This window comes from Bacillus sp. OTU2372 (assembly GCF_038440275.1).
GTDB lineage: Bacteria > Bacillota > Bacilli > Bacillales > Cytobacillaceae > Neobacillus > Neobacillus bataviensis_B.
This window is the reverse complement of the sequence record NZ_JASATK010000016.1, coordinates 57,672-115,342: the sequence shown is the minus strand read 5'-3', so window position 1 is coordinate 115,342 and position 57,671 is coordinate 57,672. Positions and strand designations below refer to the sequence as shown.

47 protein-coding genes and 4 pseudogenes (2 of these 51 cut by a window edge) are annotated in these 57,671 nt (G+C 39.0%); 41 read left to right on the top strand and 10 right to left on the bottom strand.

The genetic code is table 11. The features are described 5' to 3' along the window. Positions 1 to 227 carry the 5' portion of a hypothetical protein gene (locus AAHB15_RS21255; RefSeq protein ID WP_342043271.1) on the bottom strand. Its footprint begins 109 nt before the window's first position, so 227 of the gene's 336 nt are visible here — the first part of the coding sequence; the start codon lies at positions 225 to 227; its stop codon lies beyond the left edge, outside the window. Positions 228 to 553: 326 nt separating this feature from the next. On the opposite strand from AAHB15_RS21255, the gene AAHB15_RS21250 reads away from it, so the two are divergent. Beyond that, positions 554 to 1,831, top strand: coding sequence for an MFS transporter (locus AAHB15_RS21250; RefSeq protein WP_342043270.1), 1,278 nt, complete (start codon positions 554 to 556; stop codon positions 1,829 to 1,831). Positions 1,832 to 1,898: 67 nt separating this feature from the next. On the opposite strand, the gene AAHB15_RS21245 is transcribed toward AAHB15_RS21250, so the two are convergent. Further along, positions 1,899 to 2,996 carry a site-2 protease family protein gene (locus tag AAHB15_RS21245; RefSeq protein WP_420491197.1) on the bottom strand — a complete coding sequence of 366 codons (1,098 nt, stop codon included), beginning with the start codon at positions 2,994 to 2,996 and terminating at the stop codon, positions 1,899 to 1,901. 533 nt (positions 2,997 to 3,529) lie between these two features. Between AAHB15_RS21245 and AAHB15_RS21240 the strand changes: the two are divergent. Then, positions 3,530 to 3,958 (top strand): annotated as a pseudogene (locus AAHB15_RS21240) (MarR family winged helix-turn-helix transcriptional regulator). Between the two features lie 47 nt (positions 3,959 to 4,005). Here AAHB15_RS21240 and AAHB15_RS21235 read toward each other — a convergent pair. Next, positions 4,006 to 4,902 (bottom strand): DMT family transporter, encoded by an 897-nt coding sequence (locus tag AAHB15_RS21235; protein WP_335574244.1) that lies wholly within the window; start codon positions 4,900 to 4,902, stop codon positions 4,006 to 4,008. A gap of 183 nt (positions 4,903 to 5,085) precedes the next feature. Here AAHB15_RS21235 and AAHB15_RS21230 point away from each other — a divergent pair, with 183 nt between their 5' ends. The 11 genes from AAHB15_RS21230 (at position 5,086) to AAHB15_RS21180 (ending at position 17,335) form a co-directional block, all read left to right on the top strand. Then, positions 5,086 to 5,298, top strand: a complete 213-nt coding sequence (locus tag AAHB15_RS21230; RefSeq protein ID WP_144566532.1) for a DUF1540 domain-containing protein — start codon at positions 5,086 to 5,088, stop codon at positions 5,296 to 5,298. A 209-nt stretch (positions 5,299 to 5,507) separates the two neighbouring features. Further along, positions 5,508 to 7,205, top strand: coding sequence for a sigma-54 interaction domain-containing protein (locus AAHB15_RS21225; RefSeq protein ID WP_342043269.1), 1,698 nt, complete (start codon positions 5,508 to 5,510; stop codon positions 7,203 to 7,205). Between the two features lie 184 nt (positions 7,206 to 7,389). Next, the gene (locus AAHB15_RS21220) at positions 7,390 to 9,462 is read left to right on the top strand and encodes a hydantoinase/oxoprolinase family protein (protein ID WP_335574241.1); all 2,073 of its coding nucleotides are present in this window, start codon (positions 7,390 to 7,392) and stop codon (positions 9,460 to 9,462) included. Then, positions 9,463 to 11,256 carry a hydantoinase B/oxoprolinase family protein gene (locus AAHB15_RS21215; protein ID WP_342043268.1) on the top strand — a complete coding sequence of 598 codons (1,794 nt, stop codon included), beginning with the start codon at positions 9,463 to 9,465 and terminating at the stop codon, positions 11,254 to 11,256. Between the two features lie 44 nt (positions 11,257 to 11,300). Next, positions 11,301 to 12,548: a hydantoinase/carbamoylase family amidase gene (locus AAHB15_RS21210; RefSeq protein ID WP_335574239.1), complete on the top strand. Its 1,248-nt coding sequence runs from the start codon at positions 11,301 to 11,303 to the stop codon at positions 12,546 to 12,548. 116 nt (positions 12,549 to 12,664) lie between these two features. Further along, entirely contained in the window at positions 12,665 to 14,077 is a 1,413-nt protein-coding gene (gene ncs1, locus AAHB15_RS21205; RefSeq protein WP_342043267.1) for an NCS1 family nucleobase:cation symporter, read from the top strand. Positions 14,078 to 14,107: 30 nt separating this feature from the next. Continuing rightward, on the top strand, positions 14,108 to 14,854 hold the full coding sequence (locus AAHB15_RS21200) for an aspartate/glutamate racemase family protein (protein WP_335574237.1): 747 nt from the start codon (positions 14,108 to 14,110) through the stop codon (positions 14,852 to 14,854). A gap of 85 nt (positions 14,855 to 14,939) precedes the next feature. After that, on the top strand, positions 14,940 to 15,113 hold the full coding sequence (locus tag AAHB15_RS21195) for a hypothetical protein (RefSeq protein WP_335574236.1): 174 nt from the start codon (positions 14,940 to 14,942) through the stop codon (positions 15,111 to 15,113). After that, entirely contained in the window at positions 15,110 to 16,279 is a 1,170-nt protein-coding gene (locus tag AAHB15_RS21190; RefSeq protein ID WP_342043266.1) for a cytosine permease, read from the top strand. The genes AAHB15_RS21195 and AAHB15_RS21190 overlap by 4 nt, the downstream gene beginning before the upstream one ends. A gap of 158 nt (positions 16,280 to 16,437) precedes the next feature. Then, positions 16,438 to 16,584, top strand: a complete 147-nt coding sequence (locus tag AAHB15_RS21185; RefSeq protein WP_342043265.1) for a hypothetical protein — start codon at positions 16,438 to 16,440, stop codon at positions 16,582 to 16,584. A 610-nt stretch (positions 16,585 to 17,194) separates the two neighbouring features. Continuing rightward, on the top strand, positions 17,195 to 17,335 hold the full coding sequence (locus AAHB15_RS21180; protein WP_342043264.1) for a hypothetical protein: 141 nt from the start codon (positions 17,195 to 17,197) through the stop codon (positions 17,333 to 17,335). Positions 17,336 to 17,560: 225 nt separating this feature from the next. On the opposite strand, the gene AAHB15_RS21175 is transcribed toward AAHB15_RS21180, so the two are convergent. After that, positions 17,561 to 18,772 carry a 4-hydroxybenzoate 3-monooxygenase gene (locus AAHB15_RS21175; RefSeq protein ID WP_342043263.1) on the bottom strand — a complete coding sequence of 404 codons (1,212 nt, stop codon included), beginning with the start codon at positions 18,770 to 18,772 and terminating at the stop codon, positions 17,561 to 17,563. Positions 18,773 to 18,889: 117 nt separating this feature from the next. Here AAHB15_RS21175 and AAHB15_RS21170 point away from each other — a divergent pair, with 117 nt between their 5' ends. From AAHB15_RS21170 to AAHB15_RS21130, 9 genes are all read left to right on the top strand, one after another. Further along, positions 18,890 to 19,690: an IclR family transcriptional regulator gene (locus AAHB15_RS21170; RefSeq protein ID WP_335574231.1), complete on the top strand. Its 801-nt coding sequence runs from the start codon at positions 18,890 to 18,892 to the stop codon at positions 19,688 to 19,690. Then, positions 19,687 to 20,457: an IclR family transcriptional regulator gene (locus AAHB15_RS21165; RefSeq protein WP_335574230.1), complete on the top strand. Its 771-nt coding sequence runs from the start codon at positions 19,687 to 19,689 to the stop codon at positions 20,455 to 20,457. Before AAHB15_RS21170 ends, AAHB15_RS21165 begins: the two co-directional genes overlap by 4 nt. A 123-nt stretch (positions 20,458 to 20,580) precedes the next feature. Then, positions 20,581 to 21,618 carry a LacI family DNA-binding transcriptional regulator gene (locus AAHB15_RS21160; RefSeq protein WP_335574229.1) on the top strand — a complete coding sequence of 346 codons (1,038 nt, stop codon included), beginning with the start codon at positions 20,581 to 20,583 and terminating at the stop codon, positions 21,616 to 21,618. A gap of 207 nt (positions 21,619 to 21,825) precedes the next feature. Continuing rightward, positions 21,826 to 24,993 (top strand): glycoside hydrolase family 2 TIM barrel-domain containing protein, encoded by a 3,168-nt coding sequence (locus AAHB15_RS21155; RefSeq protein WP_342043262.1) that lies wholly within the window; start codon positions 21,826 to 21,828, stop codon positions 24,991 to 24,993. A 690-nt stretch (positions 24,994 to 25,683) separates the two neighbouring features. Further along, positions 25,684 to 26,580: an ABC transporter permease gene (locus AAHB15_RS21150; protein ID WP_335572784.1), complete on the top strand. Its 897-nt coding sequence runs from the start codon at positions 25,684 to 25,686 to the stop codon at positions 26,578 to 26,580. Positions 26,581 to 26,595: 15 nt separating this feature from the next. Continuing rightward, positions 26,596 to 27,498, top strand: a complete 903-nt coding sequence (locus tag AAHB15_RS21145) for a carbohydrate ABC transporter permease (RefSeq protein ID WP_335572774.1) — start codon at positions 26,596 to 26,598, stop codon at positions 27,496 to 27,498. A 72-nt stretch (positions 27,499 to 27,570) separates the two neighbouring features. Then, entirely contained in the window at positions 27,571 to 29,145 is a 1,575-nt protein-coding gene (locus tag AAHB15_RS21140; RefSeq protein WP_098528259.1) for an ABC transporter substrate-binding protein, read from the top strand. A 116-nt stretch (positions 29,146 to 29,261) separates the two neighbouring features. Further along, positions 29,262 to 31,631, top strand: coding sequence for a glycoside hydrolase family 2 TIM barrel-domain containing protein (locus AAHB15_RS21135; protein ID WP_342043261.1), 2,370 nt, complete (start codon positions 29,262 to 29,264; stop codon positions 31,629 to 31,631). A 46-nt stretch (positions 31,632 to 31,677) separates the two neighbouring features. Next, positions 31,678 to 32,670 carry a glycoside hydrolase family 43 protein gene (locus tag AAHB15_RS21130; protein ID WP_342043260.1) on the top strand — a complete coding sequence of 331 codons (993 nt, stop codon included), beginning with the start codon at positions 31,678 to 31,680 and terminating at the stop codon, positions 32,668 to 32,670. A gap of 176 nt (positions 32,671 to 32,846) precedes the next feature. Here AAHB15_RS21130 and AAHB15_RS21125 read toward each other — a convergent pair whose 3' ends face one another. Continuing rightward, on the bottom strand, positions 32,847 to 33,557 hold the full coding sequence (locus tag AAHB15_RS21125; RefSeq protein ID WP_342043259.1) for a YesL family protein: 711 nt from the start codon (positions 33,555 to 33,557) through the stop codon (positions 32,847 to 32,849). Between the two features lie 180 nt (positions 33,558 to 33,737). Beyond that, on the bottom strand, positions 33,738 to 34,565 hold the full coding sequence (locus AAHB15_RS21120) for a GNAT family N-acetyltransferase (protein ID WP_342043258.1): 828 nt from the start codon (positions 34,563 to 34,565) through the stop codon (positions 33,738 to 33,740). Positions 34,566 to 34,891: 326 nt separating this feature from the next. Between AAHB15_RS21120 and AAHB15_RS21115 the strand changes: the two genes are divergently transcribed. Beyond that, the gene (locus AAHB15_RS21115; RefSeq protein WP_342043257.1) at positions 34,892 to 36,964 is read left to right on the top strand and encodes a DUF4179 domain-containing protein; all 2,073 of its coding nucleotides are present in this window, start codon (positions 34,892 to 34,894) and stop codon (positions 36,962 to 36,964) included. A gap of 95 nt (positions 36,965 to 37,059) precedes the next feature. Here AAHB15_RS21115 and AAHB15_RS21110 read toward each other — a convergent pair whose 3' ends face one another. The 3 genes from AAHB15_RS21110 to AAHB15_RS21100 form a co-directional block, all read right to left on the bottom strand. Then, positions 37,060 to 38,157: a GIY-YIG nuclease family protein gene (locus tag AAHB15_RS21110; protein ID WP_342043256.1), complete on the bottom strand. Its 1,098-nt coding sequence runs from the start codon at positions 38,155 to 38,157 to the stop codon at positions 37,060 to 37,062. 55 nt (positions 38,158 to 38,212) lie between these two features. Further along, positions 38,213 to 38,578: a DoxX family protein gene (locus AAHB15_RS21105; RefSeq protein WP_335572781.1), complete on the bottom strand. Its 366-nt coding sequence runs from the start codon at positions 38,576 to 38,578 to the stop codon at positions 38,213 to 38,215. 115 nt (positions 38,579 to 38,693) lie between these two features. Next, on the bottom strand, positions 38,694 to 38,858 hold the full coding sequence (locus tag AAHB15_RS21100) for a hypothetical protein (protein WP_176541090.1): 165 nt from the start codon (positions 38,856 to 38,858) through the stop codon (positions 38,694 to 38,696). A gap of 196 nt (positions 38,859 to 39,054) precedes the next feature. Between AAHB15_RS21100 and AAHB15_RS21095 the strand changes: the two genes are divergently transcribed. Continuing rightward, positions 39,055 to 39,507, top strand: coding sequence for a hypothetical protein (locus AAHB15_RS21095; protein WP_335572782.1), 453 nt, complete (start codon positions 39,055 to 39,057; stop codon positions 39,505 to 39,507). Between the two features lie 362 nt (positions 39,508 to 39,869). On the opposite strand, the pseudogene AAHB15_RS21090 reads toward AAHB15_RS21095, so the two are convergent. After that, positions 39,870 to 39,941 (bottom strand): annotated as a pseudogene (locus AAHB15_RS21090) (YitT family protein); the annotation flags it as partial. Positions 39,942 to 40,054: 113 nt separating this feature from the next. Between AAHB15_RS21090 and AAHB15_RS21085 the strand changes: the two are divergent. The 17 genes and pseudogenes from AAHB15_RS21085 to kamA form a co-directional block, all read left to right on the top strand. Further along, a pseudogene (locus AAHB15_RS21085) lies at positions 40,055 to 40,440 on the top strand (MarR family winged helix-turn-helix transcriptional regulator). Between the two features lie 82 nt (positions 40,441 to 40,522). Further along, positions 40,523 to 40,624, top strand: a pseudogene (locus tag AAHB15_RS21080) (GNAT family N-acetyltransferase); the annotation flags it as partial. Between the two features lie 655 nt (positions 40,625 to 41,279). Then, positions 41,280 to 41,834: an exosporium glycoprotein BclB-related protein gene (locus tag AAHB15_RS21075; protein WP_342043255.1), complete on the top strand. Its 555-nt coding sequence runs from the start codon at positions 41,280 to 41,282 to the stop codon at positions 41,832 to 41,834. Positions 41,835 to 42,555: 721 nt separating this feature from the next. Then, positions 42,556 to 43,080 carry a hypothetical protein gene (locus tag AAHB15_RS21070; protein ID WP_342043254.1) on the top strand — a complete coding sequence of 175 codons (525 nt, stop codon included), beginning with the start codon at positions 42,556 to 42,558 and terminating at the stop codon, positions 43,078 to 43,080. Positions 43,081 to 43,094: 14 nt separating this feature from the next. After that, positions 43,095 to 43,763 carry a BclA C-terminal domain-containing protein gene (locus AAHB15_RS21065; protein WP_342043253.1) on the top strand — a complete coding sequence of 223 codons (669 nt, stop codon included), beginning with the start codon at positions 43,095 to 43,097 and terminating at the stop codon, positions 43,761 to 43,763. A gap of 836 nt (positions 43,764 to 44,599) precedes the next feature. Then, entirely contained in the window at positions 44,600 to 46,144 is a 1,545-nt protein-coding gene (locus AAHB15_RS21060; protein ID WP_335574460.1) for a glycosyltransferase, read from the top strand. Positions 46,145 to 46,959: 815 nt separating this feature from the next. Then, positions 46,960 to 47,841: a pyridoxal 5'-phosphate synthase lyase subunit PdxS gene (gene pdxS / locus AAHB15_RS21055; protein ID WP_342043252.1), complete on the top strand. Its 882-nt coding sequence runs from the start codon at positions 46,960 to 46,962 to the stop codon at positions 47,839 to 47,841. A 217-nt stretch (positions 47,842 to 48,058) separates the two neighbouring features. Then, positions 48,059 to 48,388, top strand: coding sequence for a DUF3870 domain-containing protein (locus AAHB15_RS21050; protein ID WP_335574462.1), 330 nt, complete (start codon positions 48,059 to 48,061; stop codon positions 48,386 to 48,388). A gap of 187 nt (positions 48,389 to 48,575) precedes the next feature. After that, positions 48,576 to 49,232 (top strand): CoA transferase subunit A, encoded by a 657-nt coding sequence (locus tag AAHB15_RS21045; RefSeq protein WP_335574463.1) that lies wholly within the window; start codon positions 48,576 to 48,578, stop codon positions 49,230 to 49,232. 1 nt (position 49,233) lies between these two features. Further along, positions 49,234 to 49,896, top strand: a complete 663-nt coding sequence (locus AAHB15_RS21040) for a 3-oxoacid CoA-transferase subunit B (protein ID WP_335574464.1) — start codon at positions 49,234 to 49,236, stop codon at positions 49,894 to 49,896. After that, positions 49,896 to 51,086, top strand: a complete 1,191-nt coding sequence (locus tag AAHB15_RS21035; RefSeq protein WP_342043251.1) for a thiolase family protein — start codon at positions 49,896 to 49,898, stop codon at positions 51,084 to 51,086. The genes AAHB15_RS21040 and AAHB15_RS21035 overlap by 1 nt, the downstream gene beginning before the upstream one ends. Further along, a complete protein-coding gene (locus tag AAHB15_RS21030; protein WP_342043250.1) occupies positions 51,074 to 52,459 on the top strand; it encodes an aspartate aminotransferase family protein in 1,386 nt (461 codons plus the stop codon). Before AAHB15_RS21035 ends, AAHB15_RS21030 begins: the two co-directional genes overlap by 13 nt. After that, entirely contained in the window at positions 52,443 to 53,738 is a 1,296-nt protein-coding gene (locus AAHB15_RS21025) for an aspartate aminotransferase family protein (protein ID WP_144566504.1), read from the top strand. The genes AAHB15_RS21030 and AAHB15_RS21025 overlap by 17 nt, the downstream gene beginning before the upstream one ends. Before the next feature lie 40 nt (positions 53,739 to 53,778). Further along, positions 53,779 to 55,239 carry an aldehyde dehydrogenase family protein gene (locus tag AAHB15_RS21020; RefSeq protein WP_342043249.1) on the top strand — a complete coding sequence of 487 codons (1,461 nt, stop codon included), beginning with the start codon at positions 53,779 to 53,781 and terminating at the stop codon, positions 55,237 to 55,239. Positions 55,240 to 55,307: 68 nt separating this feature from the next. Next, positions 55,308 to 56,828 (top strand): M81 family metallopeptidase, encoded by a 1,521-nt coding sequence (locus tag AAHB15_RS21015; RefSeq protein ID WP_342043248.1) that lies wholly within the window; start codon positions 55,308 to 55,310, stop codon positions 56,826 to 56,828. Next, the gene (locus AAHB15_RS21010) at positions 56,816 to 57,295 is read left to right on the top strand and encodes a GNAT family N-acetyltransferase (protein WP_342043247.1); all 480 of its coding nucleotides are present in this window, start codon (positions 56,816 to 56,818) and stop codon (positions 57,293 to 57,295) included. The genes AAHB15_RS21015 and AAHB15_RS21010 overlap by 13 nt, the downstream gene beginning before the upstream one ends. A 59-nt stretch (positions 57,296 to 57,354) precedes the next feature. Continuing rightward, positions 57,355 to 57,671, top strand: the start of a protein-coding gene (kamA, locus tag AAHB15_RS21005) for a lysine 2,3-aminomutase (RefSeq protein ID WP_335574470.1). It continues 1,093 nt past the right edge of the window; the window shows 317 of its 1,410 coding nt (coding positions 1–317); it begins with the start codon at positions 57,355 to 57,357; its stop codon lies beyond the right edge, outside the window.

Below are 57,671 nucleotides of genomic sequence, written 5' to 3'. Positions count from 1 at the left end.
TCCCGTATTACCCCGTAATCCAATCTGCTTTGATTGGTAGCACCATTAAGCTGAACACAATTTTCTAAGTCCAATTCAATATAGAATTGCACTTCAATGCCATCCAAATTGGTGATGGCAGCAAGATAATTGCCGAATTCTTCGATAAGAATTTCGATCATCCAGCCTTTTTGTTCACATTCTTTTAAAAATGCTTGATATAATCTGATAAAGGTATTTAAATCCATTTAGACCCCACATCCTTTACAGAATGTTGAATATTTTTCTATCTGAAGAATAAATCACATACAGCAGCATCTAGCTGAAAAACAGCGAGACTTTCACTCCGGTTTTGTTCCTTATCAAACTATATGCAGTAAGTTCAACGAAAAGAAGACTCAGATGATATTTGTTGGACAATATAAGAAATTGGTTTTTAGATTCCTTCTTTGGCTTAAATTGTATTGATAAATTCTTGTTAAATGAATAAAATTCTTTATACTTCATTTTTAAATAGAGTAATTGAATGATCATTAGATAGGATACAAAAGTTTATAAAAAGAAAGGAACTTTTATGGAAACTCAACAATCCCTAAGTACTGAAAAAAGCAGCACTTCCTTAAAGGTAAATCCAAAATACAATTATTATCTTTTACTCAGTATCGTCTTTGGAGGATTTCTGATCTTTGGTTTATCCGAAAACATTAAAGGTCCAGCTATTCCAATCATACAAAATGAACTTCATTTAAATCAGTCACAAATTGGTATTTTGTTAGCCTTGAATTCTTTAGGCTATCTTCTTGCCTGTTCATTTACATCGGCATTAAGCAACAAAATAGGGATCAAATGGACGGGAATCATCGCATTTTTATCCATGGCATTAGCGGGTTTTGTGATATATCTATCCGTGAATTATCCCACTCTGTCTGCTTCGTTCTTTTTACTCTATATTGGCAACGGCGTTCTTGAGATTGGTCTGGGCATCATGGCTGCTCGAATTTTCACTAAAAATACGGGAACGATGATGAACCTTTCGCACTTTTTTTACGGGCTAAGTTCAACCGTAGCTCCGACGATAGCGGCATCGATAATGGGCTGGAATATGTTTGGTGATGAAATTGGATGGAGAGGGATGTACCTTTTGGTTTTACTGTTGTCTCTTCTGCCAATTGTTCCTTCGGTGTTAGGTAAATTCCCAGAAGAAACTCATGAAATAGAAGAAACTACTTCCTACAAGTCTCTAATCCGGGACCCTGTCGCATGGCTCATAGTCGCTGTTTTATCCTTCGGTGTGGTCTCAGAGATTGCGATTGGAAGCTGGCTGGTACAATTCTTGGTAAAAGCCTATCGTTGGAACATCCATGATGCATCGAGGATGTTGTCTATGTTTTTCCTTTTCTTTATGCTTGCTAGGCTTTTTTTAGGAGCCGTTACGGATAAAATTGGTTTTACCTTATCGATTATTATTGCTTCCGCTTTTTCAGGTATTTGTAGTTTAGCTGCGATTTTGACAGGCGAAAAAGGAGCGATGTTATTTGCCATATCAGGAGTGGGCATTGCGTTAATATATCCTACCGTGATGGCGCTTTTAGCTAAGCGGTACCCAAAAGGTACAGGAGCGGCGATTACGTTTACGGTAACCCTAATGGGAATCGCCAGTGTGATTGGTAATCTATTGATTGGTTTTATTATTGATTTAGTTAGTAAGATGTTCAAAAGTGAGAATGGCGGAGTGAACGTGATCTTGGGATTGCAGGCAGGATATGGATTTATTGCTGTTCTAGCACTTATATGTTCGGGCTGCAGCATCGTCTTGTATATGATATTAAAAAAGAAAAATGAATTAATCTGACTTTAAATGTAAGAAGGTACACTACCATTTATGTGTGTGTACCTTCTTTTGTTATCTGACATTATTTTTAGCTATTCATCGCTTTTTGTATTTCCGGATGATTCATGAGAATTTCACTTCCATAATAATAACTAATTGTCAGCGCTATGACTAGACCAATATAAATTAAAAATAATTGCAGTTTCGTTTTTTTATCGGTTTTATAATAGCTTTCTGTGATTTGTACATCTCTTTTAAAAGCTGTTAATCTTTTTTCTAATTGGTTAAGAATACCTAAAATAACTTGTTGATTTTGATAGCTATGTTCTTCACTTAAAAAATAGGCACCTGATAATTGCTGAAGATAATGATCTTTTTTCATTTTTTCAATTTCTACATTTAGTGTATTTAATAATTTAATCATCTCCATATCGGAGGTTTTCGATTTTGCCTTTCTAACCAATTCTTGAGTCGAGTCTAGAGAATAGGATTCCTGCTTTAATTTTTCTAAGATGTGTTCAAGTTCTTGCACTTCTAATTGATCGTCTTTTAAACGTTTTTGTTTTTTATATAATTTGTACCATTCTCTAGAACCTAGGATGACGATGATAAAACCTAATATACTAAGCCGATAAATAGAGTAAGCTAATAACAAAATGATTCCTAAGCCCCAAAGCTTAGTGCTAATCCCGGCGGCAATTCTCCCGCCATCCAGTGGGGTGATAGGGATTAAATTAAATAAATTGATCATCCCGCCTAATATAATTAGAAGGGCCCAAAATGGCTCATGTGTATAAACATACAAAGGGATGGCCGGCAAAAAGGATAACAATCCAAATAAAGGACCCATGTAGGCGACAAATCCCTCATCTTTTGCATTCTTCGGCATTTCCTTCATTCCAATAACCGCACCCATAAAAGGGATAAACACAGCTGGGCTAACTGGCAGTTTAATTCTTTTAGCTGCATACGCGTGGCCCATTTCATGAATAAATAAGAGATAGACTAAGGCTACAGCAAACTTCCAGCCAAAAATGAAAGCGTATGTCCCAAGATAAATAAACATACTCAAAAGTGTTTGAAGTTTAAGGAATTTTAAAATGACTAAAACATATTTTAATTTACCTAATAATAAAACTCCGATTGTACCTAATACTCCCCAAGAGGTACTCTTGCCGTTTTTGATCTTCCTTTTTTTCAAATAAACAGCCCCTTTAAAAACACATTATCGGAAAATTAGTTGTATGACTATTATACAAGAAATGATGGGAAAATAAGTTAAAGAATAAGAAAGTATGGATATAAAATTTGAAGGAAACAAAGTGAGAAGAATCTTGTTGATTAGGATATGACAGCTTTTACGGGCGTTTTATTTTTATAAAAGTTGGATAACTTAAACAAGAATGGAAAAAGTAGGTTGAGGTGCTATAAAGCCTTTCTATTATATGGAGTACAGTATTTGATTGAGAAAATAAAAAGATTTAGCTGATTTAACGACCGAAAAGCCCCAATTCATCTTGCACGAGTTGGCTTTTATAGCCGTACGGGCACAAACAGAGGGTTAATGGATGTATCCCTAAAAAAAATGTTTATAGAAGAATGGGACTTTCTTAAAAGAGGGTCCCATTTTTATAATTTGGTTGATGGTTTGTCAATCTAATTGACAATGTCCGGAGTGTTTTGTATAGTAGTGGCGATATAATGATTGGAGTGATAAGGATGAACGCTGAATTACAACACTTGGATTTAATTGATTCAATCAGTGAGCGGCATGTCCAACTTCGAAGAATAACTGAAAAACTGTGGAACGATAATAGTGAAGTATCCATTTCGAATTCTGAATGGTTTATTATGGCAAGAATTTATAAAAAACAGCCAACCATATCAGCTGTTTCAAAAAATGTAGATATTTCACGTTAAGCAACTCATAAGTTTATTAGAAGCCTGGAGTCTAAAGGATTAGTTGAAATTAAAAATGTAGAGAATAATAAAAAAGAAAAATGCCTGGAGTTAACAGCATTTGGCGAAGAATGTTATGTGAAAAACGAGACGTTAAAAGCGGAACTAGAGAGAAAAATTGCAGATCAGATTGGAGCAGAACAGGTAATACTGCTTAAAGAGATACTAAAATTAGATTGGGGATTATAGCAATTGGCTATAATCCCTAATTTTTTTCTCTATTAGATATTACTAGATTAATAGTTAATTGTCATACCAACCGTTTTCTTTTTACCTAACAGATTTACCAATAATACACCCGAAACGGTAATGATTCCTCCCACAATAGAGAGGGTGCTTGGCCATTCTTGCAGCCAAACCCAAGCTACTAATATGGCAAATACAGGCTCAATGTAAAGAATGGTTGAAACAGAGCTGGCATTTCCCATCGAAAGAGCTATAGCCCAAGTAACATAAGCGATGCCTGCCGGGAATATTCCTACGTAAATGGCTGACAAATTTGCTTGTAATGTTGCATGCTGAATCCCCTCAATCAGCCCAGGTGAGAAAACTAGAAATGGAAGTGTGCCGGCCCAGGTAAAATAGGCTGTCAATTCAATGGGCTTGTAGCGATCGAAGAGCGGTTTTTGTAAAACAAAGAAAATAGAAGTGGCCGCTGCAGCAATTAATATAAGGATGATTCCCGAAGAAAAAGTAAATGTGTCATTTGAGCCCATGGTTATAATGGCTATGCCTGCAAATCCAATGAAAAGTCCTATCCATCCCATTACCTCAAGCCGCTCTTTTAACACAAACATGGCAATAATGGTGGTGAAAATTGGTGAAGACGCTACAAGCATGGCCGCCGTACCGGCCGATATGGTTTGAGAACCAAAGGTAACACCTATATGGTAGGTGCTGATCCCTATCCAACCCAAAATTAAAATTCTAAACCAGTCTTTTTTGGCTGGAAGTTGGAATTTAACTCCGGGAAGAAGTGCGTAAATAACAAACGAAAGAGAGGCAATTAAATAGCGAAATAACACTAAGTGGCCTGATGAATATCCACCTTGCAGGCTTGCGCGGATGGCAGCAAACGCAGAGCCCCATATAATTACCGTTATCATTGCCATAGCAAGTGCTTTTTTATTCATAAAAATCCCCTTTACATAAACAATTACCGTTTTAATCCGTTAAGGTCATATGCTTTTTATTATATCATTTAAAACCAGCAGAAAATAAATTACTTGAGAGATATTGGAATTGCAACATTGAATGAAATATCGACATTTGCAAAAAATAGCTATCAAAGGTATAACAAAAAGGGAGGTACTAAAATGCCCAAAGTAGAAGTTTCATGTGCAATCTCGAACTGCACATTCTATGGAGATGGAAATGTCTGTACTGCTGATAAGATTATGGTTGAACTGGATAGCCATGCAAGATATGATACCGAAATGTCTGCCGAGTTAGGTGAAAAGAATCATCAAGATACAGCTGACCATTCGGCGGAGACATGTTGTAAAACATTTAAGCCAAAGCGGAGTTGAATTAGTTAATAGAAAGGGGCATTCATTGGATTTGGTCTGATGAATGCTCTTTTTGATTGTCATGGATTAAAAAGATACCTATCTTGACCTTCATACACAATCTTGCTCATTTCTGCCTTATTGGTATAAAAAATCAAAAAAATAAGATAGAATATATTATAAAAATATCGAAAATTCAGATACTTCTTTTATCAAAAGGAGGGGTGTTAATGTTTGATTCACAAGATGTTGCTGAAAAACTACCTTTTGGATTTTTAGTAGTGAACAGTAAAGGATACATAACGTTTGCCAACGAAATTTGTGAAGGTTTCCTTGATTTACACAAATCCAAAAATATTCAAGATTTATTACCCGGTAGTACGATCATTAAGGTCATTAAAGAAGGAAATTTTGAGGTCACAAATTATTACCTGAATGAAAGAACGCTGTTAATGAGTTTTCCAATAGTAAAGCAAGATTTAGGTGCCATTCTAATTTTTCAGGAAGAGATTTTTCAGGGTTTTGTCAATCATTTACCTAAAGTCATAGAGCTAAAACAAGAGTTAGAAGCTATCATGAACCTAAGTGGTGAATTGGTCACAATTACAGATGCTAATGGTATTGTATTACGGGTAAATAACACTTGTGAGCACTTTTTTGGAGTGAGAGAAGTTGACCTAGTTGGGAAATCTACCAATAGTTTAGAAAAAGCAGGGGTTATTAATGTTTCTTCCACACAACAGGTCTTAGAAAAAAAGCGTAAAATTACGATGCATCAAACCACTAAGTCAGGACGCCGCTTAATGGTGGAAGGGCATCCTATATTTCATGATGATGGAACATTAAATAAAATAATCAATATATCTAAAGATGTTACAGAAATATCTAATCTTCATGAAAAGCTGGAAGAAACAAGAATATTACTAGATTACTATCAGAACGAGCTAAGCCATCTACAAAAACAGAATAAAGAGATGGTGGTCAAATCGAGAGCAATGGAAAAGGTTTATGAGCTAGTTTGCCGGGTGGCCAATGTAGACGCAACGATTTATCTTCATGGTGAAACCGGTGTCGGCAAAGAAGTATTAGCAAGGACCATCCATCAATTAAGCAATCGAAAAAAAGCCCCTTTTATTAAGGTGAACTGTGGAGCGATTCCAGAGAGTATTATGGAATCGGAGCTGTTTGGATATACGAAAGGTGCCTTTACCGGGGCAAATAAAGAAGGAAAAAAAGGGTTGGCCCTTGCAGCTGATAAAGGAACATTATTCTTAGATGAAATTGGAGAATTACCTTTTAGCCTGCAAGCGAAATTATTGCAGTTATTACAAGAGAAACAGTTCACTCCTCTTGGAGGTACAGAACCCGTTCAAGTCGATGTTCGATTTATAGCGGCAACCAATCGTAACCTAGAAGAAATGGTGAAAAAGGGGTCATTCCGGGAAGACCTATATTATCGTTTGGTAGTGATTCCAATCAACATTCCTTCCTTATCGGATCGTAAGGAGGATATTCCTTTCTTGATAAATCATTTCAAAGAGATGTTTAATCAAAAATATAGATTAAACAAATCCTTTGACCCAGAAGTAATTCAAAGTTTTATAGATTTTGAATGGAAAGGGAATGTCCGTGAACTGCAGAACACGGTTGAAAGGTTAATCGTCACCGCTCCGGATCAATGTATAGAAATGAAACATCTCCCTGAACAGTTTTTGCCATCCTATGCGTCAAAAACGAGAAAGATAGGGAACGGCTTGAATCTAAAAGAAGAAATGGAACGATATGAGAAACTGATTCTTTTACAGGTTCTAGAGACGTCATCGACCATGAAGGAAGCAAGTGTCAAGTTGGGCGTGGATGCATCGACAATCACAAGGAAAGTGAGGAAATACAACATTAACGTTGCAAAATTGCAATTTCAATTGTGAAATTGCAATTTTTTATTATCCACTACTATTAAGTGGTTTTTTAGAAAATTCGGAATTTTATTCGTTGCAATAATGCAATTACATAGAAAACGCAGGATTCAAAAGTCTTTATTTATAGCATTCTTAAACTTGGCATGCTTCTTGCAATTATAAAAGTGTAAGCAAAATAAGGAGGTAACAGTTAATGAAATTATTTGGCGTAGATGTCGGAGGAACATTTACTGATGTAATCTTTACAGACACGGAAAAAAGAATCACTGCCATTCATAAAGTTCCAACTACATTGGAAGATCCATCCACGGGTGTTGTCCAAGGGATTCTGGAGCTCTGTGAACGTCAAAACATTAACAGGACAGAAATAGACCACGTGTTTCATGGGACAACAATTGCAACCAATGCCATTCTCGAGAATGATGGTGCAAAAACGGGAATGATTACGACAAAGGGATATCGGGATATCATTCACATTGGTAGACACCAGCGTCCGCAAAACTATTCAATTATGCAGGAAATTCCATGGCAAGATCGCCCACTTGTTCAAAGAAGACACCGATTAACGGTTTCTGAGAGAATGGGTCCTGCTAAGGAGCAGGTTATTACACCGCTTCATGAAGAAGAAGTACGAGGCGCAGTCGCTACTTTAAAGGAGTCAGGCGTTGATTCTATTATTGTTAACTTCTTATTCTCATATATTAACCCACAGCATGAACAAAGAGTAAAAGAAATTATTGAAGAAGAATACCCAGAAGCATTCATCACGATTTCTTCTGATGTTTCGCCACAGTTTCGTGAATTTGAACGATTTACTACTTCATCCATAAACGGCTTTATTGGGCCAAAAGTAAAAAGTTATATTCAAAACCTAGATGTGAGGTTAAAAGAATCCGGAGTCCCAGCTGAATTACATATTATGTGCTCAAATGGAGGAGTGGCCACACCTAAAACCGTTTCAGAAAAACCGGTAAACACACTGCTTTCAGGTCCGGCAGCGGGAATTTTAGGCGGTGCATGGGCTGGGGAACTGACGAACAGAGAGAAGTTAATTACCTTTGACGTTGGTGGTACGAGTGCAGATATCGGTATTATCACTGGAAGTGGATATAGTGAATCATCTGCTCGTGATACATGGATTGCCGGATATCCTGTAATGGTTCCGATGATTGACATTCATACGATTGGAGCAGGTGGAGGCAGTATCGCTCATATTAATGAAGGTGGTGCTTTTAAGGTTGGGCCAAGAAGTGCCGGTTCAAGACCTGGTCCTGCTTGTTATGGTCATGGCGGGACAAAGCCGACCGTTAGTGATGCGAATGTTGTCTTAGGCCGAATTGATGAACACAATTTCCTAGGCGGCGAGATGAAAATATATAGCAATGCCGCTTATAAGGTGATTGATGAGCTGTCAGAAAATTTAGGTTTGAGCAGAGAAAGAACGGCAGAAGGTATTCTTCAAATCATGAATAATAATATGGCCAATGCCATTCGGGAAAAAACCATTCAAAAGGGTGAGGATCCAAGAGAATTCTCCTTGGTTGCCTTTGGGGGCGCAGGACCGCTTCATGCCGTAGAAGTTGCACAAATCTTAAATATCCCAGAGGTCATTATACCGTTGTACCCAGGAATTAATTCAGCCACTGGATTATTAACAACAGACCTTAAATATGACGTAATCAAGACAGAGTTTATGATAAGCACCCATTTTGATTTTATCGGGCTTAATGAAGACTTTATAGCGTTAGAGAAACAAATTATTAGCCAATTAAAAGATGATGGCGTAGAGGAAGAGCAGATTCAAGTTCTCCGCAGTGCGGATTGTCGATACGCAGGTCAAGGTTATGAGCTTCGTGTCGACTTACCAGGTGGAGTATTGGATAAAGAAACCATCGTTGAAGCATTAAATAACTTCCATGAAATTCATAAGGCAGAATATGGACATAACTTCCTTGACAGCCCAATCGAATTTGTCAACATTCGTGTGACAGGGCTAGGATACATGCCAAAAATCGAGAAACAAGCTGTCCATCATCAGCATCAATTAGAGGATGCACTGCTTAAGACAGGTACAACAATTTTTAATATTGACGGAAATCTTGAAAACGTTGAAACCAAGTTTTATCAGAGAGAAAAAATTCCTGTTGATACAGAGTTCGCTGGTCCTTGTATTGTGCTTCAAAAAGATACGACAACTGTTATTCCGCCAAACTGTACAGCGTATATTGAGGAATTTGGAAATATGATTATCAAGGTAGGTGTATAAATGATGACACAGACTCAAGTTGGAACAGAATTAAAAAAGATTGACCCTATCACAGTTCAGGTTGTGCTTGGGGCTTTAGAAAACGTGGCAATTGAAATGGGGCATAAGCTGGCAAGAATGTCCTATTCTAGTATTATCCGAGAATCAGAGGATTTTGGCTGTGCTCTCGTTGATATTAATGGACAACAATTATGTGAATCATCTCATAGTACGCCTCTTCAGTCCGGCCCAATCCCAGGCTATGTGAAGGGAATTCAACAGATTATGGAGGAAAGGAAGGATACTTTCCAACCTGGGGATGTGATTATGCATAACTCTCCTTATCATGGCGCGTCCCATGGGCCTGACGTCGGGTTCTGTATACCGGTTTTTTATCAAGATAAGCTCATTGGGTTTTCAGTTACAACCGCCCATCACCTAGATATTGGCGCCTCTACACCAGGAAGCTGCGGCATTGTGGATGCGGTGGATGCTTATGCAGAGGGTCTTCAATTTAAAGCCATCAAGGTCTATGACAGAGGAATTAAAAATCGATATGTTTGGGATATTTTAATGGATAATATCCGGGCTCCTAAATTGGTTGTCGGCGATATGGAAGCCCAAATAGCTGCTGCTAGAATCGGGGCGCAGCGATATATCGAAATTATTGAAAAGTATGGTTTAGAAACCGTTGAAGCAGCCGCAGAGGAATTGATGAATTACTCCGAAAAAATGATGAGAGATGCCATTAACAAACTGCCAGATGGCGAATATTCGGCTGAAGGGTTTTTAGATGGATACTTGGACAGCGATGATCCATCTAAAAAGGATTTAAAAATCGCCGTAACTGTGAAGGTCAATGGTAATGAATTAACAGTTGATTTAACAGGAACTTCACCACAGGTTTCTGATAGACCCATTAATATGCCATTAGTTGGTACAGTTGATATCGCCATTTATTTAACATTGAGATCTATTCTATTAGATTCCACCAAATACGGGAACTTCCCGCAAAACTCTGGTTTAACACGGCCAATCAACATAGTGGCACCAAAAGGAACCATGTGCAATCCGATATTCCCAGCCCCGACCATTGCCCGGTTTAACTCAGGGAACATTGTCGCAGATACACTCATGAAAGCATTGGCCCAGGTGGTTCCGCATCAAATAAGTGCCGGAGTCGGCAACCTTCAAGTAGTCGCGTTCAGTGGGAAGACCGAAGATGAAAACTATTGGGTTTACATGGATATTATGGAAGGCAGTTATGGCGGTCGTTACGGTAAGGACGGTATGGATGCCGTTGACACTTTGTACGCTAATACACGAAACAACCCAATCGAGGATATCGAATCTCACTATCCATTACAAGTAAATCGCTACGAGCTCAGAGATCATGATAGTGCCCCAGGTAAATGGCGTGGAGGGATTGGATCGGTCCGCGAGGTTACCTTCTTAAGCGATGGAAGCTTTTCTGTCGAAGCAGATGGTCATAAATTTGCACCGTGGGGATTTGATCATGGAAAATCAGGGTCAGTTGGCGGTTTATCCATCAGCGACGAGGAAACAGGAGAAATCGTGAAACTGCCATCAAAGCTGCCCAATCGAACGGTTTCATCAGGAAGTACGATTCAGTTAGTCGGGCCTTGTGGCGGGGGATATGGAGACCCATTCGAAAGGAATCCAGAGAAAGTCTTGTCCGATTATTTTGACGGATATATCACGAAAGAGAAAGCTCTTTCAGATTATGGAGTTGTGATAACCAATGACGAGACCATTGATTATAACAAGACAGATGCGCTAAGAAAAAATAATTAGAGCTAACATACATTCAGGAGTGCAGCCGGAAAAGAGGGTATGAAATGCAAACAGTAAGCAAAATAAATGGAGAAAGGCTCTATACGCGCATTATGGAGCTAGGGGAGATTGGTAAAAACGAACAAAATGGAGTCGAGAGACGTGCGTTAAGTAAGGAAGACAAAGAGGCTCACATTCTTGTATCCAAATGGATGGAGGAGGCTGGGTTAACCGTTTCACATGATAATTTTGGCAATTTGATTGGGCGTATAGAGGGAACAAAACCTCAATTACCGGCGGTAATGATCGGATCACATATCGATTCTGTCCGAAACGGTGGGAGGTTTGATGGAATCATTGGGGTCTTAGCTGGAATCGAAATCGCCCATGCGATTTCTCTGTCAAACCTTGCCCATGAACATCCGATTGAAGTGGTCGCCTTTTGTGAAGAGGAGGGCTCTCGATTTAATGATGGCCTGTTTGGAAGTAGAGGCATGGTTGGTAAAATAACCAAAGCAGATTTTAATAAAGTGGATGAAAACCATGTTACTAGATATGAAGCTCTTAAATCCTTTGGCTACGGGATTAATCCGGATTGTTTCGAAGAATCAATCCGTACTAATGGGGAGATTAAGTTATATTTAGAGATGCATATCGAACAGGGACCATACTTAGATACTACGAACCAGTCGGTTGGGATTGTTCAAGGAATTGCTGGTCCGGCATGGTATACCATTAAATTGGAGGGTGTGGCAGGTCATGCGGGAACGGTTCCTATGTCCCTAAGGAATGATCCGCTCGTAGGAGCAGCTGAATTAATCGTAGAAGTGGATAAGGTTTGCAGTGGCGAGTCAGCAAAGCAAACGGTTGGCACCGTGGGCATTATCCAAGCCTATCCAGGCGGGAGTAATATCATCCCAAATGTGGTCGAGTTTTCACTCGATTTGAGGGATATCAACCTGTCACGACGAAACAGAGTCTTTAATCAAATTGAAACCAAACTCAAGCAGATCTGTAAAGAAAGAGGCTTGGCCTATACGATTAATTGTAATATGGAAATCGACCCAGTGGAGTGTTCCAAAGAGGTTGTAGATAGGTTAAGCGTGGTTAGCGAAACAAAAGGTATTACCGCCCCAATCATGGTTAGCGGCGCTGGTCATGATGCGATGCTATTAGCTGAGATAACCGATATCGGAATGATTTTTGTTCGCTGTCGGGATGGAATTAGCCATAATCCGAAAGAATGGGCTGAAATCGCCGATATCATCAATGGAACCGAAATCCTTTTTGAAACAGTATTAAATTATATCTAATATTTCTTGGCATGGCAGTGATCGGACTGCCATGCTTAGGAAATAGGGTAAGGTATAGCTTGAGTATTTTGAAAACTCTATTAATTAATACAAAGCTATTAATGGGAGGTAGTTCCATGAGTCAAGAAACGGAAAAGGGAATTAGCTTAACCGGTAAGGACATCATGCCATCTACAAGCAGTGAAAGAACAATGTCTGCTGTAGCTTACTTCATTCTATGGGTTGGCATCGCGGTTCAACTTGTCACGCCTATTACTGCTGCTCAACTGTATCCTGCCTTATCTCCTGCACAAATTATCATCGCTTGCATCCTAGGGAATTTAATCGTCGCCGTTCTTTTAACTCTTCTTGGAGATATAGGGGTAAGATATGGAATCCCCTATGCAGTTTATATACGGGCCTGTTTTGGCTATTTAGGCACACATATACCAGCTTTAATACGAGCAATCCCAGCAATTTTTTGGTTTGGGTTTCAAACCTGGATGGGGGCATACGCCTTAAATACGATCATGGAAATGCTAACTGGATACTCCAATCTTACCTTACTGATCATCATCTTTGGTGCTGTACAAATTATTAATACTGCAATGGGGATGGAGGCTATTACCAAATTTGAGTGGTTAGCTTCACCAAGTATTCTTATCATCGGTATTATCTTGCAAGTGTACATTATGAAAGAAAATCATATCACTTTTGGTGAAATTTTTTCAAAAGGTGGAGAAGGGGGCATATCTCTTGGATATGGGGTTGTTGTAATGATGGGTACTTATATTACGATGGCTTTAAATGCTCCTGATTTCACGCGATTCTTGAAAACTAAGTTTGAAAGTAGTGAAACGAGTTGGTGGAAAATCAATAAAGGTAGTTTTTGGGCACATATCTTTGGATTAATCGGTTCTATGCTGCTCTTTACCATTATTGGTTTAACTAGTGGTGTCGCGACAGGAACGTGGAATCCAATTGATGCAATGGTTCAAACCATGGGTCAGGATAATCCATTGTTGTTAATCGTTTGTTTAGCGTTTGTTATTTTAGCACAGTGGTCTACTAATATTAGTGCCAATCTTTTACCGCCGGGATATATCATTGTTAATCTTTTTCCTCGAAAAATATCATTTGCCAAAGGTGCCATCATTGCTGGTGTGATCGGGCTGTTGATTCAGCCATGGAACTACGCAGATTATGTCCCACAGATTCTTTTAGCAATTACTTCCACCCTTGCACCGATCGTTGGGATTATGTTTACGGATTACTATTTACTTAGAAAACGACAGTTGAATATCAGTGAACTCTATAAGGTGAATGGTCAATACAAGTATTGGAATAATGTAAATCCCGCAGCGATTATCAGTTATATTCCTGCCGGCCTTTCAGTCTTCCTTTTGCCTGATTATGGATTTTTCACTGCACTATTAATCTCGGGGATTCTATACTATTCATTAATGAAATATTGGATATGCAAAATCTATGAACAGCCAGAAATAACAAACAGTGCTGTAATTGTCCACGAAGTAAATCAAAAATTATAGTTATTAGTCTCAATTATAGGGGGAACGAGTATGAAAATTAAAGTAATTAATCCGAATACTACAATAGCGATGACTAAGGGGATCGAGGAAGCGGCTAAGTCGGCTGCACGGTCAGATACACAGATTCTTGCCGTTAGTCCTAAAATGGGTCCTGTATCGATTGAATCCTATTATGATGAGTATTTGAGCATTCCAGGGGTCATCGAAGAAGTGATCAAAGGTGAAGAAGAGGGAGTCGATGCCTTTGTCATCGCTTGTTATGGCGACCCAGGTTTACATGCAGCTAGGGAAGTAACGGATAAACCTGTTGTAGGGATTGCAGAAGCCTCAGTTTATTTAGCATCCATTCTAGCGGCTAGGTTTTCCGTAGTAACGGTTTTACCAAGGATCAAAACAATGCTTGAAGAATTAGTAGATTCTTACGGTATGCATAAGCGTGTCGTAAATATTAGAACCACCCCTATGGGAGTTTTGGACTTTGAAGGAGACCCAGAAGCAGGGATGGAATTGCTGCGGTTAGAGGGAAGAAAAGCGGTCGAGGAGGACCATGCAGAAGCTATACTGCTAGGTTGTGCGGGAATGGCCGAATTTTCGGATAGTCTTGAAAAAGAACTGGGTGTTCCAGTTATTGATGGCGTAGTAGCCGCTGTTAAGTTTGCTGAATCGATTGTTGATCTAGGCAAGAAAACAAGTAAATTAAAAACCTATAAATATCCTGAGAAAAAGGAATATATCGGGAAGTTAGCTAGCTTCGGTTATAGCTCAATAAAGAAATAACGAATCTATATATTGATATAGGATGTTCCGTAAAAAAGAGCATCCTACTTTTTTAACTAATTAAGATAGTGGGGGAATTATAAAAATGGCTAATTCTACAGACATTACATCCCAATCAAAAAGAGAATCACTGAACCCAGTTTCCAATGAAAATAGGTTATTTGGTCTAACCACCTATATTACGTTGTGGATTTCATCGATGGTGGTCATTCAATTTTTTTGGTCGGACAGTCATTTCTACCGCCTGCAGGAAAATTGAATCTGTTTCAAGCGGGTGTAGTCACTGTTATTTCCGCTTTTTTTATTGGCTACCTTTTTATCGTAAACTCCCGTCCTGGTATTAAGTATGGTATCCCCTTTATTGTTCAAGCAAGATCATCGTTCGGATATAATGGAGCAAGGATTGCCTCTTTAATCAGGGTATTACCAGCAGTATTTTGGTATGGAATCGGTTCCTGGATTGGTGCAGCAGCTACGAATTATATTACTGAAACCATTTGGGGTTATAGCAACATCTGGTTATATTTTATTCTATTTCAGGTCCTTCAAACAGCGATTGCCTATTTTGGGATTAACTCGATTAAATGGTTTGATTCGCTCTTATCAGTAGTTGTTCTTGGATTTTTAATTTATATAACGGTACAGTTAATCAATGTAGGTGGATTAAAGATCGCAGATAATTGGAATACCACTGGTTCGTGGGGAATGCCATTTTTTGCAGCAATAACTGCATGTGTGGGTGTTTTAATCACTGCCATTATTAATAATGCTGACTTAGCAAGATATCTTGAGAATAAACCACGCTATAACACAATAGGTCACTTTTTTGGCATCGTACCAATGTTTGTCATCATGCTCGTAATTGGAATCCTAGCGGCAGCAGCTACTGGCATTTGGGATCCTGTTCAAGCGATTGTATCGGTCATTCCTAATCCAATTGTAGCGGTCGCTATGATGATTTTTATAATAGTAGCACAGTTTACCAGTAATTTAACCATTAATATTAAACCACCAGCACTTGTATTGATGGAGACATTTAACTTTACTTGGGGTGTTTCAGTGATCATTGTAGGAGTATTAAGTATTGTTACATTCCCATGGTTACTGATCACCAGTTCGGCATTTAATACGTTCATCGCATTTTATTCAGCATTCCTTGGACCATTACTTGGAATATTAATTGCGGACTATTACTTCGTTCATAAGCAAAACTTTGATGTAGATGCCCTTTACAAGAGGGATAATAAGTACAATTGGTTAGGTTTAGGTTCACTGCTTATTGGTGGGGTCATTGGTGTGTTTTTCTTATCGATTTCCTGGATGGTAAGCATGCCGATAAGTGCGATTTTATACTGGGCAGGGTATAAAGTTTACCCATCCTATAAATCACATAAATCTAATAATGAAGTAGAAATCCCTTCCTAAGGAGGAAAAAGGCATTCAAGGATACCTCCTTGAATGCTTTTTTTAATTTTCAAAGTTAGTGTTTGGACTATTTCTATATGAATATATTATATTTCTGCTAAAATACAGAGGTAAGAATTGTAGAAAAAGATAGATAGGCATGTAAATTGAAGAAGAGAATGTTGAAAGTAGGTATTTCTTTTGTCCTAATTGGTATAGGGCTCGGAGTTGCGGGAAACTATTTTTATAATGTCGGCAAAAAAGAAGCCAAGAAGGACCTCCTCAACTGCATGATGGCGGGAGCAGTGCAGCCGCAGCAAACATAGAAGGAACAAAAGAACAGCAAGACAAAATCGCAGCGCTTATTAATTAGACCGAGCAGCAGAAATTTGAGTCTTCCAAATCTAATCCTTTGATGGTTTAACGCTAAAAGGGCGCTACTTGAAGAACCCAAACTCCCACGGAAAAGCTGTCATTTTAGCTCATGGCTATAAAGGCAGCAGTGAACAAATGCCAGGGATTACAAAGTAGTACTACGACCTGAAATATGATGTGTTAAATCTGATGCTAGAGGTCATGGCATGAGTAAAGGGGATTATATCAATTGGATATTTTTTAATAAAAGAAAAGACCGAAAATACGATCTTCCTGCATGGGTTCTCAATGGGAGCAGCAACAGTCTTAATGACATCAGGAGAAAATGTGCCTAGTGAAGTAAAAGGAATTATCGAGGACAGTGGTTATAAAACGGTCAAGGCCGAATCGTCCATCAATTAAAGTATCTCTATCACCCTCCAGCATTTCCAATCATGGACGTGACAAGTGTAATTACTAAATTCAGAGCAGGGTATACATACATTTGAAGAGGCTTCAGCACTAGAGAGCGTCAAGAAAAATAAATTACCTATGTTTATCAACCACGGAGACAAGGATGTTATGGTGCCAACTGAGATGGCTTATGAAATCTATCATGCTTCTAAGAGTAAAAAAGTTCTTTGGATTGTGCCTGGAGCGGGGCATACTAAGGCGTATACGGTTGCGGAAGAAGAGTATCAGAAGCCTTTAAAGGTGTCCTAGATGATGCAATAAACAGTAATTCAAGAAAAAAGGAATTTGATCAGAGTCAAATTCCTTTTTTTAGTGCCTAAATATTTGATTGCCTGAATTTCTAAGGGTTTTGGCTGATTTTTAGGCTAGATTGGCTCAATATATGGACACATTGGCCGATTTACTGCCATCATTGGCTCATTTTTAAACAACATTGGCCTTTTCACCAATATTACCCAAAAGTCCAATATCCTTTTATTTGATTAATGTCTTAAAATCGCCAGCTTTCTCCCATTGAATCGGCAATCCCACGTAATTTTCAGCTATAGTACTTAATCCAGCTTCAGATGAAGTATAGTAATCTAGCTCCGCCAGCTGAACACCCCGTTCAAAGGAATCAAATTTAGGATTGGTATGAAGAAGTCTTGTCATGAAATAAGAGAAGCGTTCTGCCTTCCAAACACGACGTAGACAAATTTCCGAATAACGATCCAGTATATCTGTACTGCCATCCTGATAAAACTCGATAATTCCACGCGACATTACTTTTACATCCGAAGCGGCAAGGTTAAGTCCCTTGGCACCTGTTGGCGGAACCGTATGAGCAGCATCACCGGCAATAAAGAGGCGGCCATATTGCATCGTCTCACAAACGAAACTGCGCATTTGAAAAAATCCTTTTGAATTAATCGGTCCATCTGGCACCTGCCAGCCATCATTTGTTTTAGTTCGTGCCGTTAATTCTGACCATATTCGATCATCCGACCAATTGGCAATATCATCAAATGGGTCTACCTGCAGATAGTGACGCTGTAAAATAGGTGTACGTGTACTAAGCAAGGCAAAACCTTGGTTATGATTCGCATAAATTAATTCATCCGCTGCTGGTGCGGAATCGGAGAGGATTCCTAACCAGCCATACTGGTAAAAATGAACATGTTCTTTTCTTAAATTGTCAGGAATGGCGAGGCGGCTTGGTCCATGATAGCCGTCACAGCCTGCGATAAAATCACAGACAAGTTCTTCGTCCAACCCATTTTTACGATACCTTATTTTCGGTTGGTTTGAATCGATATCATGTAGAGTGATTTCTTCTACGTCAAAGATAATGTCTTTGCCATTTTTGTAGCGGGCATTGACCAGATCGATTATCACTTCATGCTGTGGATAGACAACGACTTGCTTTCCACCAGAATATTTTTTTAGATCAATGTGGCGTCTTTGTCCATTAAATTGAAAGTAGTTGCCATTATGAAAATGACCTTCTCGATCCATTCGGTCGCCGACACCCATTTCTCTTAAAATATCAATTGTCGTTTGTTCTAAAATACCGGCCTTTACGGTTCCCTCGATATTGTTTCTTGATTTACGCTCTAAGATAACAGAATCAATGCCTTGTAGATGAAGTAGTTGTGCAAGAATAAGGCCAGCTGGGCCGGCCCCGATAATCCCAACTTGTGTTTTCAATTTTTCCAGCTCCTTTAGTTGAAAGCGTTTTATATTTTGATAAAGATATAATATAATTAAAATATTCTGAATAGTAGTGTTAACTTCTTATATACGGAACAAATTAAATCTTTTGAGGTGATTTGTATCATTCCGACTAATAAAAAAACATCTGTTTTACAATCGGTCCAAAATGGACTACAAATACTAAAACTTTTTACAATTGAAAAACCAGTTTGGGGAATCACTGAGATAGCCAATGCTCTTGAAATGAATAAAAGTTCAGTGAGCAGGCTAGTATCCGATTTGACTGCCGAAAGTTTTTTACAAAAAGAAGGGGATAAATATAGTCCTGGATTTTCGTTACTTTCTATTAGTGGAGTGATTACTTCCCATTTAGAAATTCATCGAGAATCGAAAGACATATTAAAAAAATTAGTATCTGATTTAGGGGAATCGGCTCATGTTGCTATTTTAGAAGGAATAGAAATTACCTACGTCCATAAAGTCGAATGCACGAACCCAGTACCTCTATTATCATCGATTGGAAAAAAGAATCCGGTATCTTGTACAAGTGCTGGCAAAGTTTTATTGGCATTTGGGAAAAAGAATACAGTTGACAGCATCATCAGGGAAGGACTTCTACGAATGGGACTAAACAGCCAGACAGACCCTGAGCAACTAATCGATCAATTACGTCAAATTAAAGAACAGGGATATTCCATCTGTATCGATGAAATGCATGACAATATTGTAAGTATTGCGGCTCCAGTTAGGGACTATACGGGTGAAGTTGTAGCGGCCGTCAGCGTTGTCGGGACAAGGGACCGTATTCAAAATCATGAAATTAAAAGGTTTACAGGAAGGGTCATGGAGGCAGCAAATGAAGTATCGCTGAGATTAGGAAATATTCCTGAAAAGGAGTGGTCATCACATTGAGGTATCCTTCTACGAATAGTTATCATTACTCGTCTTTTAGAAATGCTCTTCGTCTTCTCAATCTATTTTCCCTGGAAGAACCTGAATTACAATTAGAGGATATTGCAAGCCGTTTGGAAATAGGGCAAAGTACGGCATTTCGCTTGGTTCATACATTGATGGTAGAAGGCTTTATTGTCAGGGATTCATCCACTAAATCCTACCGTCTAGCAGCATCTTTATTAGCTTTGGGACAGACGCTCATTAAAAAGGAAAATTTATATCATTTGTCACTCGATCATATAGAGAAACTGGCAGAGAGGACGGGTGAAACAGCCCATATTGGTATTATTAAAGAATTTCAGCTGATGTATCTCCTGAAAATCGATAGTGCACATCCCGTCCATTTATTGTCCCATGCTGGGAGGAGAAGTCCGCTTCATTGTACGAGCACTGGACAAGTTTTGTTAGCGTATCAAGAAGAGTCCACTATTGATCAGGTGTTGGAGAGGGGACTAATATCCTATACATCACAAACAATCACAGATCCAATGATGTTAAAAAAGTTATTACATACAATCCGATCCAAAGGATATTCGGTGAGTAAGGAAGAACTTCATGAAGGGGTTGTGTCGGTTGCAGTTCCTGTTAGGAATAGTAAAAGCAAACCAATAGCTGCTGTGAGTATCGCAGGACCTATAACTAGAATAAACGAGCGGACTATTCCCAAATTAATAAAACAAGTACAGCAAGCGGCCGATGAAGTGACAAAAAGCTTACAAAATTGATTTGCTCAAAGAGTGGTTAAACAATATATTGACTTGTGGCTATTATAGGATTACAATTTAATTGAAATCGGTTTCATTCTTCCTTCTTGAATGCAATGAAATCATTAGCGATGGAGGAAAGTTATGAAAAAGGAAAATATAACTATATATGACATTGCCAAAGAAGCTAATGTATCTCCAGCTACTGTTTCGAGAGTCTTAACCGGAAATGCAAAAGTGCGGCCTCAAACAATGCGGAAGATAGTAGATGTAATTGAAAAATATAATTTTAGACCTAATAGTCTAGCAAGGAGCTTATTACATAAGCAATCGAAAACGATTGGTTTTATCCTGCCAGACATCAATCATCCATTTTTTTCAACACTCGTTCAAAAATGTGAAGCACATGCATTGGAATTAGGGTATACAACTTTTTTGTGCAATACGATGAACAACTCAGCAAATGAATCAAAATACTTACAAAGTTTAGTAGAAAAACAAGTGGATGGGATTATCTATCTTGGCGGAAGAATTAATGATACGGACACCGATCAAGAATATGCGGAAGAAATGAAGAAAGTGATGGAAAGAATTCCGGTTGTTTTTGTGAACGGTCAAATGTCTGGGGTGGATGCCCATATGGTTAGAACGGATGAAGAGTCAGGGATTGAAAAGCTTGTTGAACTATTAGTAAATCTAAAACATAAAAAGATAGGTTTTCTAGGTGGATTGGAAGGAATTAGTTCAACGGACGTGAAAAAGAATACGTTTGTGAAAGCCATGAAATCTAAAGGGTTAGACGTCAACAAAGAGTGGATTTTTGGTACTGGGTTTAATATTGAATCTGGTGAAGAAGTGGCTGCACAATTGCTTTATTTAAGAGAAAGACCTACAGCGGTTATCTGTGCCAATGATTTAGTAGCAATAGGGGTCATAAAGGTTCTTACTAAATTTGGGTTAAAAGTACCAGATGATGTTTCCATTGTTGGCTTCGATGATATTTATTTGGCGCAGCATTTTCCTCCAGGAATTACGACAGTCAGCCAGAATTATGATCAGCTGGGTCAAACGGCTATCAATGTTCTAGTAGATTTAATAAATGAGAACGAAGCAGAGAAAGAAACGGTCGTTCCAACATCACTCGTATTGAGGGATTCTTGTAAATTATTTTCAGAATCATAAAATAAATGATTGCACCCTTCCATAATTTAGGGTACGATAAAAATGAAATGGGTTTCGTAATATGTGGAATATTAATTGATAGTATTCAATTTTACTATAATAGATGATTAATATTCCTTTATTATTTACAATTTTTGAAACGGGTTTCATTAATGGGTAGTTGTGTGGGAAATTATGAATTTAAATGTATGAAAGAGAGGTATTTTTATGCTTAAACAGTTGAATAAATATAAGTATACTCAACCTAAAAATGGATATCCCGAGTGGAATAACAACCCCGAGATCTTTCAATTAAATCGATTGGATGCTCATGCAACATTAATGCCATACAGAACAGTTGAGGAAGCATTAAAAGGGGACCGAACTTCGTCTGAATTTTATCATTCATTAAATGGAAACTGGAAATTCGCATTTTATGAGAATCCTGAAAAAAGAAATCAAACATTTTTTAAAGAGGATTATGATGCTAGTGAGTGGGATGAAATCAAGGTGCCGGCACACTGGCAGTTACAAGGGTATGATTATCCTCAATATACAAATCTTCGATATCCTTGGGAAGGAAAAGAAGATATAAAGCCACCTTTTGCTCCAACAAAATATAACCCTGTTGGTCAGTATATCAGGAATTTTACGATTCCAGAGGATTGGAAGGACCAACCGGTTTATATCAGCTTTCAAGGAGTGGAGTCAGCCTTTTATGTATGGGTGAATGGAGAACTTGTTGGATACAGTGAGGATACCTTTACACCAGCAGAGTTTGATTTAACACCTTACTTAATTGACGGCGAAAATAAGTTAGCAGTAGAGGTCTATCGTTGGTGTGATTCGAGCTGGTTAGAGGACCAGGATTTTTGGAGGATGAGTGGAATATTTCGTGATGTGTATCTGTATTCAACTCCAGAAGTTCATATCAATGATTTCTTTGTGACCACGGAGTTGGATCAAGATTATAAGGATGCCGAATTAAAAATCGAAGCCAAAATTAAAAATGCGTTTGAGCAGGTAGTGAACGGTTATACAGTCGAAGGAATGCTTTATGACCAAGAAAACAATCCTGTTTTTGAGGACTCTCTTCAAATAAAGGTGAATATGAATAATCAATCCTTTATTTCAATTAATTCTTCAACCCATGTAGTAAATCCTTTTAAATGGAGTGCAGAAAAACCATACCTCTATACACTCGTTTTACTTTTAAAAGATGAAAGCGGAACCATCCGAGAAGCGGAAAGCTGTAAGGTTGGATTTCGAACATTTGAAATAAAAGACGGTCTCATGAAAATCAACGGTAGGCGAATTGTCCTCAAAGGTGTAAACCGTCACGAGTTTGCAGCGGATAAAGGGAGAGCCATTGGTTATGAAGATATGATTAATGATATTAAACTAATGAAGCAGCATAATATTAATGCCGTCCGTACTTCCCATTATCCGAATAATACGGTTTGGTATGAATTATGTGATCAATATGGTTTGTATGTGATTGATGAAACGAATCTTGAAACACATGGGACTTGGAAGTATGGGCAAAAAGATGAAGGCGATACGGTGCCAGGAAGCAAGGTAGAGTGGCGGGAAAACGTCCTAGATCGATGTAATTCCATGTTTCAACGAGATAAAAACCATCCTTCAATAATTATTTGGTCGCTTGGAAATGAATCATTTGGCGGGGATAATTTTATTAAAATGCATGATTTTTTAAAGAAAAATGACCCTACTAGAATCGTTCATTATGAAGGGATTTTCCATTACCGTAAATCAGAAGCAGCTTCAGATATTGAAAGCACGATGTATGTAAATCCTGAAGGTGTGCAGAAATATGCTGAATATGCCGAGAATGCAGAAAATCCAAAACCATACATTCTATGTGAATATAGCCATGCGATGGGCAATTCCTGTGGTAACCTTTATAAGTATACAGACCTCTTCGAAAAATATCCTATTATTCAGGGTGGATTTATTTGGGATTGGAAGGATCAAGCTTTATTAACAAAGACCAAGGATGGTGTACCATACTTAGCCTATGGTGGTGACTTTGGAGAAACACCTCATGATGGTAATTTTTCAGGGAATGGTTTGATTTTTGCAAATGGTACGATTTCACCAAAGATTATTGAGGTTAAAAAGTGCTATCAGAATGTTCGTTTTACAGCCAATAATCTGGAAGAGGGTCTTGTAGATGTGGTGAATAACTATCTGTTTACTGACCTTCGAGAGTACGAACTAGTGTGGCAGCTAGCAGAAAATGGTATGTTCATCCAAAATGGAACTTTGGAAATTGAGGTAGACCCATGCTCCACCAAAACGATTCAACTTGCTTACTCTCTTCCAGAAGTCTGTAAACAGTCAGATGAATACATTTTAACGGTTAGCCTGCATTTGAAAAATAATACGCTTTGGGCTCAGAGGGGCCATGAAGTTGCTTTTGAACAATTTGTGATTCCTACAGTGAAAACAGCAGCAGCAAGTATGCCTATCAACTTACCTAAAACAGAAGTACGACAAGAAAAAGATTATGTAACGATAAATGGTGCTAGCTTTACTGTTGTTTTTAATAAAACCAATGGGGCTTTAGAGTCTTATAGATTCAATGGTATCCCTCTACTTGAGAATGAATTAGGTCTGAATTTTTGGCGTGCGATGACAGATAATGACCGTGGGAATAAATTACATGAACGCAGCTCTGTTTGGAGAGATGCGGGGACGAATAAAATTCTGACATCTTTTTTAGTGGATGCGAAAAGTCCATCGACTACGGTAGTGACAACCGAATACAGTTTGCCAACAACATTATCTGTATGCAAGATTGTTTACACCATTACGGGTGATGGAGAAATAACAGTAGACTATCAACTACAACCAGGGAACGACCTTCCTGAGCTGCCAGAGGTTGGAATGATGACCTTATTAAATAGCTCGTTTGACACCATTACTTGGTATGGAAAAGGCCCTTATGAAAATTATTGGGATAAAGAGAAAGGCGCAAAAATTGGATTATATACTGGAAAAGTAAAAGATCAATATGTACCATACTTAAAACCTCAGGAATGCGGCAATAAAACAGGGGTAAGATGGGCTGTACTTTCCGATCAACAGGGCGCAGGGTTAAAGATAACTGGAAACCCTACAGTTGAGGTGAATGCCTTACCATATACTCCAGTTGAGCTTGAAGAACATGATCACGGATATAAATTACCACCAAGCGTAAAGACGGTAGTAAGGATTAATTATAAACAAATGGGCGTAGGCGGAGATGATAGCTGGGGGCAAAAAACACATCCTGAATTCACGCTATTTGCCAATCGATGCTACTCTTATACATTCAAACTTAAGGGAATTAGTGTAAAGGATTTATTGCCCATGTCTTGTGATTTTGATTAATCAGGACGTTCCGATTACTAGGTACTTCCTCCCGTTTTAAAGTTAGTGTGTTCCCTTGGACTATTTATTCTTAGCCAGGGGAACATCATCTAAACCGGTCATTAATATCGACCTGAAACCCATTTCTATTTGATGTTATTTCAAGCGGAGTACCTAAAAAGTCTGAGTAACGTAAGTATGATTAAAATAATGGTAATTTTAGAAATAGTTAAAATTATCGAAATAACAGTATTTACATTTAATAGGTGCAGGAATATAATTAAGACAAGGTAACCGCTTACAATCAAGAGTTCTAAGGACTTCTATGTTATTCCTCACAAGAAATTGCTTTTATCTCAATTAAATGAAACCCATTTCATCAGCTACTGGGATCAATACATAATCAAAAACAAAATAACCGTATATGAATTTTTTGTAGGGGTATTTTTGAAACCCATTTCAAATCTCCTAGTTAAATGATATTGGTATATATCATATCTAAATCCTTTTGTTTCTTAAAGGAAAGTCTTTTTCAGGTACTAGATTAGTAATCTGCTAGCTCACCTTGTCGCTTGTTTTGTATGCTGGTTTGCCGCTTATTAGGTCAAATTATGTTGTTTAGGGGGGATTTATTTGAAAACTGTTACAGTGGAATCACCAACACCTATTGTTGAAAAACAAACAAAAACAAAAGAGTCCGCATTTAAAAGAATGTGGAAGAACCGAACCCTGCTTTTTATGTGTTTGCCTGCGATTATTTTCTTTGCTGTCTTTGCTTATCTGCCCATGCCGGGACTATATCTTGCATTTGTGAACTATGATTATTCACTTGGAATTTTTAAAAGCGCTTTCGTAGGCCTTGATAATTTTCGCTTTTTGGTCATGACCGGTGATTTGTGGAAGTTAACCTTTAATACAATTGCTTATAATCTAGCTTTCATTGTTCTAGGTAATTTCCTACAAATAGCAGTAGCCATCATGCTTAATGAACTGACAAATAAATGGTTCAAAAAAGTATCACAAACGATTATGTTTTTACCACACTTTATTTCCGCAGTACTAGTTGGACTTTTAGCCTATAACATACTTAGTTACGATTATGGTTTATTAAATTCATTTTTAAAAATGTTTGGATTGGATCCAGTACAAACTTATTCTAATCCACATATTTGGCCTTATATTATTGTCATTACATTCCTATGGCAATCCACAGGCTATGGATCAATCGTTTATTTTGCTGCCATTATGGGTCTAGATAAATCTATTATAGAAGCTGCAGAAATCGATGGCGCTAATGCCTTCCAGCGTATTCGATATATCATTATTCCTTGGCTTAAGCCAACTTTCATCATTTTACTATTGTTCTCTTTAGGTGGAGTATTAAAAGGAAATTTCGGTTTGTTTTATAACTTGGTTGGGGCAAATAATACCATGCTCTATCCTACCACAGATATTATTGAAACCTATGTCTTCCGAACATTGATGACGAATTTTAACTTCTCATTAGGAAGTGCTGTAAGTTTATATCAATCTTTCTTTGGCCTCGTTATTGTCCTAGTGGCTAACTGGATTATTAAAAAGGTTTCACCAGATAACTCATTATTTTAAAGGAGGGACGTATTTATGGAAAATACGGCCAGACGAAATATAGATGTGTCTACTATAATGGTTCGTATTATTGGATATGGCTTTATCGGCGTTTTTGCTCTATCTTGTCTTTTGCCCTTTATCTTGATCATATCGTCTTCTTTATCAACAGAGAAGTCTATTATGGACCATGGATTTTCTTTATGGCCTAAAGAGTTTTCTACATTTGCCTATGAGATCGTTTTCCAGAATCCAAGACTTGTCGTTGGATCCTATATCGTAACGTTGGGTATTACGATTGTAGGGACTGCGGTAGGTTTGTTTATTGTCGCAATGACAGGTTATGCCTTGCAGCGCCAGGATTTCTTGTATCGTAATAAGATTTCATTTTATATCTATTTTACAACCCTTTTTTCAGGTGGTCTTGTCCCGTTTTATCTATTAATTACGCAGTATCTGCATCTTAAAGATAATTACTTGGCAGTACTGCTGCCAGGATTGCTGAGTCCTTTTCTAATTATTATGATGAAATCCTTCACAAAGTCGATTCCACACGAGATTACGGAATCTGCGAAGATTGATGGTGCGGGAGATTTCACCATTTTTTTAAGAATTATTCTACCTATGTCTACTCCAGCCTTGGCGACAATCGGACTATTCATTGCCCTTGGGTATTGGAATGAATGGTATAATTCCATGCTTTTCCTTTCACCTAATATGGAATATAGACCGCTACAGCTGTTTCTTTATAACGTGATTACGAGTGCTGACTTTATCAGGAATTCAGCAGCATCCTCCAATGTGCCACCACAAGATGTACCATTGGAATCTATGAAAATGGCAACAGCCGTTGTAGCTACTGGACCGGTTATTCTATTTTATCCGTTTGTACAAAAGTATTTTATTACAGGAATTACAGTTGGTGCAGTTAAGGGGTAATGAAATATGACCCGAGGAACTTTCCTCGTTTCATAGAGAGTAATCATTTTAAAAACTTAAGGGGGAAATAGAATGTCTAAGATGAAAAAAATCCTGGCACTGGTCATAATCATGATGTTGACCTTCAGTCTCGCAGCCTGTAGTGGCTCAAGTAAAACCAGTTCAGAAAACACTGGAACAAAGGTAGACAAAAATGGAAAAATTGATACCTCCAAACCTGTAACCGTAACCATGATGGTATTGGGGGATAAACCAACCAATGGACAAGTAGAAAAAGTATTGGAAAAAGTGAATGCTGAATTAAAAGAAAAAGTAAACGCTACGATTCAATTAAAATGGATTGAATGGGCTGATTATATGACAAAATATAATCTAACTCTAGCATCTGGAGAACCTGTTGATTTAGTCATCACAGCTACTGACTGGTTAGATGCGTGGGGAAATGCACAAAAAGGTGCTTTCATGGATCTTACCAAGCTTCTCCCAACATATGCTCCTAAGACATGGGCAGAGGTTCCCAAAGCTGATTGGGAGGAATCAAAGTACAAGGGCAAAATTGTCATGATTCCTGAGGACCAATATACTCAATGGGTTAACCACGGATTCTTCTACCGGACAGATTGGGCAAAAGAATTTGGAATCAATGAACATATTAGCGATTTTGAAACACTGGGTAAATACTTCCAAGGGGTTAAAGACAACAAGCCAGGTGTCATTCCTTGGGATGCACAAGGAACAAACGTGACCACTGCATGGGGATACACAACTTCTTATTCAGATGCGATTGAATTGCCAATCACGACAGGCGTGTTCCCAATTTACTGGGCTAAATCCTATGATGAAAAGTATGATGTGATGAGTCCGATTTTCACTGATACGTTTGTAGACTATGCGAAGTTGATGAAACAATGGGGAGATGCTGGCTATTGGCGTAAGGACGTATTGAACTATAAAGGGGACACTAGAGCCGAATTCCAAGCAGGAAAAACAGGTGCTGACCAGCATCATACCCAAACCTTCTCAGGTCTTCGCCCGCAAATGGACGTGAAACAACCGGGTTCAGCGATCGATATGTTTGCTTGGTCTGATACACGGAACAACTTAATTTCAACGTCCATTACACATGGTGCGATGGCTGTTGGAGCTCATAGTAAAAATCCTGAGCGTGCCCTAATGGTATATGATTTAATTCGAAATGATCAGGAGCTTTATCGATTATGGAGCTATGGCATTGAAGGTGTACAATACGAAATTAAAGACGGAAAACGGGTTCAACCTGCGGGTTATGATGAAACAAAGGATCAATTCTCTACCAACTTCTGGGGCGGTCGTATGGACAAGTATGAAATCCCAAGTGCCGACTCATATGATGGAATTTCTGAGATTTATGCGAAGTACGATAAAATTAAGAAGCCTTACCCATATGGCCGATTTGTGTTTGATAGCACCCCTGTACAAGCTGAAATTTCTGCTCTATCACAAGTGACAGCACAAATGGTACCAGCCATTGCATTTGGTAAAGCTGGTGATCCAGAAAAAGCGGTAAAAGATTTCCGTAAGAGATTAAAAGACGCAGGTTATGATAAGGTCTTAAAAGAAATCCAAAAGCAAATGGATGCCTTTAAAAAACAGGTTGAAGGTAATTAATGAGAGATTGAATGTAAAGGAAAAAAAGGGCTATCATCAATGTTTGATAGCCCTTTATCTATCAGTCTGCCATTTATTAAAAATTAATATATTAAGATAAGGGGTGTAAGCTGTATATGGTAAATGCAGTATCTCAAGAATGGAATCTGTCTGTTAAAAGTAGAAAGTTTAACTTTGATTGGAAATTTTTAAAGGGTGACCATTCTGATGCATTTAAAATTCAGTTTGATGATTCAGAGTGGCGTACATTAGACTTGCCGCATGATTGGAGTATTGAAGGTCCTTTTAAAAAGGAATATGCCAGTTCAACAGGATATTTGCCAGGAGGAATTGGCTGGTACCGAAAGAAATTTATCGTACCTGATAGCTTAAAAGGAAAGAGAATAGTTATTCAATTCGATGGGATTTATAAAAATAGTGAAGTGTGGATTAATGGACAATTTCTCGGTAAAAGACCTTATGGCTACAGCTCATTTCATTATGATTTAACCCCCTATGTAAACTTCGAAACACAAGAAAATGTGATTGCGGTGAAAGTGGATCACACAGATTTTGCTGATTCCCGCTGGTATCCAGGGTCTGGCATTTACCGGAATGTATTTATCCATTTAACTGATCAGCTGTATATCAAGCCATATGGTATTTTTGTCACCACTCCGAATATTTCATCATCAGAAGCAGAAATCCAAATTCAAACAACTTTGAAAAATGAAGAATCAAACGAAGCTAAATTCCAAATTGTCCATCAAATTAAAGATGCGGCCGGCAAAGAAATCATCGCTTGTTCATCTGGGGAGACCATTGCTGCAAATGGGGAACAAGAATTTTCTCATTCTATCTTGCTAGAACAGCCGAATCTCTGGTCACCTGAAAATCCGTATTTATACCGTGTGGAAACGATGGTGATAAAAAATGGTGAAGTGATCGATTTTGAAACGACTCCACTTGGTGTTCGATATTTTTATTTCGATGTAAATTCAGGATTTTATCTTAATGGACAGAACATGAAAATGAAAGGTGTATGTCTCCATCATGATGCAGGGTGTCTCGGAGCAGCTGTTCCTGAAAAGGTCTGGCGTCGACGGTTGCAGTTATTAAAAGAAGCTGGTGTAAATGCAATTAGAATGAGCCATAATCCACCTGCACCTGAGTTACTAGATATGTGTGATTCGTATGGGTTTTTAGTCCAAGATGAAGCATTTGATGAGTGGGAATATCCAAAGAACAAGTGGGTAGAGGGTTGGAATAAAGGCAAACCATCACTTGACGGATACGCATCCGAGTTTCCGGAATGGGCAGAGATTGATTTGAGGGATATGATTTTAAGAGACCGGAACCATCCGTCGATTGTTTTCTGGAGTATTGGGAATGAAATTGATTACCCAAATGATCCTTATTCACATCCAGTCCTCGAAGAACGTTATTACGCGGACAAACCGGAAGCAAAGGGAATGGGGGAGATTGCGAAAAGGCTGGCAAAGGTTGTAAAGCAATATGATCCTTCGCGACCTGTGACAGCAGCTCTCGCAAGTGTGATAATGTCAAATGAAACGGAATTTCCAGATGTACTTGACGTGGTTGGATATAACTATCAAGAGTTTCTTTATCCTGAAGACCATGAAAAATACCCTAATCGGGTAATTTATGGAAGTGAAAACGGAAGGCATCATGAGGCATGGCTGGCAGTAGAACAGAATGACTTTATATCAGGACAATTTATTTGGACAGGGATTGACTATTTGGGAGAAGCCCGTGGCTGGCCGCTTCGTCATGCTACACCAGGATTGCTCGATCTTGCTGGCTTCAAAAAGCCTTTATACTTTTTTAAACAAAGTGAATGGTCCGAAAAGGATATGGTCCATGTAGGTTTAACTTCTATTAAGGAAGAAAATCCAGGTCAAATTTATTGGGACCATGAAGTAGTCTGCCACTGGAAAGGGAATAAAGGAGAAACGGTTAGGGTGGCTTGTTGTACCAATTGTCCTGAAGTGGACTTATTATTAAATGGTGTCTCTGTTGGCTTGAAAAAACGAGAGGACTTCCCAAATGGAACAATTTATTGGGACATCCCATATGAAAAGGGTACGTTAAAGGCAGTAGGTAAAAGAAACGGAAACATTTGTTGTACACATGAATTAAAGTCTGCTGGTGAGCCAACTAAGCTACAGTTACTCGCGGATACGATCATTCTTAAAGCTGATAAACAGGATGTCGCACATGTTGAAGTAAATATCCTTGATCAAGACGAAACCCTAGTCTATGACGCCGATAATCAAATAAATTGCGAGATTGAGGGACCTGGTGAAATGATCGGAATGGAATGCAGTAACCCTGCCAGCCATCAGGACTATAAAGCAAATTATAGAAATGCCTATCATGGGAAAGTACTGATTTATGTGAAATCGACTGATCAACCGGGGACGATTACATTAAAAACTTCTTCTGTTGGTTTGGAAAGTTCAACTGTTGTAATTAAGGTTGAGTAAAGCCACAACAGTTGTGATGAATTTAAAATAGGTAGGAGATGCTAGCATGCCATATAATAATGCCTCTGACACATCGCATCCTAAGAAGGGGCACCGACTTATTAATATTCCTGCACACGACCCGTTCATCTTGTCGCATAACGAAACAAACACTTACTATTTATATACAACTGGAATTCCTGAATTAACAGATTTAGCGAGAAATGGTGTACTAGTTTATAAAAGTAAAGATTTACAAGATTGGGAGGGACCTTATGTCGTTTTCGAGGTTCCTGATGGAACTTGGGCCCATCCACAGCATGGTACATGGGCACCAGAGGTTCACCAGTACCATGATAAATATTATTTATTCGTTACTCTTCATAATAGAGATACGAAGCTAGCAGAATCACCGGAAGTTTGGAACACCAATCATCTTCGTGGCACAAGCATTGCTGTATCTGATTCGCCAGAGGGACCATTTGAATTACTAAAAACGGATGGGCCGGTGCCGCCTAGAAACTACATGACATTAGACGGAACCTTGTATGTGGATGAGGATGGAAAGCCATGGATGGTTTATTGTCATGAATGGATCCAGGTCATCGATGGTACGTTTGAGGCCATTCTACTAAAGGATGATTTATCTGCAGCAGATGGGGAACCGCAACATCTTTTTAAAGCTTCAGATGCCCCATGGATTAATGCTGAACGAAAGCCTAATGTTAAGCCTTCGGTTTATGTATCGGATGGGTGTCAATTATACCGGACAAAAGGTGGTCACCTTGTGATGCTGTGGTCAAGCTATAACAATGAGGGGTATGTCCAAACGATGGCTAGATCTAGCTCTGGTGAGCTAGAAGGGCCATGGGAACAACTGAATCCGTTAGTTGTTGGTGATAGTGGACACGGGATGCTGTTCAAAACATTTGAAGGGGAATGGATGCTTATTCTCCATCATCCATTCAGTACACCTGAATCTCGAGCAAAGATTTATGAAGTAGAGGAAACGGAAGATAGCTTTAGGGTTATTAAAGCTAGAGTGGATCTTCATAATTAAATAGAACACAGCAAATAAAAATTCCTCTCAGTTTGAGAGGAATTTTATTTGGTTGCTGGCTATCACCAAGTTGGAGAACGTTATCAGCAAATTGGGCTGCTATCCGCAAGTTGGTGGAGCCATCCACAAGTTAGCTGCTGCTATCCGCAAATTAGGGCTTGTCAACCACAAGTAACCTAGCTTTCTATCATATTTTTTTCAACTGAAGCATTTTGTTCTAATTGAACAATCCTTGTAAATACCTTATAGTAGGCAAAGAATCCGAGAAAAGAGATAACCGCGCCGCTGAAAAATGGCAATAGAAAGGTTATTTTCATCAAACTAATATACAAAATGACAATACTGATAATGGCAATCCCAAACGAAAGGATGGGGCTAGCAATCGATAAAATGAACACATTCTTTAATGCTTGTCCGAGTTTTGTTTCGGTATGAACGGTATGCGCAAAAAAGAAAAGAGTGATGATGAAAAGCCAAACCATTAGGAATAAGAATAGATAACTGCCTAGGAAAATGCGGGAATGAAAATAATAATAGTCAACGCCAACAATGGCCCAAAGAAAAGTTAGAATCAATCCCCCGACGAGGCTCCTCTTATAATTTTCCTTATAGTATTTCCAAAAGAATCGAATAATTGGCACTTCTTCTTTCATAATCCATTTCCTGACAATGCCAAACATTGCCGTAGTTGCAGGAAATAAAATAAATGGTGCCAGCACGGCAATGGTCATAATTAACATGGATATTTGCGACATCTCTTTAACAGTAAATAAAGATAATACTAGGTAAGCAATCGGGAAGTTAAACAAAACCCATAACAGATTGGTGCCGGCAAGCTTTGTAATCCACTCAAAAACGGGATTTAAACGTTCTAAAATATTGTTCATTTTTATCAACTCCAGACCATTCTTGTTGAGAGGTAAGCAGGTAATTAACACCTATGTAAACTCTTTCATTATAACATAAATTAAAGTCGAAAAGTGTACCTTGATGAAACAAACGAGGTATTTTTTACAAGAATTACAAAGTTAAAGAGCCTTTTATGGATCATAAAAAGGCTCTTTATACTAATTTTGATATAGATAGTAATCCTGAGAATGGTAACTTCTAAATCCACATGATTCATAGAGCTTTAGGGCATGCGCATTTTTCGCCTCGACCTCGAGGAAAATAGACAAGCCTTTTTGATCTTCCAGCTTGACAACCCTTGATAGAGCCTTTCTGCCAATTCCTTTTCCCTGTAGTTCAGGAAATACCGCAAACCCATAAATCCAAGCTTCACCATCTGATTCAGCTACGCGCATTTTTCCGGCAGCTTGCCCGTGTGCTTCAATGATGAAATTTTCCTCAAAGTGGTTTTCTCTGAGTTTCAGATTAAACTCCCGTGATTCTTCCTCCGCAAATCCAAAGGCCAAGACTTCAAGCTGTACTTCAGTTTCAAAATCCTCCGTTGTGGTAGAAGGTCTTAGGGTAACAGCAGGGTCCTCGATTAAATTTGTTTTCTGCCATTTCATTTGATATTCGGCTACTGAAAAGGTACAAGGAAGATTCTTTAAAAACTCCTTTGCCGATAAGGAATCAGTAGGGGCATTTAATAGAATTGTCTGGATGTTTCGTTTCTTTGTTTCCTCAAGACCCATTTCTAGCAATTTAGAAAAAATACCTCTTCTGCGGTAATCTGGGTGAACCATCCCGCAAAGCTCTACTTTATTGCCAAACCCATAGCTGCCAAGAAAACCGACAAGTTTACCTTCCTCATAATGAAAGAAGTCCTCCTTTTTCATTCCGTTTCTATTTTCTAGCATGTCAAAATTAAGTTTTAGCTGGAATCCGCCGTCTTGCTCACACACCTCTTGAAGTGCTTTTATAGAAGCTAATTCGTCTTTTGTTAACATGTTATCACCTCTATTCGTAATCCTCTCATTCTATTCTTTTCTTAATTCCTTTTTTCCTTCTTTGGTTGTCAAATAACGTAAATGTATCTTTTTTCATTTTTTCTGAAAGAACGCCTTAATTTCTTTTATTAAGGCTGTTTTCGTAAACTTTGTTATTTTTTATAGAATTTAAGAACTATGTTAATATAGGATAAATAAATGTATTTTTTTACAATTAATTAAATATTTGGATGTGTTAAATTAAAAAATCATAACTAATACAGGGATGAATACGTCAATAGTAACTGACAAAAGGTTGTAAAGATAGGAAAGGGGGAAACGCATTTATGATCCCAACAAAAGTTGATTCCATTTCAACCACTACGATAAGAGAAAAAGGCTTGGAATCCATCGTCGATTGGTTCGATCAGCATGAAAAATCGTTCTATACACTAGGTTGGTCCTATCTTATGAATCAGCAGCAAATAGAAGAGCTTTTTTATCAGTCTATTAAAAAGGTCCAAAAGGAGTTGCCACGATATAAAAAAGAAACATCAGTCGAAACGTGGGTTACCTCCATATTTATATCTATCTGCCGGGAGCTTTCTCATAATAGAAAATTACCAGATTCAGAGGAAAATCAACCACGTCAGGATTTATTTAAAGCACTTGATCGATTGAAACCGTCCGAGAAAGAAGCAATTCTCCTTACATATGTAAAAGGACTCTCTAAGGAGGAGGTTGCACTTCTTCTCCAAGTTCCAGTGATAAAGGTTAAAGAGCTCTTGTTTTCCGGTATTCAGTCAATTAGAAAAGAACTTGGATATGGATCAACCTTTAATGGCTGTAAGGAGTATCATAAGGATTACATCGATTACTTAGAAAGAACCCTAGATCGGTCGAAAAAGATTGATTTAGAGATCCATATTTATCATTGTCGAGAATGTCAGGAGGATTTGGCAACCTTTCAAGATGTCATGTTAACCATGTTAGATCTTACTGAAACATTTCAAGATTTACATGTGCCATCTGGTTTAATGGAGAACGTCAAAGCTAAGCTGGCAGAAGAGGAAAAGCAAAGGAAACAGAAGAATAAGAAACGTAAAAGGAAGGGACTTATTTTTGCAAGCTTATTCGCATTATTAATGGGTATAGGTTATTTTACGGGGGTGTTTACCAACCTCTACTATTCGTGGAAAGAAGAAGATCAGCAATTAAGTGCCTTTCTTCAACAGGGTCTGGGTGAAAGGCTGAACTTGGAAGCAGAAAGCAATGGGGTGAAAATTAAAATCAGGGGTGCGATTTCTGATGATGTTCAGACGATTGTTTTTTATGAAATAGAGGATACAAATAAAGACAATCAATATGTGATAAATTATGATAATGGGGTTAATGTGGAGAACGAATATGACATCATGAGCAGAGAAGCATATCAAAGGTACGATCCTCCAAATCTTGAATCGGATGTAAACACACAGGAAAAGAATGTGTATCGAGGAAAGATTAGTTTACTGCCACTCTCCAAGGATAACGGGACAATTAAACTGCAGATCACTAAGATTCAGAAGTTGGATCGTAATTCCACTGATCGGAATGGTTATTGGGCTGATGAGAAATTGGAAACTGAAACGGGGGAGTGGAACTTTGAGATTCCTGTTACAAAACAACCCTCCGTCGAATATGCATTGGATGAAAAAACAGAAGTCGAGGGAATCCCGGTTCGATTTGATAAACTAACCATTGCTCCAACAACTACGATTTTGCAATATAGTATTAATAGTGATCAGTCAAAAAAACGGATAGAAACTCTCAATATTGACTATCTAGAAGTGAACAATAAGAAAGCGAAACCTAATTTTGACGGCGGCTCTTATTCAGATATACCACAAAATATGAATTGGACTACTATTCAAACAAACTTTGATCCGCTTTTGGGAGAAAAGCCAAAAGAGGTTAACGTTAAACTGGGTTCTATTTATTTAAGTTTTGAAGACCAAAAAAACATTGAACTGGATGCTTCTCAGAAATATCCTCAAACCTTTGAATATGCAGGCAGTACAATCTCCATTGACAAGGTGGAAGTTGGACAGCCGACCAATGTTGTCATAAGCAATCATGAAATTGAGAATCGCGCATATGAGTCGCTTCAATTTCGTATTGTGGATGAGAGTGAAAAGGAAGCTAGTTCAATCGAGATGAATACCGATGGAGTGCTAGTTGATAAAAACGGAGTGGAATACGATAACGATACGCCTGTCCCATACGAAGAAATCAAGCAGCCTCGTTATTTCTTTACCGTTCTAAATATGAAGTTAGACAATGACAGCACTGGAGAAAAAGTGATTCCTAAAAGGCTCGAGATTTTTGGATATAATAAAACAAAATATTTGGAAGACGTTGTGAAGATTTCGTTGGAATAAATATTTCAGTTATTCATGACATAGGGACAGGCTAGTCCAATTAAATTGGTAGACAAGGAACCTGTCCTTTTTCCTAAATGTAGTCGGATGACTCCTCACGAACTTTCAATTGTTTTATAATTAATAGTAAACATTTCTTTTAGTAATTCTTCAAATACATTATCAATAAACGACTCATTTCCAGCCTCAAGCCAATAATCAGGAATAATACGATAAAAGCAATTGCCGCTTTTTAAATAACTGTAAATAATTTGCGCCACATCAAGTTCATCTTTACTGACTACAATGGAAGAGCAGGGATGGGCCTTTTTAAAATAGGTTAATAGGTTATTCATTATGTTCCCTTGCTTTTGGTGGCTATTTAGTTTTTCTCGATATAAAATTTTGTTCCCCTTAATAAGAAAAAGTTTGTACGTAGACTCAGTTATGGATTCAACGACGACAATTTTTTGATTTGCCTCTGTGAACTCGATGACCTGTTCCTTATCGAGGAGGGCATTGATCGTTTCAAGGATGTTCCGATATTTCGCCGCCAGTTCAAACTGGAATTGTTCGGATGCAGCTAACATCCCCTGCTCAATTTCCTCCAGTATTTCTGTGTCCGTCCTATTCAACAATGCAATGATTTTGTCTAATATTCGATTATATTGTTCTAAAGCGGAACCTCCAAGACACATTCCAATACACAATCCTAAAGTGTAATTTAAACACGGTCCATGTTTCATGGATGGGTTGCTGCAGCAAATTTTAAAAGCTTCTTTTATTCCAACGATAGCTCTTTCGACGGTGTGCTTGTTTATATATGGTCCGAAATATAGATTCCCGTCATTTTTAACCAAGGAGTGGGCCATTTCCAAGACCCGCTTTTCTTCAACTATTTTTATAACGAGATAAGTATAGGATCGGGGACTTTTCATTTTTTTGTTAAAATGAGGCTTTAATTCCTTGATTAGTTTACATTCGAGCAGAAAAGCTTCGAACTCCGTGTCCGTAAGAACATAGTCAAAATCGTCAAGGTTAGCCACCATCTTTTTAATTTTTTGAGGATGGGCTTTTGATTGTTGAAAATATGACTTTACTCGCCTCTTTAGGTTTTTGGCCTTACCCACATAAATGATATGGCCATGGGAGTCCTTCATCAAATATACACCAGGAGTAAGCGGCAGAGACGTTACCTTTTCTTTTAGTTTCATAGTGTGTTCACTCACCAAATAATAATAGATAGTTTTATTTTAGCACATGAAGGGATTATCTAGGAGAGTGCTTATATAGATAAACAAGCAGAATTAACATCACAATGTCTAAACGGGCTTGAAAAGCAAATGGAAGGAAACCGGTGTGCAACAAGGGAAACTTTGTTAATAGAAGGGCTACGACCATGATGCCAATTAGAGGTACGACCGCATTTTTAACAGATTTATTGATTAATATTAAAATCCCGCAAACCATTTCTAGGAAAATGACTAGCTTTAACATTTGCTGAGGATAGGGCAGTCCTAATCCAAGAAAATGGTTCGCTAATTTAGAACTCATTAATTTCATAAGTGCAGAGGTTATAAAAACATAGGCCACTGCATATCTGATTAAGTTATTTGCTGTTAAATACGTTTTCATGAAAAATCCCCCTTTGTACATCTTTATGTATGATGAGGGACTGACCATTACAAAAACACCAAAGAAAATTAGGAGTGCAAAGGCAGAAAAATAAAAAACCACTTGGCGTGGTTTTTTAATCGCGCAATGATCCTGCCTCCCGGGAAGTAATTGCACCTTGTCCTTGGCTTACATCTTTTTGAATTTCTTGTTTTACTTTTTGTGCATCAGTTCCAGCAAATTCTGGATTCATAATCGAACCGGAGCCCAAATTCTCTTTAGCTTGTTGATCCTGTTGCATACTAGACCTCCTCGAATTTTGTTTACAATCTTATTATTAGAACCAATAAATAGGGAAAAATAATAACAACTTATTTTTAGGTTGATTTTATTCTTCCTCATTTCTAGATATGTTCTCCTGTTTTAGCTTCAAATATAGCTATATTTTTCTTTCCTTCCTGATTGTTGAAAAGCTTTACCATCTAGGCAGACTTAGGGTGAATGTTATTGGAGTTATGGATGGATCCGAATGGAGGGAGGAAGACTTGATGAGGAATAAGTTAAAAGCGTATCTGATTGCCATAATAATTATACTTGCTTTATTTATAGCTGGAAAGTTTGCACTGGATGCAATTTTTGGGGATATGTGCGGTAACGACATTAAACAAAAAATCCATTCTCCAAATGGTGAAAATATAGCATATCTTTTCGAAAGAAATTGTGGAGCTACGACGGGACTTTCTCGCCAATTATCCATTTTAAATAAGGATGAAAAGTTCCAAAATGAATCAGGAAACACATTTAGGTCGGATAAAGAATTTTCGATTGAATGGCTAAACGACAAGAACCTGAAAGTGATTTATGATAAATCCTCTGAAACCTACAAAATGGATAAAGAAGTGAATGGAGTTAAGATCCTTTATGTAGACAAAAAGGCGATGGAAAAATGAGCTATTTAGGGAGATTAAGGAAGGTCTGAGAGAGCCTAGAGTTTTATTGAAGATATGCTAGACGCTAAAGTTAAAGTTGAAAAATACATAATGGGCCTATCTTATGATAAATTCATAGAAAATGATTTAGTTTTTGCTGCAGTTATAAAGAATATTTCGTTAGTATAGACGTGGCAAGTTAGTAAGGAATGTGTTAATATGAAATTCCTTGGCAGGGGCATCAAAAATATATGGAGGAAGCAGGGGGACATGGTCCAAATTCCCTGCTTCTTTTTATATTCTAAACTAAAGACCGAAAGTAAATGGTCTTTTCTTTTTCTTCACATACGGAACATTGGTTCTTGTATGTGAAGAATGAGGTGATCTGATTGTATAGTGAAAGAAATACCAAGGGTTAATATGAAAATTCCTAATACATAAAAAACATCTTTCACTTTACTCGACCTTTTTGTCTTTTTTTGTTGCAAGTGCAACAAAATTAGGTTGAATTTAATTTACATCCTTTTTTTATTGCATTTGCAACAAAATATGTACAAAGGAGTTAATTATGAAGGAAATTCTTCGTGAAATTGGAATGATAGCAAGGGCATTAGATTCTATAAGTATTATAGAGTTTAAAGAATATGACCTTACAAAAGGGCAGTATTTGTACCTGGCGCGAATATGTGAAAACCCAGGAATCATTCAAGAAAATGTTAAAAGTAGACCGAACAACAGCAGCTCGTGCTATAAAAAAGCTTGAAATGAATGGTTTTATTGAAAAGAAAGACGATCAACATAACAAAATAATAAAAAAAACTCTTTCCAACAGAGAAAGGGAAAAATGTTTATCCTTTTATAAGACGAGAAAATGATTATTCCAATATTGTCGCATTAGCCGGTTTTTCCGAAACAGAGATAGAAACCATTTTTAATCTTCTTGCAAAGAGTTAGAAAAATATTGAAATAGACTGGGAATTTGTAAAAAAGGGAAACAAGAGAAATTATTGATTGTATAAAGGAGCGACATATTTAAATGACTATAAATATAAAACAGTGTAACCTTGAGGATTTACGCAAACTTCAAGAGATTAGTTATGAAACATTTAATGAGACATTTAAGGGTCAGAATTCACCCTAAAATTTTAGCTGGAATAATTGGCATTCCAGTGGCATGTTTGTGTCTATGTCGTGGAAGCGAATTTTCTTCACTCCTGCATTTTGGATGAAACTATTGAAATTGCGGCGAAGATTGCTTCGATTAATTGGTGTACCTATTTCAGTTGCATTCACGAGATTCAATTTTTTATAGAAACTACCCGCCTGTAGTTTCAGTTTTGTCTGCTTAAGCATGTGCTTTCTCAACTCCCACAGCAACTCATTACGATTTTCAATTCTTGCATCCTTTACTACATAAAGAATCTCATTTCTCCTTATCTTGTATTCCGAGAGATAAAATAATCAGTCAGAAAACCATCCTTCCCGGTTTAGGATGGTTTTAATCATATCGTTCCTGGCTAGCAGCGCATTTTTCTGCCTAGTTCTTTTTAGGTCGCAGATCTCAGAAATGTACGCGCCGGAGGTTGTCCCTGGACCCCCAAAAAAACCTCTAAAAATAAACTTTTCAGTAGTAACATTGACACATTTTAATTGTAGACTTGTCCAATCACATTAAATTTTTAAGCATATTATTTTAACGTATAGAATGGGGGTGAAAACAACGTAGTAAAAGCAAAAAGTGTTCAAAGTGTTGGCACAAGGATTGCAAATGTAAAATTAAACAAGATGTTAAAGTGAATGTAAATATACCAGGAGGAGTAGCAGGTCCTCAGGGAGCAGCAGGTGCTGGCGCTATTATTCCTTTTGCTTCAGGAAGTCCAGTTGTATTAACGACGGTTTTAGGTGGTTTGACCAATACAGGTGCTCTTCTGGGCTTTGGAAGTTCTATAGACAGCGTTAACGTCACTGGATTAACATTAAATCTAGGTGCCGGAGGGGTGCTTGATTACGCATTTGTAGTTCCTCGGGCTGGAACAGTTACATCTATTGGTGCTTTCTTTAGTACTACAGCAGATGTTACCCTACTTGCACCAGTAACTATTAGTGCACAATTATATCTAGCGTCACCAGGAAGTAGCAGCTTTAGTCCTGTAGGTACTCCAGTATTATTAAATCCACCTTTAGGTCCTGTAATTTCAGTTGGTCAAAATCGAAATAATGTTGCTGCACAAGTAATATCAGTAAGCCCTGGAGATAAATTATTAATGGTTTTCTCTATAAATACAGCGGGTCTCGATATTGCCTCTGTAGTCACAGGTTTTGCAAGTGCTGGTATTACAATTGATTAATTTAATTCAAGGGGGGCTAAACCTTTTCAGGGTAAGCCCTTTTTATTTGTTTTACAAAAGAGATGGACATGTTGGTATTTACATGGAGAATATAGGGAAAAGTCAAGTTCAAGAATTTTATAGATAAAGGCAAACCATACCGTAAGAGTTTTAAAGTGTCTCATACTGTTAGAAAAATATTTACAAACTATTAGCTGGTTTAGTTAAATAAGAAATTCACTAAAAATGGCAGCTGGGTTCTCAGCTTTTTTTACCACTATTAGTGAATAAGATATCGAAAAAAGAGCTCCCGCAGCAACTCATTACGATCTTCAAATCTTGAATCCTTTACTAAATAAAGAATATCATCACTCCTTATTTTGTATTCCGAGAGAACAATAATCAATCAAAAACCATCCTTCTCGATTTAGGATGGTTTTAATCATATCGTTCCCGGCTAGCAGCGCATTTTTCTGCTAGTTCCGTTTAGGTCGCAGACCTAAGCAACGTACGCGCCGAGGATTGATCCTGGCTCTCCAAAAACCTCTAAAAATGTATACTTGTCCAATCACATTAAATCTTTAAACATATTATTTTAATATATAGAATGGGGGTGGAAATAACGTGAGTAAAAGCAAAAAGTGTTCAAAGTGTTGGCACAAAGATTGCAGATGTAAAGAAGAAAAGTGTTCAAAGTGTTGGCACAAAGATTGCAGATGTAAAGAAGAAAAGTGTTCAAAGTGTGGGCACAAAGATTGCAGATGTAAAGAAGAAAAGTGTTCAAAGTGTGGGCACAAAAATTGCAGATGTAAAGAAGAAAAGTGTTCAAAGTGTTGGCACAAAGATTGCAGATGTAAAGAAGAAAAGTGTTCAAAGTGTTGGCACAAAAATTGCAAATGTAAAGAAGAAAAGTGTTCAAAGTGTGGGCACAAAAATTGCAGATGTAAAGAAGAAAAGTGTTCAAAGTGTGGGCACAAAAATTGCAGATGTAAAGAAGAAAAGTGTTCAAAGTGTTGGCACAAAAATTGTAGATGTAAAAAAGAAAAGTGTTCAAAGTGTTGGAAAAAAGATTGCAGATGTAAAGAAGAAAAGTGTTCAAAGTGTTGGCACAAAAATTGTAGATGTAAAAAAGAAAAGTGTTCAAAGTGTTGGCAAAAAGATTGCAGATGTAAAGAAGAAAGGTGTTCAAAGTGTGGGCACAAAAATTGCAAATGTAAAGAAGAAAAGTGTTCAAAATGTGGGCACAAGGATTGCAAATGTAAAATAGTACAAAAGGTTAAAGTGAATGTAAATATACCAGGAGGAGTAGCAGGTCCTCAGGGAGCAGCAGGTCCTCAGGGAGCAGCAGGTCCTCAGGGAGCAGCAGGTCCTCAGGGAGCAGCAGGTCCTCAAGGAACAGCAGGTCCTCAAGGATCAGCAGGCCCTCAGGGAGCAACAGGGGCAACAGGTCCTCAAGGATCAGCAGGCCCTCAAGGAGCAACAGGAGCAACAGGTCCTCAAGGAGCAGCAGGCCCTCAAGGAGCAACAGGAGCAGCAGGTGGATTATCACAATACGGTTATATTTACAATCGCGGTGCTCAAGTTGTGCCTATAGAGGCTAATGTCAATTTTGATTCAAATGGAATAATTACACCTGGAATTACGCATGCCCCTGGAACCTCTCAAATTTTAGTTACCACTCCGGGAGACTACGAGGTTACTTTCTCCGTGTCAGGTGTAGAACCAAACCAATTCTCACTATTTTTAAATGGTGCACCTGTTGCAGGAACCGTCTATGGTTCAGGGGCCGGAACTCAGCAAAACAATGGTCAGGCTATAATCGCCATATCAGCTGGAGATGTTCTAACCCTTCGAAATCATAGTTCTTCTGCAGCAGTTACCCTTCAGACTTTAGCTGGAGGCACACAAACAAACGTAAATGCTTCTATTGTCATTAAAAAATTAAATTAGTTTTGAACGGATATGGAACTCTCACAAATTAAAGTGAAGTTGTAAAGTTGTTTCCAAGCTTTCTATCTAGCAGTCTAGGTGGATAGATGGAAAACATATGTCGGAAAGTTCACAGGGCTCTAACGCTCAATTCAACAATCTACAGATACGAACAATGGGGGAGCCCTATGACTAATGAACTTTTAGAATTAATAACGTAATAATTATTAAATCTCTTGCATAGGGAGGTTTTTTTATTTTCGAATATGTTGTGCAAAATCCTTATTTCAATTTTTATACCAAGAGTACGGAATTATTGCCACGCTGTTCTATTAAGATTTCACAATTGAAATAATTCTTTCTTTTTCACTTTGTGTATTGATTTCCTTAATAACATTTCTCCCTTTTATCGAGGAAACTCAAAACATTAAAATTGCTTGTATTGAAGAAATGGCCTATTAAAAGGGTTATATCTCAGGAGGAAATTTATATAATTTAGCAAAGCCTTTAATGAAAAATGAATACGGAAAATATTTAATCGAGGCAGCTGACCAAAATATTTGCCAACGCTTTTGTAATAGACTTTAACTGATGAAAAATTCAATTGATCCTCTAAATAATCGAGTCGCAGCTCGCTCGTGACCCTCGAAATCATTGGTGACCAAAGACTTCTTCATTCTTTGCACAACGATGGAGCGATGAAACAACCCTTCTGTTTAAATAACAGCCTCCGGTGATCGTGTTATAGTACAAAGTCATCATGAACGTCTGGGTTTGTCTTTGAGATAGCACGGAGTAATATTTTCCACTTTCTCATATTTATAAATCGATATTGGTATTTTTGAAAGGGGATTGACATGTCATCGAATCATACTCCACTATTGACAACTCATCTATTTGTTTCCAAGAAGTATTCAATGGATGGATTGGAAGAATTGATAATAAGATTGGCAGAAAGCTGCATTACAGTGAAGTTGTACGAACCTGATGATGCATTACTGGATATTCATCCTAAAAATCCTCGTATCTATATTTCATTAGGAACGGAGTGGGAAGAATTTAGAACACTTAATGCCTTACCTTTACAAGAGAGAAAACGTTGGTTACATTTCAATTCTCCATCAGAAATCCAACCATCCAATCTATTTTATTGCTGGCTCAAATCGACCGATCCTCTCCCTGAAAATAAAACCATACCTTCGACTCGATTTTCTTCAGATACTCCCTTAGTGTCCGTGTTCACAGCTAGCTACAAGTCCAAAGAAAAAATTCAGCGACCTTATCGCTCTCTATTGAATCAAACGTACTCCAATTGGGAATGGGTGATTGTAGATGACTCCGGTGATGAGGATGAGACATACAACCATGACTTACTTCCTTTAGACGATCCCCGTGTGAGGAGGTATCGCCAAGATTCCCGCAATGGCTACATAGGGGCAATCAAACGGTATGCGGCAGGTCTATGTACAGGGGAAATATTAGTAGAAGTAGATCATGATGATGAGCTAACTCCTAACTGTCTAAAGAAAATCGTCGATACATTTCAACAACACCCGGAATGTGGCTTTGCTTATGGGGATTGTGCAGAGGTTTACGCAGGAAGCCACGATGCTCATTGGTATGGTTGGGATTGTGGTTTTGGATACATTATGCACTATCGAGTCTGGGTTCACGAAATGAATCGATGGCAAAATGTTCAAAAACACACTACAATCAATGGGAATACCATTCGTCATTTGGTCGGTTTACCGAATCATCCTCGTGCGTGGACGAGGGATTGTTACCATCTGATTGGAGGCCACCGAGAAGAAATATTGGTTGCAGACGATTACGACATGCTAGTTCGGACATTTCTTTGTACTAAGTATGTAGCGATACCCGATTTACTCTATATCCAATATCGGAATGAAAATGGAGATAACTCTACTTTTACTAGGAATCAGCAGATTCAGATCCTCGTAAAAGAACTAAACAGTTATTATCGTGAGAGAATCTATACTAGAGTGAAAGAACTGGGTTTACCCGAGAATGTGCCATATAGTCGTGTATGGGAAACAACTACAGATAATCCTGCACGGAAATCTGCTCATATCACTCATGAAGATTTATCCAGAGTTTCGATCCTGTTTCCTATTCCCCACTCCTGTCCTCCAAATGAGCATACCCAATTATTTAAGACTCTGCAAAAGGGTATAGAAACCAACTTCAAAGAGATCGAAGTAGTTGTTGTAGGTCGTGTTCCTGCAGAAATCGAGACCTTTGCTTCGACGGCGCCCATGGGAGCGATCCGATGGTGGCCTATGGAGCCAAATGATTCATTAGAAACGTGTATCCAATATGCCAAATTTTGCTCATCATGTACGGAGAAAGTGGTTGTGTTGCCTGAACCTCTACAAGAATGATAAGAATTAGAAAAGTATAGAGATAACAAGAACGTATACTGTTTGTTGTGGAAGAGACAGCTGAATTTAAGGAGCCTACATTATTTTCAGCCGTGTTAAAAACTTTGGTCACATAAATGGTCACGTACTTCAGATAATCAAAGGAAATAGCAAGTATTTTAAAATTAAATGGTGTCCAAAAACCTTACTATTATTAGGGTTTTGGACACCAAGGATTATTCGAGGAAACACTGCATTGAGAATTGACAGGGTTGAGGTCGGGGGTTCGAACCCCTCACAGGTGATTCATACAGAGCCTTGGTAACTATTGTGTTATCAAGGTTTTTTCTATATAACAGGAAATTTAATTTGAAGTAATACAGATGATTTGGTGTCAAACTCCATTATCTCATTAATTCTACCAATTCAACATTACCTCTTCTTGACTGCTTCATCTCAACTCCTTTTAGCCTGTTTTCTACTGAAATAGTATTTTTTCTAAAAAAAATTCCTTCTAAGGAGCCAGTTGTTTTAAAGGATCTTTTATTAAATCAAAAAGCTCTTTCTAAATTTATTGAAAAATTTTTTTTGCAGTCTAAGCGCAAAAATAAAAAACGTAGTGCCAATAAATTTTGCATATTATTTTCACCATTGTTTATAAATACGTGTTTTTAATATTGGCACAGTAATTGCATGTTTATAAGCGAAAAATATATTTTGGATAAATGTGCAAGATTATCCATTTTGAGAGGGGTGACAGGAAGAATTCTATGAATTTATAAGAAAACAAAACAAATGAATTGAAAAGATTTACAATCATCAAAGGGGGATTAACAATGAATACAGGTACGGATCGTGTAAAAAGAGGCATGGCTGAAATGCAAAAGGGCGGCGTCATAATGGATGTTGTGAATGCTGAGCAAGCAAAAATAGCAGAGGAAGCAGGAGCGGTAGCTGTAATGGCATTGGAGCGCGTACCTTCTGATATCCGTGCAGCTGGCGGAGTAGCAAGAATGGCAGATCCACGAATTACAGAGGAAGTTATGAAGGCAGTTTCCATTCCGGTTATGGCAAAAGCACGTATCGGACACATCGTTGAAGCCCGGGTGCTCGAAGCAATGGGCGTTGATTATATTGATGAGAGCGAAGTTTTAACACCGGCTGATGAAGAATACCATCTAAATAAAAAAGTTTACACTGTACCATTTGTTTGTGGCTGCCGTGATCTAGGAGAAGCAGCTCGCCGTATTGGTGAAGGTGCATCCATGCTTCGTACAAAAGGAGAGCCGGGAACTGGTAATATCGTAGAAGCAGTTCGTCATATCCGTAAGGTAAATGCACAAGTAAGTAAAGTCGTTTCAATGAGTGAAGATGAATTGATGACAGAGGCTAAGTTACTAGGAGCTCCATATGAACTTCTTGTTGAGATTAAACAGCTTGGACGCCTACCTGTAGTAAACTTTGCGGCTGGTGGAGTAGCAACACCTGCTGATGCTGCACTTATGATACAGTTAGGTGCTGATGGTGTATTTGTTGGTTCCGGAATCTTCAAATCTGATAACCCAGCAAAATTCGCTAGAGCTATCGTGGAAGCAACAACCCACTACCAGGATTATCACCTAATTGCAGAGATTTCAAAAAATCTTGGAATTGCAATGAAAGGTATTGAAATTTCAACTCTGTCTCCTGAAGCGCGTATGCAGGAACGTGGTTGGTAATAAATTTTTAATCTTTTTGGAAGGGTTTTTTCAAATAAGAGATAATAATTTATATATTATTATAGGATAAAAAAAATAGTCATAAGTTGTTTCTAGATATTGAAAGCGCTTTAACATATTTGAAAATTTAGAATATTATTATTGACATAGTTTTTTCTGACCCGTATACTCGTGTTAGAAATATGATCAGTTGGTTTTTGAAAGGAGGATTAGGGGCATGCAAACACTGGAAACAGTGATTGTTACAGGATATGCAAAGGCTCCACAGGGTACCTCCATGTATGAAATGTATAAGCATGCGGGAATTGTACTCGAAGTGGAACTGAAAGAGCATAAAATTATCGGCGCCGAATTTACATTCGTAACAGAACTAACGAAAAACTATTTTCAAAAACTACTGATTGGTTACTGTCTTCGAGACGGTGTTGAGCCGCTGATAGAACGAATTCAAAGCTTTTATTTTGCTCCATCCCAGCAAGCGATCATTGTGGCCCTTCAGGCGGCAGTTCAACGTTACTGGGATAACATCAAGCAACAGAATACATAACGTTTGGTTATAATAAAGTGGGAAGATGACCTCTTCCCATGGTCTTATTAAAACCGGGCAAACATGAACACTTTGTAAGGAATGTTCTTTAGAACGCATTCTTTATGGAGGATTTATGTTTTGTCCGGTTTTTTATTTTTCCAAACCGTTAAAACACACAAAAAGCCAAGAGGAGGAAGGGAAAAGGATGAGCAAGCTGATTACATGCGCTGAAGCTGTAAAAATGGTTAAAAGCGGCTCACGGATTATGGTAGGAGGATTTGGACTTGTAGGATGTCCGCTCAGTTTAATTGACGCTTTGGCTAAAGAAGACGTGAAAGACTTAGAGATTATTAGTAATAACCTTGGAGAGCCGGGGAGAGGTCTTGGAGTCTTAGTACGGCAAAAACAAGTGAAAAAGGCGATCGGTTCCTACTTTACCTCTAACCCTGAGGTCGTGAAAGCCTATCAGGATCAAGAATTGGAGGTGGAACTTCTTCCGCAGGGAACGATGTCTGAGGCTATCCGGGCAGGCGGTGCCGGAATCGGGGGGTTTTATACACCGGTCAGTGTCGGAACGAAAATCGCCGAAACCAAAGAAGTGAGAGCCCTTAACGGTAAAAAATATGTGTTCCAGGAGCCAATTAAAGCCGATTTTGCTTTCATAAAAGCGAAAAAAGCGGATCAATTAGGAAATCTCATTTACAACCAATCAGCAAGAAACTTTAATCCAATGATGGCAACAGCTGCAAATGTTGTGATTGCAGAGGTTGACGAGATGGTGGAGGCAGGGAGAATTTCTCCTGAAGAAATTGTGACCCCTCATTTATACGTGGATTATATCGTTGTAAAGGAAGGGAACTAGCATGAATCCAAAACAATTCATTGCTGCAAGGGCAGCAAAAGAATTAAAACCTGGCAATATCGTCAATTTGGGGATTGGGATTCCAACGCTGGTGGCTGATTATATTCCATCAGATATCAAAGTCTTTTTACATTCAGAAAACGGCATTCTTGGAGTAGGTCCTTCTCCAGATCTGGAGCATACGGACCCAAATCTAGTCAATGCAGGGAAACTACCCGTTTCGGTATTAGAAGGAGCATCCTTTTTTGATAGCGCTTCCTCCTTTGCGATGATTCGCGGAGGGCATGTAAGTGTCTCCATTCTTGGTGCACTGCAAATCGATGCCAATGGACGGATTGCTAATTGGGCCGTACCAGGAAAAAGTGTTCTGGGTGTTGGTGGGGCAATGGATTTATTGGAGGGCTCCAAGAAGGTGATTGTTACCACGAAGCATACAAATACCGAGGGGGGGCCAAAAATCGTCAAGGAATTAACCTATCCAATAACATCGGAACGAATAGTGGATTTAATTATTACTGATTTGGCGGTTTTTACTGTGAAGGCAGATGGACTTCATCTAATCGAGCTGTCCCCTGGGGTTTCCCTCAGGGAAGTGGAGCAGAAAACGGATGCACCTTTCCATATTCCTGAGTCATTCAAAAACAGCAAAGAGGTGACCGTGTAGTGGTTGTCATTGTAAATGCCTTTCGTACTGCCATCGGAAGCTTTGGCGGGTCACTGGTGAACACTCGTCCAGAAGAGCTGGTTTCCCTGATTATGAAAAATAACCTTTCCGCTTCCGGTTACGGTGCCAATATTGTCGATGAAGTCATCGTCGGGCAAACAAAGCAGAGTGCCCATGCTCCGAATATCGCAAGGGTCGCTGCACTATTGGCGCATTTTCCTGAATCTCTTCCTGCTTATACGGTCCATCGGCAGTGCGGCTCGGGAATGCAGGCGGTCATAAACGGAGCTATGTCGATTTTGGCGGGCCAGGCGAGCGTTGTGTTAGCAGGAGGAGTTGAAAGTATGTCACAAGCTCCTCATTATTCGGTTGGCAATCGATTCGGACCAAAGATGGGAGATATCACATTGTACGATTCCAATACGGAAAGTCAGCCAAGATCCCAGCCGGAGGAGATATACGGCCGCTTCACGATGGGGCAAACAGCAGAATGGCTAGTTGAAAAATATAACATTAGCCGCCAGGAACAAGACGAATTTGCTTATAAAAGCCAGCAGAAAGCGAAACGCGCCATTGAAATGGGTCGTTTTGAAGAAGAAATCATTCCTGTTCCGGTAAAGGAAGGAAAAACAGGGATCAGAAACTTTGCGACAGATGAGCACCCCAGATTAACGGAAATTGAAACACTTGGAACATTAAGGCCTGTGTTTCAAATGGATGGTTCGGTAACAGCCGGAAATTCATCCGGAAGAAATGATGGTGGCTCGATGCTGCTGTTGATGTCTGAAGCAAAGGCGAAACAACTCGGAGTTGTCCCGATGGCAAGGATTCGTTCCTTTGCTGCAGTGGGTGTATCGCCAAAAGAAATGGGAATCAGTCCTGTTCCGGCATCCCAAATGGCATTGAAAAAGGCGGGGCTCCGTATGGAAGATATCGATTTGATTGAATTAAATGAGGCATTCGCTGCGCAAAGTCTTGCCTGTTTACGAGAATGGGGCATAAAAGGAGACAACGTCAATGTAAATGGAGGGGCGATCGCCTTAGGGCATCCACTTGGATGCTCCGGTGCAAGGATCGTCACTACATTGTGTCATGAGCTTGAAAAACAAAAGCGGCAATTTGGCCTTGCAACGATTTGTGTCGCAGGGGGATTAGGAATGGCTATGGTGGTGGAAAGATGGATGGAATAAAAAAAGACTACGTGTTTCATCGTGATTTAAAAAAGAAATATCCGATTATTACCCACGGTGAAGGCTCCTATCTCTTCGATGAAAGCGGGAAAAAATATTTGGATGCCTGTTCGGGGGCAGTGGCAGCCAACCTGGGCCATGGAATAACGTCCATCGGAGAGGCCATGGCAGAACAAGCAAAAAAAGCAGCTTTCGTCCATACCATGCGTTTCGAGACAAAAGCGCTCCATCTGCTGGCCGAAACAATCGGAAAAATGGCGCCGGATCATTTAAATAAGGTGTATTTTACAACCGGCGGTTCCGAAGCAAATGAAAGTGCACTGAAGCTGGCAAGACAATATCATCGGGATGCCGGCAGACATCAAAAACATATTGTCATAGGTAGATGGCAGTCGTATCACGGTAACACAATTGGTTCTTTATCAGCAGGAGGGGACGTCAAACGCAGGCACGCCTACACCCCTAATCTTTTAAACTATGCCCATGTCTATTCTCCGTACTGCCATCGATGTCCGTATGATCGTCAAAAGGATGACTGTCTTTCGAAACAAAACTGGACGTGCGTTACGGATATTGAAAGATCGATTTTAGAGCTCGGGCCTGAGAACGTTTCGGCGTTTATAGCCGAACCGATTGTCGGAAGCCAGCAAGGAGCTGTTCCGCCGCCGCTCGGGTATTTTAAGAAAGTTCGGGAGCTGTGTGACCGTTATCAAATTCTTTTAATTATTGATGAAGTGATGACTGGATTCGGTCGTACCGGCACCAACTTTGCGACAGAACAGATAGGGATCGTTCCGGATATCATTACTTTTGGAAAAGGGGTATCAGCGGGATATGCCCCGCTTGCCGGAATGATTGTTCATGATCAGGTAATCGAAGGGATCATTGAAAACAGCGACGGGAAATTCATTCACGGTTACACATATAGCGGGCATCCCGTAGCGGTTGCAGCCGGTCTAGCCGCATTGGACGTATATAAGCAGGAATCGGTGCTCGAAAACGTCAAAAAACAAGGTCTTTACCTTTTCAACCGGCTTTTGGAGTTGAAGCAAAAACACGCTTTTATCTCTGATGTACGTGGTAGAGGGCTTTTAATGGGTATCGAGCTTGTGAAGGATCGTGAACAGGATCTATTGTTCGATCCAGCTGAAAAAGCGGCTGAAAGATTGAATGGAATTGCCATGGAGCTCGGTGCAGTTTTTTACCCCGGTTCCGGTTCGATTGACGGCACAAAGGGGGAACACCTTATCATTAGCCCTCCTTTAAATGTTACCAAAACAGAAATGGATGAGATTGTAAGAATTCTAGATGAATCATTCACCATATTCAAGCTTCAATTAAGAAAGGATGAACTCTATGAAATTACAAAATAAAACAGCAGAAATCCAAGAAAAAGCCAAAAAACATTTATCACCGGTTATGACAAGGGTGACCGAGCTTGTCATTGAAAAAGCGCATGGCGCGAAATTTTGGACGATGGACGGAAAGGAATATATCGATTTTGTTTCCGGAGTCGCTGTCAACGCTGTCGGGCATACGAATAAAAAAATGGTCGAGGCGATTCAAAAGCAGGCAGAAGCCTTGATACATCTGGGATTGAATTATGGTTATTATGAAACGGCGGCAAATTTGGCAGAAAAGCTTGCACACATCACTCCTGGAAATTTAGACACCGTCTTTTTCTCCAATTCTGGAGCTGAAGCAATTGATGGGGCTCTTAAACTGGCAAAAGCGGCAACAGGCAGACCAGCGATTATTGCTTTTGAAGGATCGTTTCATGGCCGAACATTAGGAGCTACAGCCATAACGGCCTCAAGCTCTAAATACCGCCGTTATTATGAACCGATTTTAGGCGAAGTGTATCATGCACCATATCCGTATCCCAGCCAGTTAAAAAACATTAGAGAAGAAGAAGTTGAAGAATATTGCTTGAATCAGCTTCAGAAATTGTTTGATTTACGCGTCGACCCTTCACGAGTAGCCGCAATCATCATTGAACCGGTAATGGGGGAAGGCGGCTATTATCCAGCACCGCCAAGCTTCTTGCGGGCGTTAAGAAAGATGACAGAGGAACATGGCATTTTGCTTATCTTTGATGAAGTACAAACAGGATTTGGCCGGACCGGCAAAATGTTCGCGGCAGAGCATGCGAATGTCACTCCTGATATTTTGGTACTGGCAAAAGCCCTTTCTGGCGGGATGCCTCTTGGTGCGATTGTGGCAAGCCGCGAGCTGCATGAAAAATGGCCGACGGCAGGCCACGGTTCGACATTTGGGGGGAATCCGGTTTCTTGTGCAGCGGCATTGGCAAACATCGAGGTTATTGAGGAAGAAAAGTTAGTCGAACGCAGTGCAAAACTAGGTGCGGAAATTGTGCGCAGGCTACAAAGCTCGATCGGTCATTTACCAGGTATTGTTGAAGTCCGTGGAGTCGGTATGATGATCGGCATTGAATTCGATTCGCAATCTGCTCCTTACTATGTACCTAAAATTAAATCAAAGGCACTGGAAAATGGTTTGCTTATTATGAATTGCGGCGTAAGCGGGCAAACAATCCGATTAATGCTGCCGCTTAATATTCAAGAAGATGTGCTGAACATAGGATTAACGATTTTAGAAGATGTGATCACTGAAAGCATTTCAGGAAACTAATTGTCATTTCCTCGAAATACCACAAAAGGAGGTCTAGCTTATGTCTAGCCAAATAAAAACAGATGTTCTTCAGGGAGATCTTTATATAAATGGAGAATGGGTAACTGCGCCCGATCAATCGTATTTTAATAGTTTAAATCCTGCAACAGGTGAACTTGTTGGCATTTGTGCGGCTGCTACAACAGAACAAGTGGATGATGCTGTCGAAATAGCGAATGCTGCCTATTTAAAATGGAAGAACACCCCCATTCCAGAACGAGCGGCATATTTAACGAAAGCAGCTCAATTGTTTGAAAAGCGAAAAGACGAACTTGCTCGTGTCATGACAATGGAGATGGGCAAAGTACTGTCTGAGTCTTTAGGTGAAGCAGGGGTCGTCATCGCAACTGCTCAGTACATGGCCGGTGAGGGACGACGCCTCTTTGGAGAAATAGTCCCTGCAGGTTTTCAGGACCGCAACGTAACAATGGTTCGTGAACCTCTTGGAGTTGTCGCGTGCATTACTCCTTGGAATTTCCCGGTTGCGCTTGCTTCCTACAAAATCTTTTCCGCCCTGATTGCTGGGAATACGGTCGTATGGAAGCCTGCCTCCGAGGTTGCCTTATCGGCAAAGATTTTTGTGGAAGTCTTGGATGAAGCTGGATTTCCTGCGGGGGTTGTTAACTTAATTACAGGTTCGGGAAGAATTGTGGGACAAAGACTTGCAGAGCATCCGGATGTGAAAGTCATTTCGTTTACGGGTTCAACTGAAGTCGGACAACAGCTGTGTGAAATGAGTAGTAAAACGTTAAAACGTATTTCATTGGAGCTCGGAGGAAAAAACGCCGTGATTGTCTTGAAGGATGCCGACTTGGGAAAAGCGGCAGACGGAATTGTAAAATCTGCGTTTACGACAACTGGCCAGCGCTGTACAGCAGCAAGCAGGGTAATCGTGGAGCGTCCGGTAAAGGAATTGCTTTTACAAAAAGTAGTGGAATTAACAAAGTCTATGAAAATAGGAAATGGACTTGAAGAAGGGATACAAGTGGGCCCACTCGTAAATGAAGATCAGCTTCATATAGTTGAACAATATGTGAAAAAAGCGATCGAAGAAGGCGGGAAAATTGTATCAGGCGGTCAGCGTGTCAATGAATTGGGAGGCTTTTATTATGAACCCACCATCATTGAAAATGTCAAATCGGAGGATACCATTGCACAGGAAGAAATATTTGGCCCTGTTCTTGCCATCATTGAAGTGGATTCATATGAGGAAGCCATAAGGGTAAATAACGGGACCATTTATGGGTTGTCGACTTCTATTTATACTCAAAGTTTACACTTTGCAAACCGTGCTGCCAAGGAAGCGGTAAGCGGACTTGTCTATATTAATAACGGCACATCCAATGCTGAGATGGGCGTGGCATTTGGAGGAATGAAAATGTCCGGAAACGGTCACCGTGAAGTATCCCATCATGTATTTGATGTCATGACAGAGTGGAAGTCGATTTATACAACTTATTAATTTTCAAAACGGACAGGGAAGTTCAGGGAGACTATATTAATAACTTCATATATCCGAGGGGGGAGAATATGAAAGAACATCGTATCGGTATCGCATTCTTTTACCATGAATCCCACAGTTTCAGCCCAATAAAGACTGAAATCGAACAGTTTCGCCATGAAGGCTACTTTATTGGCAATGAAATTTATGATGCCTATACGGGCACGAAAACGGAAGTGGGCGGGTTTTTGGATGTATTGGAACAAGAAAAGGATGTCGAAATTGTACCTCTAGTGTGTGCGGCTGCGATTCCCTCCGGGGTCGTATCAATCGAAGCGTACTCGATTATCGAAAAACAAATGCTCGAGTCGATCCAACAGACGGGAAGGCTGGACGGTTTATTGCTGGCATTGCATGGAGCAATGGTTGTGGAAGATCTCTTTGATCCGGAAGAGCATTTACTGGGTAAAATTCGGGAGTTTCTTGGTCCGCGGATCCCGATTTCTACAACACTAGATATGCATGCCAATTTAAGTGAAAAAATGATTCATTACACACCACTACATTTTGGCTTTAAAACCTATCCCCATGTTGATATGTATGACCAAGGCGTTCATGCAGCAAAGGCTTTAATGAAGCAATTAAAGGAAGGGGTAAATTATTATGCTTCATTTGAAAAATTGCCAATGATGCTCCCTTCTATCAATATGAGAACTTCAGAAGGGCCGATGCACAAAATGATCGAGTGGGCAAAACTTGCCGAACAGGAAGCAGGAATTGAGAATGTATCCGTATTTGGCGGCTTTCCTTATTCGGACATCCCCATGGTCGGTGCAAGTGTACTAGTTGTTTCGCTTGATCCGAAAAAAGGAGAAGAGACAGCCAAAAGGATGGCTTCCTTGTTCTGGAGTGTCAAAGAAGAATTTATCATCGATTTACCCAGTGTAAAGGAAGGGCTGGAATTAGCGCTATCTATTGAAGACAATCGTCCAGTCGTTCTGGCAGATATATCAGATAATCCTTTAAGCTGCGGGAGCGGCGATACAACGGAGCTTCTCCGGGAAATGGTGATGCTCGATATTCCGGACACATTGTTCGGAGGCATCTACGATCCCAAATCGATCGAGCTTTGTCGTAAAGCGGGAGTAGGAAAAAAGGTATGGTTGTCCCTTGGGGGGAAAGTGTCTCCTGAATTTGGGGAACCCGTTCAAGTGGAAGCAACGGTAATGGCTCTATCAGACGGAATATTTCAAAATACAGGCCCCTTCAATCAGCATTTAAAAGTTGATTTAAAGGGAGCGGCACACATCCGTGTTGGTCAGATGGATATCCTTCTGATTGGCAGGTCGATGTCAGCGAATGATCCTGCGATGTTTCGTCATATCGGGCTTGAACCATCTACGAAGAAAATTCTCGCGCTCAAGGCTAAAAATCATTTTCGTGCAGCATTTGAACCAATTGTAGGCCGGATCATTTATGTGGATGCGCCCGGTGTTGCTTCCAATTGTTTATCAACATTTACGTATCGTAATATTCCTAAGCCAATTTGGCCGCTGGATAATATCGAATATGAAGTGGAACGGAGGGGGAAAGAACGATGGAAACAATGAAAAAAAACTATTATATCGAAGTGCCGGCTGCATTGAAGCCGAATCAGCTGGCAATGATGATGGAGCTTGAGAAAGATGCATTTCCGGGATTTGGAGCTGTAGATGAACAAACACTTGTCCCGCTTACACGTTATGGGAAACTCATTCAATATCGGCAGGAAAGTGATCCAAGACCGATTGCGATTTGCGAAGTGATGAGAGCTTACCACGATATTCATAAAGCCTACATTTTTGGATTCTATGTCCGCTCTGATCAGCAAGGAAAAGGCATAGGGAAATTATTTTTACAGGAGATTTATCCGATTTTGAAGCAAGATGGATTTCAAAAAGTCTGCTTAACGGTCAACGTGGAAAATAAGTCAGCTGTTAAGCTATATGAAAAAATGGGATTTGCTATAAAAGAGACGAGATTCGATGAATTTGGAGAAGGCGAAAATCGCTACTATATGGAATACTCCATTTCTTAATAAACAGAGAATTCATTAAAGGGGTTATAAAAAATCAACCAATTTAGGGGGAGTTACTAATGAGAAACACTTTATTCAAACCGAAAAGACATTGGAAAGAAATCGAGCTTTGGAAGGATGTAACCGATGAGCAATGGAACGATTGGGTTTGGCAGCTGACGAATACAATCAAAAATTTAGAAGATTTAAAGAAAGTCGTTAACTTAACACCTGAGGAAGAAGAAGGCGTCAAAATCTCAACGAAAACAATTCCATTAAATATCACGCCATATTATGCATCGCTTATGGATCAGGATGATTCAAGATGTCCGGTTAGAATGCAGTCTGTGCCGATTTCTCAGGAATTGCATAAAACAAAATATGATTTAGAAGATCC

Bases quoted from the DNA above. Each gene is read 5' to 3' on its own strand.
- AAHB15_RS21160 (WP_335574229.1), top strand. From the start codon at position 20,581: ATGAAAAAGGAAAATATAACTATATATGACATTGCCAAAGAAGCTAAT.
- AAHB15_RS21045 (WP_335574463.1), top strand. From the start codon at position 48,576: ATGAGCAAGCTGATTACATGCGCTGAAGCTGTAAAAATGGTTAAAAGC.
- AAHB15_RS21040 (WP_335574464.1), top strand. From the start codon at position 49,234: ATGAATCCAAAACAATTCATTGCTGCAAGGGCAGCAAAAGAATTAAAA.
- AAHB15_RS21195 (WP_335574236.1), top strand. From the start codon at position 14,940: ATGGCTAATTCTACAGACATTACATCCCAATCAAAAAGAGAATCACTG.
- AAHB15_RS21230 (WP_144566532.1), top strand. From the start codon at position 5,086: ATGCCCAAAGTAGAAGTTTCATGTGCAATCTCGAACTGCACATTCTAT.
- ncs1 (WP_342043267.1), top strand. From the start codon at position 12,665: ATGAGTCAAGAAACGGAAAAGGGAATTAGCTTAACCGGTAAGGACATC.
- AAHB15_RS21110 (WP_342043256.1), bottom strand. From the start codon at position 38,157: ATGAAACTAAAAGAAAAGGTAACGTCTCTGCCGCTTACTCCTGGTGTA.
- AAHB15_RS21150 (WP_335572784.1), top strand. From the start codon at position 25,684: ATGTGGAAGAACCGAACCCTGCTTTTTATGTGTTTGCCTGCGATTATT.
- AAHB15_RS21025 (WP_144566504.1), top strand. From the start codon at position 52,443: ATGAAATTACAAAATAAAACAGCAGAAATCCAAGAAAAAGCCAAAAAA.
- AAHB15_RS21115 (WP_342043257.1), top strand. From the start codon at position 34,892: ATGATCCCAACAAAAGTTGATTCCATTTCAACCACTACGATAAGAGAA.
- AAHB15_RS21155 (WP_342043262.1), top strand. From the start codon at position 21,826: ATGCTTAAACAGTTGAATAAATATAAGTATACTCAACCTAAAAATGGA.
- AAHB15_RS21140 (WP_098528259.1), top strand. From the start codon at position 27,571: ATGTCTAAGATGAAAAAAATCCTGGCACTGGTCATAATCATGATGTTG.
- AAHB15_RS21250 (WP_342043270.1), top strand. From the start codon at position 554: ATGGAAACTCAACAATCCCTAAGTACTGAAAAAAGCAGCACTTCCTTA.
- AAHB15_RS21050 (WP_335574462.1), top strand. From the start codon at position 48,059: ATGCAAACACTGGAAACAGTGATTGTTACAGGATATGCAAAGGCTCCA.
- AAHB15_RS21010 (WP_342043247.1), top strand. From the start codon at position 56,816: ATGGAAACAATGAAAAAAAACTATTATATCGAAGTGCCGGCTGCATTG.
- AAHB15_RS21185 (WP_342043265.1), top strand. From the start codon at position 16,438: ATGTTGAAAGTAGGTATTTCTTTTGTCCTAATTGGTATAGGGCTCGGA.
- AAHB15_RS21100 (WP_176541090.1), bottom strand. From the start codon at position 38,858: ATGCAACAGGATCAACAAGCTAAAGAGAATTTGGGCTCCGGTTCGATT.
- AAHB15_RS21105 (WP_335572781.1), bottom strand. From the start codon at position 38,578: ATGAAAACGTATTTAACAGCAAATAACTTAATCAGATATGCAGTGGCC.
- AAHB15_RS21130 (WP_342043260.1), top strand. From the start codon at position 31,678: ATGCCATATAATAATGCCTCTGACACATCGCATCCTAAGAAGGGGCAC.
- pdxS (WP_342043252.1), top strand. From the start codon at position 46,960: ATGAATACAGGTACGGATCGTGTAAAAAGAGGCATGGCTGAAATGCAA.
- AAHB15_RS21015 (WP_342043248.1), top strand. From the start codon at position 55,308: ATGAAAGAACATCGTATCGGTATCGCATTCTTTTACCATGAATCCCAC.
- AAHB15_RS21020 (WP_342043249.1), top strand. From the start codon at position 53,779: ATGTCTAGCCAAATAAAAACAGATGTTCTTCAGGGAGATCTTTATATA.
- AAHB15_RS21200 (WP_335574237.1), top strand. From the start codon at position 14,108: ATGAAAATTAAAGTAATTAATCCGAATACTACAATAGCGATGACTAAG.
- AAHB15_RS21235 (WP_335574244.1), bottom strand. From the start codon at position 4,902: ATGAATAAAAAAGCACTTGCTATGGCAATGATAACGGTAATTATATGG.
- AAHB15_RS21125 (WP_342043259.1), bottom strand. From the start codon at position 33,557: ATGAACAATATTTTAGAACGTTTAAATCCCGTTTTTGAGTGGATTACA.
- AAHB15_RS21180 (WP_342043264.1), top strand. From the start codon at position 17,195: ATGGTGCCAACTGAGATGGCTTATGAAATCTATCATGCTTCTAAGAGT.
- AAHB15_RS21225 (WP_342043269.1), top strand. From the start codon at position 5,508: ATGTTTGATTCACAAGATGTTGCTGAAAAACTACCTTTTGGATTTTTA.
- AAHB15_RS21220 (WP_335574241.1), top strand. From the start codon at position 7,390: ATGAAATTATTTGGCGTAGATGTCGGAGGAACATTTACTGATGTAATC.
- AAHB15_RS21215 (WP_342043268.1), top strand. From the start codon at position 9,463: ATGATGACACAGACTCAAGTTGGAACAGAATTAAAAAAGATTGACCCT.
- AAHB15_RS21120 (WP_342043258.1), bottom strand. From the start codon at position 34,565: ATGTTAACAAAAGACGAATTAGCTTCTATAAAAGCACTTCAAGAGGTG.
- AAHB15_RS21210 (WP_335574239.1), top strand. From the start codon at position 11,301: ATGCAAACAGTAAGCAAAATAAATGGAGAAAGGCTCTATACGCGCATT.
- AAHB15_RS21135 (WP_342043261.1), top strand. From the start codon at position 29,262: ATGGTAAATGCAGTATCTCAAGAATGGAATCTGTCTGTTAAAAGTAGA.
- AAHB15_RS21030 (WP_342043250.1), top strand. From the start codon at position 51,074: ATGGATGGAATAAAAAAAGACTACGTGTTTCATCGTGATTTAAAAAAG.
- AAHB15_RS21060 (WP_335574460.1), top strand. From the start codon at position 44,600: ATGTCATCGAATCATACTCCACTATTGACAACTCATCTATTTGTTTCC.
- AAHB15_RS21145 (WP_335572774.1), top strand. From the start codon at position 26,596: ATGGAAAATACGGCCAGACGAAATATAGATGTGTCTACTATAATGGTT.